The organism is Zhenhengia yiwuensis, assembly GCF_014384995.1.
Lineage (GTDB): Bacteria > Bacillota > Clostridia > Lachnospirales > Cellulosilyticaceae > Zhenhengia > Zhenhengia yiwuensis.
The window spans coordinates 1-51,887 of record NZ_JACRSY010000025.1 but is presented as its reverse complement, the minus strand read 5'-3'; the positions used below and the strand labels follow the sequence as shown (position 1 = coordinate 51,887).

Annotated in this window: 44 protein-coding genes, 1 tRNA gene, 2 rRNA genes, 1 riboswitch and 1 other annotated feature; of the genes, 14 read left to right on the top strand and 33 right to left on the bottom strand. The window is 33.8% G+C overall.

The genetic code is table 11. The features are described 5' to 3' along the window. The 10 genes from H8718_RS14340 to gltX form a co-directional block, all read right to left on the bottom strand. Window positions 1-321, bottom strand: a 16S ribosomal RNA gene (locus H8718_RS14340); the annotation flags it as partial. Window positions 322-600: 279 nt separating this feature from the next. Further along, a complete protein-coding gene (locus H8718_RS14335; protein ID WP_249333412.1) occupies window positions 601-1,572 on the bottom strand; it encodes a nucleoid-associated protein in 972 nt (323 codons plus the stop codon). Window positions 1,573-1,729: 157 nt separating this feature from the next. Further along, window positions 1,730-2,386: an ABC-2 transporter permease gene (locus H8718_RS14330; protein ID WP_249333411.1), complete on the bottom strand. Its 657-nt coding sequence runs from the start codon at window positions 2,384-2,386 to the stop codon at window positions 1,730-1,732. After that, complete coding sequence (locus tag H8718_RS14325) at window positions 2,383-3,243, bottom strand: ABC transporter ATP-binding protein (RefSeq protein ID WP_249333410.1); 861 nt, start codon at window positions 3,241-3,243, stop codon at window positions 2,383-2,385. The genes H8718_RS14330 and H8718_RS14325 overlap by 4 nt, the downstream gene beginning before the upstream one ends. A 2-nt stretch (window positions 3,244-3,245) precedes the next feature. After that, entirely contained in the window at window positions 3,246-3,620 is a 375-nt protein-coding gene (locus H8718_RS14320) for a GntR family transcriptional regulator (RefSeq protein ID WP_249333409.1), read from the bottom strand. Window positions 3,621-4,017: 397 nt separating this feature from the next. Next, complete coding sequence (gene ybaK, locus H8718_RS14315) at window positions 4,018-4,497, bottom strand: Cys-tRNA(Pro) deacylase (RefSeq protein ID WP_249333408.1); 480 nt, start codon at window positions 4,495-4,497, stop codon at window positions 4,018-4,020. Window positions 4,498-4,677: 180 nt separating this feature from the next. Then, the gene (locus H8718_RS14310) at window positions 4,678-6,210 is read right to left on the bottom strand and encodes a catalase (protein ID WP_330597723.1); all 1,533 of its coding nucleotides are present in this window, start codon (window positions 6,208-6,210) and stop codon (window positions 4,678-4,680) included. A 63-nt stretch (window positions 6,211-6,273) separates the two neighbouring features. Then, the gene (locus tag H8718_RS14305) at window positions 6,274-6,714 is read right to left on the bottom strand and encodes a DUF523 domain-containing protein (protein ID WP_249333407.1); all 441 of its coding nucleotides are present in this window, start codon (window positions 6,712-6,714) and stop codon (window positions 6,274-6,276) included. 30 nt (window positions 6,715-6,744) lie between these two features. Continuing rightward, window positions 6,745-8,646, bottom strand: a complete 1,902-nt coding sequence (locus H8718_RS14300; protein ID WP_249333406.1) for an endonuclease MutS2 — start codon at window positions 8,644-8,646, stop codon at window positions 6,745-6,747. 694 nt (window positions 8,647-9,340) lie between these two features. Beyond that, window positions 9,341-11,002, bottom strand: a complete 1,662-nt coding sequence (gltX, locus tag H8718_RS14295; protein ID WP_249333405.1) for a glutamate--tRNA ligase — start codon at window positions 11,000-11,002, stop codon at window positions 9,341-9,343. A 72-nt stretch (window positions 11,003-11,074) separates the two neighbouring features. Then, window positions 11,075-11,302 (bottom strand) — a binding site (T-box leader). 92 nt (window positions 11,303-11,394) lie between these two features. On the opposite strand from gltX, the gene H8718_RS14290 reads away from it, so the two are divergent. After that, entirely contained in the window at window positions 11,395-12,024 is a 630-nt protein-coding gene (locus H8718_RS14290; RefSeq protein WP_249333404.1) for an SGNH/GDSL hydrolase family protein, read from the top strand. Then, window positions 12,021-13,007, top strand: a complete 987-nt coding sequence (locus H8718_RS14285; protein ID WP_249333403.1) for an acyltransferase family protein — start codon at window positions 12,021-12,023, stop codon at window positions 13,005-13,007. The genes H8718_RS14290 and H8718_RS14285 overlap by 4 nt, the downstream gene beginning before the upstream one ends. 27 nt (window positions 13,008-13,034) lie before the next feature. Here the strand turns inward: H8718_RS14285 and H8718_RS14280 are convergent, their stop codons facing one another. The 7 genes from H8718_RS14280 to H8718_RS14250 form a co-directional block, all read right to left on the bottom strand. Continuing rightward, window positions 13,035-13,865, bottom strand: a complete 831-nt coding sequence (locus H8718_RS14280) for an exodeoxyribonuclease X C-terminal domain-containing protein (protein WP_249333402.1) — start codon at window positions 13,863-13,865, stop codon at window positions 13,035-13,037. A gap of 202 nt (window positions 13,866-14,067) precedes the next feature. Further along, window positions 14,068-15,417: an ABC transporter substrate-binding protein gene (locus tag H8718_RS14275; RefSeq protein WP_249333401.1), complete on the bottom strand. Its 1,350-nt coding sequence runs from the start codon at window positions 15,415-15,417 to the stop codon at window positions 14,068-14,070. Between the two features lie 339 nt (window positions 15,418-15,756). After that, complete coding sequence (locus H8718_RS14270; RefSeq protein WP_249333400.1) at window positions 15,757-16,401, bottom strand: hypothetical protein; 645 nt, start codon at window positions 16,399-16,401, stop codon at window positions 15,757-15,759. 99 nt (window positions 16,402-16,500) lie between these two features. Next, a complete protein-coding gene (gene yidA / locus H8718_RS14265; RefSeq protein WP_249333399.1) occupies window positions 16,501-17,307 on the bottom strand; it encodes a sugar-phosphatase in 807 nt (268 codons plus the stop codon). A gap of 340 nt (window positions 17,308-17,647) precedes the next feature. After that, window positions 17,648-19,183 (bottom strand): cardiolipin synthase, encoded by a 1,536-nt coding sequence (gene cls / locus H8718_RS14260; protein WP_249333398.1) that lies wholly within the window; start codon window positions 19,181-19,183, stop codon window positions 17,648-17,650. A 118-nt stretch (window positions 19,184-19,301) separates the two neighbouring features. After that, entirely contained in the window at window positions 19,302-21,014 is a 1,713-nt protein-coding gene (locus H8718_RS14255; RefSeq protein ID WP_249333397.1) for a proline--tRNA ligase, read from the bottom strand. Between the two features lie 366 nt (window positions 21,015-21,380). Beyond that, window positions 21,381-23,186, bottom strand: coding sequence for a polysaccharide deacetylase family protein (locus tag H8718_RS14250; RefSeq protein WP_249333396.1), 1,806 nt, complete (start codon window positions 23,184-23,186; stop codon window positions 21,381-21,383). A gap of 179 nt (window positions 23,187-23,365) precedes the next feature. Continuing rightward, window positions 23,366-23,467: riboswitch (TPP riboswitch) on the top strand. A gap of 84 nt (window positions 23,468-23,551) precedes the next feature. On the opposite strand from H8718_RS14250, the gene thiT reads away from it, so the two are divergent. Then, window positions 23,552-24,220, top strand: coding sequence for an energy-coupled thiamine transporter ThiT (thiT, locus tag H8718_RS14245; RefSeq protein WP_249333395.1), 669 nt, complete (start codon window positions 23,552-23,554; stop codon window positions 24,218-24,220). Between the two features lie 22 nt (window positions 24,221-24,242). On the opposite strand, the gene H8718_RS14240 is transcribed toward thiT, so the two are convergent. The 4 genes from H8718_RS14240 to H8718_RS14225 all read right to left on the bottom strand — a co-directional run bounded on the left by H8718_RS14240 (window position 24,243) and on the right by H8718_RS14225 (window position 27,268). Further along, entirely contained in the window at window positions 24,243-24,533 is a 291-nt protein-coding gene (locus H8718_RS14240; protein ID WP_249333394.1) for a YkuS family protein, read from the bottom strand. Between the two features lie 540 nt (window positions 24,534-25,073). Next, window positions 25,074-25,583, bottom strand: a complete 510-nt coding sequence (locus tag H8718_RS14235; protein WP_249333393.1) for a DUF4446 family protein — start codon at window positions 25,581-25,583, stop codon at window positions 25,074-25,076. 27 nt (window positions 25,584-25,610) lie between these two features. Beyond that, the gene (locus H8718_RS14230) at window positions 25,611-26,501 is read right to left on the bottom strand and encodes a ParB/RepB/Spo0J family partition protein (RefSeq protein ID WP_249333392.1); all 891 of its coding nucleotides are present in this window, start codon (window positions 26,499-26,501) and stop codon (window positions 25,611-25,613) included. Continuing rightward, the gene (locus H8718_RS14225) at window positions 26,498-27,268 is read right to left on the bottom strand and encodes a ParA family protein (RefSeq protein WP_249333391.1); all 771 of its coding nucleotides are present in this window, start codon (window positions 27,266-27,268) and stop codon (window positions 26,498-26,500) included. Before H8718_RS14225 ends, H8718_RS14230 begins: the two co-directional genes overlap by 4 nt. Window positions 27,269-27,465: 197 nt before the next feature. Here H8718_RS14225 and H8718_RS14220 point away from each other — a divergent pair, with 197 nt between their 5' ends. Together H8718_RS14220 and H8718_RS14215 are read left to right on the top strand one after the other, a co-directional pair. Beyond that, entirely contained in the window at window positions 27,466-27,966 is a 501-nt protein-coding gene (locus H8718_RS14220) for a hypothetical protein (RefSeq protein WP_249333390.1), read from the top strand. Between the two features lie 11 nt (window positions 27,967-27,977). Then, complete coding sequence (locus tag H8718_RS14215) at window positions 27,978-29,585, top strand: hypothetical protein (protein ID WP_249333389.1); 1,608 nt, start codon at window positions 27,978-27,980, stop codon at window positions 29,583-29,585. Window positions 29,586-29,644: 59 nt separating this feature from the next. Here H8718_RS14215 and H8718_RS14210 read toward each other — a convergent pair whose 3' ends face one another. Beyond that, entirely contained in the window at window positions 29,645-30,541 is an 897-nt protein-coding gene (locus H8718_RS14210) for a diacylglycerol/lipid kinase family protein (protein ID WP_249333388.1), read from the bottom strand. Between the two features lie 310 nt (window positions 30,542-30,851). Beyond that, complete coding sequence (gene argS / locus H8718_RS14205) at window positions 30,852-32,561, bottom strand: arginine--tRNA ligase (protein ID WP_249333387.1); 1,710 nt, start codon at window positions 32,559-32,561, stop codon at window positions 30,852-30,854. A gap of 174 nt (window positions 32,562-32,735) precedes the next feature. Here argS and H8718_RS14200 point away from each other — a divergent pair, with 174 nt between their 5' ends. Further along, entirely contained in the window at window positions 32,736-32,912 is a 177-nt protein-coding gene (locus tag H8718_RS14200) for a hypothetical protein (RefSeq protein WP_249333386.1), read from the top strand. Window positions 32,913-33,260: 348 nt separating this feature from the next. On the opposite strand, the gene noc is transcribed toward H8718_RS14200, so the two are convergent. The 10 genes from noc to rpmH all read right to left on the bottom strand — a co-directional run bounded on the left by noc (window position 33,261) and on the right by rpmH (window position 41,509). After that, window positions 33,261-34,061: a nucleoid occlusion protein gene (gene noc, locus H8718_RS14195; RefSeq protein ID WP_249333385.1), complete on the bottom strand. Its 801-nt coding sequence runs from the start codon at window positions 34,059-34,061 to the stop codon at window positions 33,261-33,263. Between the two features lie 79 nt (window positions 34,062-34,140). Next, complete coding sequence (locus H8718_RS20635) at window positions 34,141-34,269, bottom strand: hypothetical protein (protein WP_283246234.1); 129 nt, start codon at window positions 34,267-34,269, stop codon at window positions 34,141-34,143. 50 nt (window positions 34,270-34,319) lie between these two features. Continuing rightward, complete coding sequence (rsmG, locus tag H8718_RS14190) at window positions 34,320-35,042, bottom strand: 16S rRNA (guanine(527)-N(7))-methyltransferase RsmG (RefSeq protein WP_249333384.1); 723 nt, start codon at window positions 35,040-35,042, stop codon at window positions 34,320-34,322. Window positions 35,043-35,059: 17 nt separating this feature from the next. Continuing rightward, entirely contained in the window at window positions 35,060-36,943 is a 1,884-nt protein-coding gene (gene mnmG / locus H8718_RS14185) for a tRNA uridine-5-carboxymethylaminomethyl(34) synthesis enzyme MnmG (RefSeq protein WP_249333383.1), read from the bottom strand. Window positions 36,944-37,064: 121 nt separating this feature from the next. Further along, on the bottom strand, window positions 37,065-38,447 hold the full coding sequence (mnmE, locus tag H8718_RS14180; RefSeq protein WP_249333382.1) for a tRNA uridine-5-carboxymethylaminomethyl(34) synthesis GTPase MnmE: 1,383 nt from the start codon (window positions 38,445-38,447) through the stop codon (window positions 37,065-37,067). A 105-nt stretch (window positions 38,448-38,552) separates the two neighbouring features. Beyond that, window positions 38,553-39,317 carry an RNA-binding cell elongation regulator Jag/EloR gene (gene jag, locus H8718_RS14175; protein ID WP_249333381.1) on the bottom strand — a complete coding sequence of 255 codons (765 nt, stop codon included), beginning with the start codon at window positions 39,315-39,317 and terminating at the stop codon, window positions 38,553-38,555. A gap of 20 nt (window positions 39,318-39,337) precedes the next feature. Further along, the gene (locus H8718_RS14170; protein ID WP_249333380.1) at window positions 39,338-40,507 is read right to left on the bottom strand and encodes a YidC/Oxa1 family membrane protein insertase; all 1,170 of its coding nucleotides are present in this window, start codon (window positions 40,505-40,507) and stop codon (window positions 39,338-39,340) included. Between the two features lie 27 nt (window positions 40,508-40,534). Beyond that, window positions 40,535-40,783, bottom strand: coding sequence for a membrane protein insertion efficiency factor YidD (yidD, locus tag H8718_RS14165; RefSeq protein WP_334299088.1), 249 nt, complete (start codon window positions 40,781-40,783; stop codon window positions 40,535-40,537). A 186-nt stretch (window positions 40,784-40,969) separates the two neighbouring features. Beyond that, the gene (gene rnpA / locus H8718_RS14160; RefSeq protein WP_249333379.1) at window positions 40,970-41,317 is read right to left on the bottom strand and encodes a ribonuclease P protein component; all 348 of its coding nucleotides are present in this window, start codon (window positions 41,315-41,317) and stop codon (window positions 40,970-40,972) included. A 57-nt stretch (window positions 41,318-41,374) separates the two neighbouring features. Then, window positions 41,375-41,509, bottom strand: coding sequence for a 50S ribosomal protein L34 (rpmH, locus tag H8718_RS14155; RefSeq protein WP_053982802.1), 135 nt, complete (start codon window positions 41,507-41,509; stop codon window positions 41,375-41,377). Between the two features lie 590 nt (window positions 41,510-42,099). On the opposite strand from rpmH, the gene dnaA reads away from it, so the two are divergent. The 8 genes from dnaA to H8718_RS14115 form a co-directional block, all read left to right on the top strand. Next, on the top strand, window positions 42,100-43,446 hold the full coding sequence (gene dnaA, locus H8718_RS14150; protein WP_249333378.1) for a chromosomal replication initiator protein DnaA: 1,347 nt from the start codon (window positions 42,100-42,102) through the stop codon (window positions 43,444-43,446). Between the two features lie 247 nt (window positions 43,447-43,693). Beyond that, window positions 43,694-44,800 carry a DNA polymerase III subunit beta gene (gene dnaN / locus H8718_RS14145; protein WP_249333377.1) on the top strand — a complete coding sequence of 369 codons (1,107 nt, stop codon included), beginning with the start codon at window positions 43,694-43,696 and terminating at the stop codon, window positions 44,798-44,800. A 96-nt stretch (window positions 44,801-44,896) separates the two neighbouring features. Continuing rightward, a complete protein-coding gene (gene yaaA / locus H8718_RS14140) occupies window positions 44,897-45,103 on the top strand; it encodes a S4 domain-containing protein YaaA (RefSeq protein WP_249333376.1) in 207 nt (68 codons plus the stop codon). Window positions 45,104-45,132: 29 nt separating this feature from the next. Then, window positions 45,133-46,203, top strand: coding sequence for a DNA replication/repair protein RecF (recF, locus tag H8718_RS14135; RefSeq protein ID WP_249333375.1), 1,071 nt, complete (start codon window positions 45,133-45,135; stop codon window positions 46,201-46,203). 87 nt (window positions 46,204-46,290) lie between these two features. After that, a complete protein-coding gene (gene gyrB / locus H8718_RS14130) occupies window positions 46,291-48,195 on the top strand; it encodes a DNA topoisomerase (ATP-hydrolyzing) subunit B (RefSeq protein ID WP_249333374.1) in 1,905 nt (634 codons plus the stop codon). 22 nt (window positions 48,196-48,217) lie between these two features. After that, window positions 48,218-50,725: a DNA gyrase subunit A gene (gene gyrA, locus H8718_RS14125; protein ID WP_249333373.1), complete on the top strand. Its 2,508-nt coding sequence runs from the start codon at window positions 48,218-48,220 to the stop codon at window positions 50,723-50,725. Window positions 50,726-51,256: 531 nt separating this feature from the next. Further along, window positions 51,257-51,349: transfer RNA gene (locus H8718_RS14120), tRNA-Ser, on the top strand. 217 nt (window positions 51,350-51,566) lie between these two features. Next, window positions 51,567-51,887 (top strand): 16S ribosomal RNA (locus tag H8718_RS14115); the annotation flags it as partial.

The window sequence follows — 51,887 nt, the reverse complement described above, 5'->3', positions numbered from 1 at the left end:
TCCCAGTGTGGCCGTTCACCCTCTCAGGCCGGCTATGGATCGTTGCCTTGGTGGGCTGTTATCTCACCAACTAGCTAATCCAACGCGGGTCCATCCTATGCCGATAAAATCTTTGCTAGCCGGTTCATGCGAACCAACTAGGTTATGCGGTATTAGCGTTCGTTTCCAAACGTTATCCCCCTGCATAGGGCAGGTTACCCACGCGTTACTCACCCGTCCGCCACTAACTTCATGGAGCAAGCTCCAATCTGTCCGTTCGACTTGCATGTGTTAAGCACGCCGCCAGCGTTCATCCTGAGCCAGGATCAAACTCTCAATAAAAAAGTTTGTCTCTTGACATTTGTACTGTTAAGTAGTACTGACTTGTCACTTTATGTGACTTTATGAATCGACTGGTTTAATGGTTACTATTTTATTTTCAAAGTTCATTTTTCTTTATTTATCAAGGCCTTAGCCCTGTGTGTCAGTGGCGCTGTGCCCTGCTGACTTGTATTAGTATACGGTATCCCTTGCTATAAGTCAACACTTTTTCTAAAGTTTTTTAGGACTTTTTTATTATACTCCTTTTTCCCTTGCAAATACTAGGTTCTCCCCCTTCATTTATTTATTAATAATTTCTCCTATATTCTTAAGTACAATAGAAATAGTTCCATTAGGTTCATTAATAAACTCTATAAAGTCTATATCATGAATCATTTGTGTAGGTAATTTAATCTCTACTCCTGTGTTCGTTTTAAGTTTATGTGAAATATACTTCTTAGCTTCTTTAGGATTAGTCAGCACGATTTGTTCATCTTTGAACCCACACTGCTCCATTTTTTGCATGCACTCTTCTTCTACTTCTTTATAATCTTTAAAAGTCTCTTTAATAACTTCTGCTACTGGTACGCTACTATTTTCAAAAATATGTTCTGCTATATTACTTTTAAGCGTTGTAATAACTTCTACAGGATTTGTAAAATGTTCTTCTATTACTTCATTGGTGATATGCTCCACTACTACCAGCTTCTCTTTAATAGAAAGATGATTCTCTATCTCTAACAACTGTGCAAGATACTTTTCTTTAGATTTATCTAGTAGCCATACTTCATAACTATCTTTATTAATAAGAAGCGCTTCATCTATTTTATTAGAGGAAAAGATACTTCGCTGTTTAATAAGACTTGTAGCAACGCCATCTCCATCCTCATCCATCTGATGGGTGAAAGCTTCTCTATAGTTTAGCTTGATAATGCCTAAAAAGTTTTCTTGGTTTCTTGTGAAACTACTTACTACTACATCACCACTTTTGATGTAACTGTCATTTAACATATATTGAAAGAATTTATCTGCTATCTTACAAGAGAATTGATAAAAGTCTTCTTCTTTATAAGACTTTATCATTTTAAATAATTCTCCTTCTTCATTAAAAACTGCACGTGCAACTTCATTGCTTTCAAATAGATGCCCAATATGTTTTGTTATAAAAGCTTCTATTTCATCTTCTAAGGCTAGATTTTTTGAAGATAGTATATAGTGTCCTATTGAAGTATCTAATACATGTACAATTGTATTGTGAAATGTAATACTCATGTCCTCAACCCCTTTATCTATTTTCTTATTCTATGCCATTGTATCTAGAATGGATAGGAGAACCCCCTCCTTAAAGAAGCTTGGAGCACTTTCTTATCATATAAATAAGGAGTATAGTAAACGCTATCGTCTACCATACTCCTTTTATATAAAACTACTACTTATACTCTTTATTCTTAAGGATGTTTAAACTTATTACATAAGATATTACATAAGCTATTATTCCTATTGTAAGTGTGCATCCCCCTATTAAGGAAAAATTAATATCCTCACTTACTTGCGGTATAACTTCTTTCAATATATTTGTAACACTAAAAGAAATACCAAAGACTACTCCATAAGTAAGTGCCATAATCATTCTCATCTTGATACACCCAAACTTATAAATAATAGGTATAATAAGTGCCGTATAAGTTAACGCTCCCCCTATTAAGATATAAAGAACATTAAATGTCCCTAATACCCGAAACATTTCATAGCGTGTTGGGGCCAACTGCATACCTATAGCTAATATCCCTAACACCCCTATTGCTACAACTAATGTATAAATCATACCAAGTAGATATTTACTTCTACATAATTCTCTCCTTGAAACAGGTAAAGTATAATTAAGAACATCACTATGACTTTGCTCTTCGTGTGCCATTACACCGTATACCAACATATAGGGGCCAATAATACAAGCAACCAAATTGGCTCCTGGATATACGACTGCAAATACTAAAACAAGTATAAGTGTAGTAACCCATGTAAACTTTAAATTTCTAAAGAGGTACATTAATTCTTTTCTTATTAATAATGTTGTGGTACTCATTTTCTGCTCCCCCTTTGTGTAAAAATCATAATATCCTCAATATTAGCTTTCTCACATATAAGTTCATTTCCCAAAGTTTTCGCCATATTTTCAGATAGCCTTGCTAAACCTTCAAATCCAAATGCATTTTTTTGAATACCTATCAGTTCTTTTTCTAACGTGTCATTAAGTGCTTTCTTTGGCCCCTTAATAATAAGATATTTACTATCCAAGGTCTCTTTATCTTCATAAAGTACTACTTTCCCATTATTCATCATTACCACATAATCACTAGCCTTATCTAAATCACTCGTAATATGTGTTGAATAAAATACAGATACTTCTTCACTTTGCATATGTTCCATAAGAATATCCAATATCTGTGCCCTTATTACAGGATCTAGGTTAGCCGTTGCTTCATCTAACAAAATCAACTTTGGTCTATGACTAAGTGCCATAATAAGCGCGGCCTGTTTATTCTGTCCTTGTGAAAGCTCTTTAATTTTTTTTGATGTATCTAGCTGAAAAGCTTTTACATATTTATTAAATAAGGCATCATCCCAAGTTTTATAAAAAGGTGCTATCATCTGTTTAGTCTGCTCTAATGTTGCTTCTGTCATATAGCCTGTTGGTTCTCCTACAAAGCCTATCTGTTCATGAATTTGTTTACTCTCGGTAGCAACATCTTTTCCAAATACCTTAATCTGTCCCCCATCTAGCTTTAAGAGATTCATAATCAGTTTAAGCGTAGTTGTTTTACCTGATCCATTTTGTCCTATGAATCCAGTAATATAACCTTCTTTAATCGCAAGATGCGGTATATCTAAAGTAAAGTTACCTAGTGTCTTTTTCACATTATCTATTTCTATTACATTCATAGCTATTCCTCCTCATATAAAAGCTCTATTCTCTCTTTTAATTCTGCTTTTGAAAGTCCTATTTTTTTTGCACTTTCTATAATGTCATGCAAACTTTCTTCAATCTTGCTAATCTGCGCTTCTTTTAGGATGTCTAAGTTAACTGTTGATACATAACTTCCCTTCCCTGGTAAGGTTTCTATGAACCCACCTTCTTCTAATTCTTCGTAGGCCTTTTTAGTCGTAATAATACTCACCTTAAGATCTTTGGCCAATCCTCTTATAGATGGCAGCATATCTCCTGCTGTGAGTTCGCCTGTTACAATCAAGTGCTTCATCTGCTCACTAATTTGTAAATATAACGGTGTAGCACTTTGATTACTAATAATAATATCCATAGTACACCCTTTCTCTTTTCTCTGTTTCAAACTGTTTATAACTGTATATATTATCTATACACACATATTACACCCTCTCTATGTAATCGTCAATACTTTTAAAATATTTTTTGACAAAACAAAAAGCCTACTTAAACCTACACCGTAGTACAGTTCTAAGTAGACTTTTATGTGTTATAAAACCTGCCTCCTACCCAAATTCACTTTAGGTAATTCAAATAGAAGGCTTAAGTTCCTTTTGGCCCATCTCCAGCAGACTTGTCTGCTAAGGCCTCAGAATCTTGAATGCTTCGGTGCGTAGAACTTTTCATTTTACTTACCTCCTACATTCTTGAATTGGTTTTACGTAGTTAGTTTATCCGATTCTTTTTGTTTTATACTAAAAAATTAATTTTGTTTATGCTTTTGTAAGGGCCGCATATTCAGCTTTTACTAGATTCATTAAATCTTCTGGTTTAAGTTCTACTTGAACCCCCACTTTACCTGCACTAAATGTCATCTTCTCAAGATTAGCTGCACTTTCATCTATAAAAGTTCTAAAGGCTTTTTTCATGCCAATTGGTGAACAACCTCCCCTGATATAACCTGTTGTCTTCATTAGGTCATTTACAGGAAGCATTTCTATATTTTTCTCCCCTGTTAACTCACTTATCTTTTTCATATCTAATTCTTTTTCTACAGGGATGACACATACATAACATGTTTTAGATTTACCTTGAACTAAAAGTGTCTTAAATACCTCTTCTGTAGGTTTACCAATTTTATGTGCTACTGCTACACCATCTATCTTTCCATCTTTTACTTCATACGAAGCACAAGTATACTGTATCTTTTCTTTATCTAAGATTCTAATTACATTTGTTTTTACTGCTGCCATTTTACAAATTCCTTCCTTACTCTTTTTTCTTATTATAAATCTTTCTATAATTTTTATATAGTTATCTATAGGAAAGTAATACTACAGGATACAAAAGTAAAACTTTCCTACTCTCTAAAAAGAGAGTATCTATAAAATTAAATTTTTACAGATACTCTCCCAAATTTATTATTAGGTTCCTTATTCAGGCATGGTAGCTTTAACACGTTGTTCCTGCGTCATGTCAGCTAATTCTTTGACTCTATCAAAATCTAATCCTAGCCGTTCAGCTATCATTTTTCCTAATGTCTTATCACATTTGTAGAATAAAGCGGTCTGCCTATATTGTAAGCTCTTATTAGCTTTCTTTAAGCTATTACATACGTTATAAATCAGATGACCTCTTTCTTCGGGGTCTAAATGATCTCTAAAAAACTCTCCTGGTTGTATGAAATCGCCATCCTCAGTCTCAATAGTATGCCTTTCAATAACACCATCAACAGGTATTGGAGGTGGTGCCACTTCTGGATTTACCTTTACATCTGCAAAAGTTGTTGGATAGTAGTTAGGTGCATCCCCCATATTGCCATCCACACTCATAACCCCATCTCTTTGAGTAGTATAAACCTTAGCATATTTAGGTGCATTAATAGGAATTTGTCTACTATTTACGCCCACTCTATAACGTTGTGCATCTTGATAAGCAAGTAGTCTTCCTTGTAACAACTTATCTGGAGAAGTCCATATACCCGGGACAACCGCCTGTGGCGTAAATGCTGCCTGCTCCACCTCTGCAAAGAAATTTTCTGGATTACGATTAAGTACCATCTTACCAAGTGGAATGAGTGGATAATCTTCTTCATACCAAGTTCTTGTTACATCAAAAGGATTAACTCTATAATGTTTAGCCTCCTCTGGCGTCATAATCTGTACATATACGCTCCAAGAAGGATAGTCTCCCCTTTCAATTGCGTTAAATAAGTCCTCTGTAGAATAATCAGGGTTGATTCCTGCCATCTGCTCTGCTTCTGCTCCTGTGAAGTTCTGTATGCCTTGGTCTGTTAGAAAGTGATATTTAACCCATACATATTCCCCATCTTCGTTATACCACATAAACGTATGACTTCCGAATCCATCCATAAAACGCGGGCTTTTCGGTGTTCCTAAGTTAGAGAAAAGCCTCATTACTTGATGTAAAGATTCTGGCGTTAATGAAAGAAAGTCCCAGAACATATTCGCATCTTTTAAGTTAGTTTGAGGATTTCGTTTTTGTGTATGAATAAAGTCTGGGAATTTAAGTGCATCCCTTACGAAAAAAACAGGAGTATTATTCCCTACCAAGTCATAATTTCCATCTTCGGTGTAGAATTTCAGAGCAAACCCCCTAGGGTCTCTGGCTGTATCAGCAGAACCTTTTTCCCCACCTACTGTCGAGAACCTTGCAAACATCGGGGTACGTTTACCTACTTTATTAAGAAACTTCGCCATGGTGTATTTTGATAAATCATTGGTGACTTCAAAATAACCATGAGCTCCCATTCCTTTTGCATGAACTACTCTTTCAGGTATCCTTTCTCTATTAAAATGTGCAAGTTTTTCATTTAAATAAGAATCCGCAAAGAGCGTATAACCAACTTTTTTACCTGTTGTAAGTGACGCTAAGTCATTAGCTACTGGTGTTGCGACTTCTGTTGTAAGCTGATGGGCATCCATCATCTTTTTCTCATTATTCACCGCTATAGCCTCCACCTTATTTTATATCACTTAAATAGTATGAAGGCCTACTCGTACAGTATGCTAACTAAGTGAATCGAATTCCTCTTCTGTATAGACTTTAATGCCATTTTCCTTAAGTAGTCTTGCTGTTAAGCCATCCCGTTCTATTAAAGTACGATTAAACTCCCCATTATAAATTTTGCCACATCCACAAGAAGGACTTTTGGCTTTTAAAATTGCTTCTTGTGCTCCTAATACTTTTGCAATTTCTAATGTTTTTAGAGCTCCCCTCTGAAAAGCCTCTGTACAATCTTTACCTTCTTTAGTTAGAACTCTTTCGTTTCCTTCTTTGTCTTTAACAATTTCACATGGCTTTCTAGGAATAGGTAGGTCTCCAAATACTTCAGGGCATACAATAACTGCCTTCCCTTCTTCAACTAATGCTTTAACCTTTTCATAAGTATTGTCCTTGCCATCATATCTACATTTCACACCAGCCAAGCAGGCACTTACAATATACATTCTTCATCCTCCTTATATTTCCTGGGCAAACTACTTACACAGTTCTTCTATACCATACTTTCTAATCTTCTTAAGCGTTTTCTTAGAGCCACGCTCAATGTCATGCTCGAGTTTTCTATCTTTATAAGAAGTAAACAGAGAGTCTAAATCATAACCAGCTGGATAAAGTTCTTCTGCTCTAATAGATAGGGTAACCTGCTTCTCATTAACCTCTATAAGCTCGTTTTTATAAAAAACAGTTAAATTATTGTACTTATCTTTCTCACTGTAGACAATGGCATAGTCTTCCTTATTTGTAAGATAGACTTTATCCCCTTTACTCCATAAAACTTCTTTGGCTTTAACTTTAGCTACTTCTTGTTTACCAATTCTTACTTTATTACTTGATACATAGTCTAAGTTATAATGCTTATCTTCCATATACTTAGCAGCTTTTTTCAGTATTCCCTCTTCAATACCCATCTTCCTTGAAATCCATAAGGCATTACTTTCCCCTACTTTATCTATAACCAGTTTATAAAGGGGTTCAAGTGTCTCACTATTAAACTGCATTGCTGCATTTTTAAAATCAGGGTGTTGCTCACTAAAGTTTTTAATTTCATTATAATGGGTGGTTGCTACTGTTATAGCGCCTCTTTGATACACTTCTTCTAATATAGCAATAGCTAATGCAGCACCTTCTCCTGGTTCTGTACCACTACCTATCTCATCAAATAGTAATAATGTAGACTTATTAGTCTCTCGAATAATACTTGCTAGGTTCTTAACATGAGATGAGAAAGTACTTAAAGAGTTTTCTAGGCTCTGGTCATCTCCAATATCTGCAAACACTTTATCAAATACAGATAAGGAAGTTCCTTCTCCTACTGGAATATGGAAACCCGACTGCATGGCTAATGTAAGTAGTCCTACTGTTTTTAGTACAATAGTCTTACCACCTGCATTAGGCCCTGTAATAATAAGCGAACGAAAATCTTTTCCCATCTTGAAATTTAAAGGTACGACTTTTCCTGGTAGTAAGGGATGTCTTCCCTCTACAATATTAATGTAACCATAATCATTTACTTTAGGGCTTCTTCCTTCAATAGCTTTGCTATATTTCCCTTTTGCAAAAACCATATCAAATTGTCCCATGACTTCAACATTTAGTTTAAGTCCTTCAAGATTCTCATAAATAAGTCCAGTGAGATAAGTTAAAATCTTATATTCTTCCACTGCCTCATCTGCTTGAAGTGTTAAAAGCTCTTCTGTATATTTCCCTACTGTACTTGGCTCCATAAAGACCGTTTTAGCTGTACTTTCTACAATGACACCAGGAACTACATTCTTATAAGCTGCTTTAATAGGCACTGTTAATCTCCCCTGTCTCTTCGTTACAAAGAAATCTTGGATATAAAGTTTGTTTTGACTATTTTTCAAGAATTTATCTAGACGCTCTTCTATTCTTCCTTCTGTAATAGCAATATGTTTTCTAATCTTTTTAAGCTCTTTACTCGCTTCATCACATACCCTATTGTTACGAATACACTGGCCTATTTCTTCTTCAATATTACGATATTCTATAAGACTCATGCTGTAACCTTGAAGTGTAGGTGCATAACCTTCCTTATCTCGCATATACTGCTTCATCTTCCTACAACCCCTAAGGAATAGGGCAAAATGCGTTAGTTGCTCACCATCTAAGATAATATCTTTCTCTACTTTATCTACTAAATCATCAATACCTACAATCCCTTGAATCGGTACACTACCTGAATAGTCCAGTAATGCTCTTGCTTCTGTAGTTTCCAGTAACCTGTTACATACAACACCTTTATTGCCACTAGGATTAAGGTTTTCTATTAAGCTTTTACCAAGTTTACTAACACAGTACTCCTTCACAATTTCCTTTAACGTATTATATTGTAATTTTTCATATACATGCTCATTCATATGTTTTAACGCTCCTCGTCTCTTTATATTATAAAAAACATATCTATAAAGATGCCGACCTTAGTCGGTAGAAAATCTTATTTTTGATATCAAAAAAGCAGCATACCCTATGTACGCTGCTTAAACTCGTTTTATATACATTAATATAGACCTATAAAAAGGTACTATTAATGTAACAGTCAACTGTAGACTGTCACTTAGTTTAATGGTCGTATGGTATCTTTATAGATGTGGTAACATGCGCATCACAAATAAAGGATATAAAATCCCCTTCTTCCTGCACTATTGCTACCTATTCAATTAATCTATTTAGATACTACCGCGCTCATCAAACACCTCGTTTGTTATTTTTGATATCTAAGATATCTACCTGTTACTTTTAGCATACCACAATTATTCCTCTAAAAAAAGCCCTTTTTTTCTGCCATATACCTGTCTCTTTTATCTATAAAACATTTCTTTTATTCTTATACTACTTATATCCCTAGTATCTCTATACTTCCATGATAAATAAGGGAGTTTCTTTCCAATGCTTTCTAGGTTACTCAAAAATTGAAAATTCAAATGCATCATATCTTTTTAATTCATGTAATTTCAAAGTTCTTTTACATAAAAAAAGAAAGCCATCCTATCTCTCCTACTTATGTATAGAAGAGATAGGATTAGCCTCCTATTTCGTAATTTTAAATTTATCTTAAAGTGCTAAAAACTTTTCGAAACGTTCTTGTACTTTTTCTTCACCTAAGATTTGCATAATAGTGTAAAGGTCTGGTGTATTGCTTCTGTGTGTTACAGCTGCTCTTACAGCACCTGCTACATCAGAAATCATACCTTTATATGCATCTGGATTTGCTTTGTACTCTTTACGGTTTGCACAGTATCCAAGTTCAATAGCGAAGTTTTTAAGTGTTTCAAACCATGTTTCTTGGCTTTCTTCATTGTGTTTATAGGCTTCTTTGTATGCCGCAATAATTTCTTTTGCAGTATCAATTGTCATCCCTTTTGGAAGTTCTACCTGATCTACTGTTTCAGCGTAGAAGAAGTTATCGAAGAAATATGTGATTTTTTCTTTTACGTCCATCCATTTAGCGAAGTCTTTTCTTGGTTTTGGACCTTCTTTATCAATGCTGAAGATAGCTTTAGCCATAGCTTCATTTGCAGTTACAAGATCATACATTTCTTTGTCATGCTCTTTAGCCCATGCTGTGTAAAGTTCATATACTTTTTCACCTGGCATTCTTGCAATAACGTCTTTACTTACATCATTTAATTTGATGATATCGAATAATGCACCACTCTTACTCATTTTATCAAGTGATACAGGGAATTCATGATAATCAGCTGTAGGGTTTTCAGCTCTCCATTCTTCATAAGTAGAGTTAATAATGTTAAGAAGATATTCGATTACACATACTGTTGGATAACCTTCTTCATCGTAGTAACTTACAGCACTTTCAGCATCTTTTCTCTTAGAAAGTTTACGTCTTGACTCACCATCCATTTTCATGATTGTTGGGATGTGACCGTATTCTGGACGTTTAAACCCAAGTACTTCAAATAATTGTACGTGAATTGGAAGTGATGATAACCATTCTTCACCACGTGTTACGTGTGTTGTGCCCATAAGTGCATCATCAATAGCATGTGCAAAGTGATATGTTGGAAGCCCATCCCCTTTAATAATAACGATATCTTGGTTGTTTTCTGGGAATGAAGTTTCACCTTTAATAAGGTCATGGAATTCTACCCTGTTTTCTGGATTGCCTGGTGATTTAAGACGGATAATGTATTTTTCACCTGCTTCAATTTTTGCAATTGCTTCTTCTGGAGATAAGTTTCTATATGTTGCATATTCACCATAGTAGCCTGGTGTTACTTTTGCTTCTGTTTGGCGTTCACGAAGTGCTTCAAGTTCTTCTGGTGTTGCAAAACATGGATAAGCTAAACCTTTTTTAATAAGGTCTTTAGCAAATGTTTCGTAGATTTCAGCTCTCTCACTTTGTTTGTATGGCCCATAGTTACCGATAGAAGTATCTTCACCTGTCATACCTTCTGTGAAGTTCATACCGTATTTGTTCATTGTACGGATTGTATCTTCAATAGCACCTTCTACTTCTCTTTTTTGGTCTGTATCTTCGATTCTAAGGTAGAATACACCACCACTTTGAACTGCTGTTCTTTCAGCTACAAGTGCAGCGAATACACCACCGATGTGTTGGAATCCTGTTGGACTTGGTGCGTATCTTGTTACGCGAGCACCTTCTTGTAATTCTCTTTTTGGATAGGCATTAATATAATCTTCTGGTGTTTTTGTAATGTCTGGGAAAATTAAATCTGCTAATCTGTCTAAACTCATCTTTCTCTTCCTCTCTCGTTTTCTTTATAGTAACTTTAAAAAATCACATAAAAAAAGCCCCTCATCCTAACCTCTTAGGACGAAAGACATCTTCCGCGTTACCACCTAAGTTGACTATATATCTATAGTCCACTCCTACTATCTTTAAGGGAATAACCCCACAAACTTACTCCTCTAAATTTAGAGATTTTCAGTCCGTAGCAAAAGAACTTCTTTCTATAAGGGTACATCTTAGGCTTCCACCATCCCTAAGTCTCTTGAATGTCCTTCTTATATACTCTTCTCTTTTATCGCTTTTTCTTATTTATAATCTCATTATAACGACCATCTTTCTTATTGTAAAGGTCTATTATATAATGAAAATATCATAATTTAGGGAGGGTAGACAACATATGTTTTTACAAAAAAATGATTTCATTCTATTCCAAGGGGATAGTATTACGGACTGCAGCCGAAATAAACTAAATCGCAATGATCTCGGAGAGGGTTATGTAAATCTTATACATCATTTCTTGACGAAAGAATATCCTGATCTTCAAGTAAGTTGTATGAATAAAGGTATTTATGGAAATCGTACTATTGACCTTAAACTTCGCTGGCGATTTGATTGTTTAAGACTTGAACCTACAGTTCTTTCTCTCCTTGCAGGTATTAATGATACTTGGAGACGCTATGACTTTAATCTTATGACCTCTGAAGAAAGATTTAGAGATCATTATCGCTATCTTATTGAAAGCAGTTTAGAACGCATGCCTGACCTTAGAATTATTCTCATGTCTCCATTTCTTTTGCCTCATAAAGAAGAACAAGTTCTATGGTTTGAAGATCTTAATCCTAAAATTGATATTGTAAAGTCACTTGCAGCAGAATATAACACCCTTTATATTCCTCTTCAAGAAATTTTTAATGCTTCGCTTACACCAGAGCATGATGCGCATTACTTTACCATAGATGGTGTACATCCTACGCCTGAAGGTCATATGCTTATTGCAAAAGAATGGATTAAAAGGAGTCTCGAATGAAAGAGCGCGTTGATTTATTAGATAATTTAAAAGGACTTCTTATTTTCTTGGTTGTCTTTGGTCATTCTCTAGAGCTTTTTAAAGATGAATATTTTATTACTCAGGTACTCTATGTATTTATTTACCTTTTTCACATGCCAGCCTTTGTATTTGTATCCGGTTACCTTTCCAAAAATGTAGATAAGGCACGTCAAACGGCTTTTACTACCTTCTTCTTGCCATTTCTACTCTTTAATATCCTTTGGAACGGTATAGCTGCAATAGTTACATGGGATTTAGATAAATTCTCCTTTATTACCCCTGGCTGGGCTTTATGGTATCTAATGAGTATGTTCCTATGGAAAATTTCACTTAAAGACCTAGTACGTATTAAATATATTGTACCTATTAGTTTTATTGTAGGACTTGGAGCAGGCATATTTGGTGAGTTTAATGGCATCTTATCTTTATCTCGTACTTTAGTGTTTTTCCCATTCTTTTTAATTGGGTATTTTACAAGTGAAGATAGATTTTTCAAATTAAAAAAACCGTCAAGATTCTTCTCTTGCGGCATTATTTTACTCGCTCTATCCTTTGCAATATTTATTTGTTATTTTAAGGTTTTCCCTGTGGAATTCTTATATGGTAGTGACTCCTTCCAGACCTATACTGTCCCTATTTGGCTTGGACTTATTAGCCGTGCTTTACTCTATATCATAGGTTTTTCCTTTGTATTTGTACTTGCTAATACGATGACAGCTAAAAATACTTTCTTTAGTAAGATAGGACGTAACACACTACCTATTTATATTTTGCATACGTATTTACTCTGTATTCCTATAGCTATAAACTATTTTATTCCTTCTATGTGGGTTAGACTTTTTATTTGTTTAGTTTCTGCTACGGGTATTACTTATGTCCTATCCCGTAATACAACTGAAAGGTACTTTAGAAAGTTTTTAGCTTCTGCCCTAGCTCTTTTTCTTAAAAATGAATTCCGCTAGTCCACCAAAAAAGAAGTGCAAGGTGCTTTATCCTTGCACTTCTTTTTTGGGTGCCAATTCTTCTTTTTGATGCGCTGCTTCTTTCATCACTTCACATGCTTTTTTAATAAGTTCATCTTTACTATTAAGAGCAATCCACTCAAAATAATTTGGATCCTCTTTATAGATTTCTTTTAACGTCCTGTTCTTATATTTTCCAAAATTAATTTTTATGGCTGCAGCCTCTTTCGGCTGCATTGTTTCCGTACCAACGATTTCTGATTGATTGATAAAATCCTGCATTTCTTCTAAATCTTGTGTAAAGATTTCACTTAATGAAGCTACTTGCAGTACAGCATCAATAAATGCTCTTTTTTTAGCAATTTTAAGAATTGTATTCGTGAGATCACAAGGATCAGGATTAGGAATTTTGTATCTTAGCCGTCCATATTTATCAATAAATTGTCTTACATCTTCCGGATCTGTTCCTGTAGGAATAATATCACTATTTATCCACCTATATTTCTTTTCAAAAGAGTTACAATTTCCTAATCCTTGTGCAACATTACGCATTCCTTTTTTTAGGGTACACCTAATAATGTAGGCAAAGAAACCTTTTTCATAATCTTGTACGTGATCCATCATTTCATATTCAGGATTAATTCCTAACATCATACAAATTTTTTCTCCACCCGGTTTAAGCAGAGTGGGCTTAATTGTTCCAGGAATAATCCCATAATCATGTTCTCTTCTTAAAGTTTGTTGTACAACAGCTTGGAAAGCTGCTATTTTATCTATCGTCTTTTTTACTAAACCTATATCCATTTCATCTATTAGGCTTATATCTTTAGTCGTATTGGCTAGGATATGTGTCGTCATAAGATGTTCCCCCTGTATTATTCATTTTAAATACTGGTCAAGCAAATAAGTTTAATAAAGGCTGATAAATAAAGCTGATAAATAGTGACGCTATTAGTGTAAGCTGTTTTATAAACATTATGTAATTTTATTCAATCCACCATTAAATAACAAATATATAAAAAAGGTGTATACCCAAGTATACACCTTTTGTCATTCTCAATTATTGAGCTGTATTAAGAGCAATAACTTCATCAACAACAGCTGCTGGATCTTCACTACCTGCTGCAATACCAGCTACTTTACCTAATAAGTATTCCCAAGCTGGTTTTGCTAACCAACCATCAATAGCCCCATCTACAGCTGATGCTTTACCAGCCATAGCCGCGCCACATGCTCCAAGTGGAGAAAGTCCTGAAAGTTCACCAACATCAGCTGCTGGAGCACCGCCACCAGCTACTGTTACTAATTCACCAATTACTTCTGTTGTAGTCATAGCTTGAACGAATTTAACAGCTGCATCACGTTTTGCTGGATCATCCCAAGCTTTTCTTGTGATATAGAAACCACTTGAGAAACCAGAAATAATTTGTGTTCCATCATTTTTACCATTCCCTGTACTTGGAATTGGGAGAATAACTGTGTTATCTGGGTCTGTCATTGCCCCTACAGCCCAGCTACCATCTACGAACATAGCTGCTTGTTTATCAATAAATTGAGCTTGAACAAGTTCATGTTGTGTTGTTGCTGCATCTGCTGGGAATGCACCCATATCATTAAATTTCTTAAAGTATGATAAACCATTTACCCATGTTTCTTTAACTGCTGCAACATCTCTGTTGCTATGATCTTGTACGCCACCTTCAGCTAAGATAAGATGCTCAATCCAATAATGAGGAATATGACCTAAAGCAGCTGCGATAGGTGTAATACCTTTTTCTGCAAATCCTGTGATTGCACCTTCAAGTTTAGCCCAATCCGTTGGAAGTTCAATACCGTTAGCTTCGAATAAATCTTTATTACAGAAGATTCCCTCATAATAACCATGTGTTGGAACAGCATATTGTTTGCCATCATAGCATTTAGCTGAATCCATAGCGGCTGGGTTAATATTTGATGCATAGTCTGGATATTCACTGCGGATTTCTTCAATTGAAACAACTTTGTTTTGTTCAACTAAAGTTTTTGAATTAACATCTGTGAAGAATTGAAGTACATCTGGTTCATTACCAGCTGCAAAGTCTGTAAGAACGTTTGATTTCCATGTTTCATCCGCTGTAGCTGATTCATTCTCAATTGTTACATTTGGATTATCCTCTTGGAATTTCTTGATGTGGTTTTCAAATGTTACAGCATTTGGATCTGTACCACCGAATTGAGATACAACCCTTAATGTTACAGGTTTTTCTGCTTCTTCAGCTGGCTTTTCCTCACCTGTTTTTTCTTCAGCTGGCTTTTCTGCAGCTGGTTTTTCCTCAGCTGGAGCAATTGGTTCTTGAGAACAGCCTACGAATACGCCTCCAAGCATTGTAGCTGCTAATCCTAATGCTAATACTTTTGAAAATTTCTTCATTGAAATCCATCTCCTTTTACTTACTAAATTTTATTTAATAATTATGTAAGTCCCCTTCTTCTGTCGTAATTGCTGAGTTCACTCTAATATTTGTTTTGCTAATTTGATTATAACATTTTATAATTTTCTGGTAATAAGAGGATTTTGTTTTTTATATCATTTTTTTGGCACACTTGTTGATTTCTTATATAAATTAAAAATTATTTCGTTCATTATATGGATATTTTATCTAGTTTCCTTTTTATCAGGCTTATTCTGCCTATAAGTTTATAAATAGATAGGTCAAATTCTATTCACGTCTCCAAAATAAAACTAAAAAGAGAGCCCTAAGGCTCCCTCTTATCTATATATAATATTGCTAAATTCTATATGATCTGTCACGAGCGGCTCACTATTATATTGAATTTCAATGCCATCTACCCAAGGGTATGCACTCTCTCTTTGTAGTAAGCTTTCTTCGAGGCTAGTCGCCGTAATGCCCGCGCCTGTAGAACCTTGGAAGAAATTAACCATCCAATTAGGACTTTCATTTTGTCCTTTATCTTTTAAATTAATAATGGCCACATCACTATTTCCTATTTGCTTAATTTCCTCTACATCTATTTCTAATCCTTCAAAACATTCCTTTGAAAGTTTATCTGCTACAGTCTGTAATTTATCTTGAAGTGATAATGCTTCATCTACTTGCACTTCACCTAATTTAGTAATTTCCCAACTATTCACATCCCTTGTATAGAGTGTATAACTTTCTTTAGCCACTTCTTCTGTAGAATCTTCTTCTTTAGATCCTTTAAGTGCTTCATTTTCTTCTTTAAGTTCCTCGATTTGCTCTTCTAAAGTTGTAATGGTTTGCTTAAGTGTTTCATTTTCTTGCTTAAGTGCTATAACCTCTTCACTAGGTTGTAAATTTACTTCATCTGGTGTACAACCAGGTATTAATAACATACTACAAGCTAATAAAACTATGCCTAATTTTTTATACATGCTTGTTCCTCCCTCTTTTGTTCTTTCTCTTTCTAGACTCTTTAAGCATATCATAATCATATTACAATATGGTTAAAATACTGGGGCATTTCTATTACACTATTTATTTAAAACAAATTGGTCAATAATGTAGGCTACGCCATCTTCATTATTTGATTTTGTCACGAAGTCTGCTACTTCCTTAATTTCTTCAAAAGCATTTCCCATAGCCACACCAAGTCCTGCATAACGAATCATATGCTCATCATTGCCTGCATCTCCCATGCAAATAACTTCTTCTCTTTTTATACCTAAGCTATTTGCTAATGCCTCTACGCCCACACCTTTATTCACTTCTTTATTTAAAAATTCTAAGAAGAACGGTGCACTTCTTACAATAGTATATTTTTCATAAAGATATTCTGGCAGATTGTTAATTGCCTCCTGTAAAATCTCAGGTTCTTCTACCATCATAATTTTTATAATTTCCTCTGAATCCTTTATTTCATCATAATTTTTTACAACTACTGGTATGCCATTAATTTCACCTTCAAGGATAGAGTACTTTGTAAGCTTTGGTGTAATACATCCTTCTTGTGAAAAAGCATGTATATTAACACCCAATTCTTGCGAAAGTGCATAAAGTTCATGAAGGTCAGACCCCTTAAGAACTGTACGACTTACTATTTCTTTAGTTTTTGTATTTTGAACTATAGCGCCGTTATAACTTACCACAAAATCTTCACCAGAAATAAGATTTAATTGTTCTAAGTAACGCTGAATACCTTCTACAGGTCTTCCTGATGCTAAAACAATTTTTACACCCTTTTCTTTTGCTTTTTGTATAGCTTCTTGTGTAATACTTGAAATTGTTTTATCTTCTCTTAATAAAGTACCATCCATATCTAGTGCTATTAGTTTATACATTGTCTATTCTCCTAGTTCTATAACTCTTTTTTTCTATTATATCACAGCATCCTTTCAAAAATCCTATCTAAGTTTTATAACCTTCTCTCTTACTTTTAATCATTACATTTACTTCCTTTTGTGGCTGCTTAATGAGCTGCATAATACTATAATCATATCTATCGGCTAATCCTATACTTTTTTAGCATTTGTATTTAAATATAAAAAAGTGCTTCCTAAATGGAAGCACTTCTAAGGTTGGTTTATGAAATTATATAGGTTGAATAGCATTACATACGTCTTTATTATACCATAATTATCCATACTGTCTACATAATATAGACTGAATTATAATTTTTTATCACATAAGTGGTGCAAAACACCTTAATATAGAGCGCATAAGCCTTATATACCATCTTACATTATGACATTCTTCAAGTGTCACAGGTAAGCATACTTCTAATGTTTTCAGGAAATCTTCTTTGATTTCGAGTACTGCCTTTGATTTATACATAAGGATACCACATTCAAAATGTAAATACAGACTACGATAATCCAAATTAATACTTCCTACTACTCCCATTTCATCATCTGCAACAAAAGTTTTTGAATGAATAAAGCCTGGCTTATATTCATAGATTTTCACTCCCGCTTCAATCAATTGCTGATAATAAGCCCGTGTTAATAAGTGAACATACCATTTATCAGGTACATGCGGTGTTACAATACGAATATCTAAACCACTTTTAGCTGCTAGGGTGAGTGCTGTAACCAATTCATTATCTATAATTAAATAAGGGGTATTAATATAGACATACTCCTTTGCTTTTTGAATAATATTAAGATACACATTCTCTCCTACAGTTTCTTCATCTAAAGGACTATCTGCATAAGGCTGCACATATCCATCTGTCTTAATATTTTCACCTTCGTAGCTACACTCTAAATATTTTTTATAATCTTCTTGTTCATTTTTATCAAAATTCCATACTTGTAAAAACATCAGCGTAAGATTTTTTACAGCTTCGCCTTTAATCATAATAGAAGCATCTTTCCAGTGACCAAAACGCTCTTTTTCATTAATATATTCGTCTGCTAGGTTTATACCACCAGTGAATCCTACCCAGCCATCTATAACTGTAATCTTTCTATGATCTCTATTATTCATCTTAAGAGAAAGTCTAGGCCTAATTTCATTAAAGACAACTGTTTTAATCCCTAGGCATTCTAACTTCTCATAATATTTATAAGGCAAAGTCTGAATAGTCCCTGCATCATCATACATCACACGAACTTCTACTCCTTCTTTTACCTTTTCAATAAGAATATCTAGGATTGTGTCCCACATAATGCCTTCTTCTACAATAAAGTATTCCATAAAGATAAAATGCTTAGCTTTTTTTAACTCTTCTTGCAACCTATCAAAGAAATTTTCTCCAGGGCTTAAATATTTAGTTTCTGTATTTTTATACACTGGGAACATTGAATAATCTTTTGTATAGATAAACTGATTTGCAATATTTTTATCTATTTCCTTCAACTCTTCTACAATTTCTTTATTCTGACTCAAAAGCCCTTTTGTATTTTCATAAATCTTCCTTATAGAGTCTTTGAACTTCTTCCCAGTCTTATCTCCTCCAAATACGAGATAAAACAGTCCTCCAAATACAGGAAATAGCAAAATTGGAATAACCCACGCTAGCTTATAAGATGGATTTCCCTTCTTATTCAGTATATAAATAACTACAATGATACTGACAACTGCAAATAATACATATAGATAAACGAAGTATTCACTTAGTTTCCAGATGCCAATTCCAAGTATAATGGCCTGTATTAAAATGAGTATACTTACGATGAATAGTCGACTAAATACCACTTTTATAATTTGTTTCATTAAGTCCCCCCTTTTTTATGTGTATTATACATGATCATATCATATATACTTTATTGTTTACAATTAAGATTAAAAAAGCTTAGTAGATTTTTCCCAAACTACTAAGCTTTTATTTTCATTACATGTTATTTTTTAATTCATTAATAAGATCTGCTACTTCTTGTTCAATATCTGTAATATTTACAAGTTTTTTCACGGATTTATCACGAGTCATAAGCTCTACTTGACCATTTTCAAGGTTTCTTTCACCCACAACAATACGTACTGGAATACCTAAAAGGTCAGCATCTGCAAATTTAGCTCCTGGTCCCATATTACGGTCATCCATAATAACTTCCCATTTGTTATTTAAACGGTTGTAAATATCTGATCCTACCGCATTCATATCTACTTTTTTGCTACCTAATACACAAATGTGTACTTGCCATGGTGCAACTGAGATTGGCCAGATTGGACCATATTCATCATGGTGTGATTCAATGATACAAGCAAGAAGACGACCTACGCCGATTCCGTAACATCCCATAATAGGTGTTTTTGCTTTACCATCTTTATCTGTGTATGTCATGTTCATACTTTCTGTATATTTTGTACCAAGTTGGAAGATGTTACCTACCTCAACACCACGTTTGAATTGAAGTTTTCCATCACAGCATGGACAAGTATGACCTTCATTAACTTCTGCTACATCATGGAATGCTTCTACTTTAAGATCTCTTGGTACGCTTACACCTGATAAATGATAATCCACTTTATTAGCACCACAAATAAGATTTGTCTCACCTTCTAATGAGCTATCAAATACGATTTGCGCATCACCAGCTTCAAGGCCAACAGGTCCCATGAAACCAAAGCATAAATTAGAGTCTTCGTAATTTGTAAATGGCGTAACATTTGCTTGAACAATCTTGCTAAGTTTTGATTCATTTACTTGAAGATCGCCTCTGATGAATACAATAAGAGGTTCTTTTCTACCTTCTACTTCAAATACAGCAGCTTTTAATAATCTATGAGCTGGTACATCAAAGAATTTTGCTAAAGAATCAATGTCTTTGATTTCTGGCGTATGATTTTCTTTAATTTCTTCTTCTGCAATTTCATACTTATCAAGTTTAGAAGTTGCAACTTCCATGTTTGATTGATAATCACAAGAATCACAGATAATGATTGTATCTTCACCGATATCTGTAAGAAGCATGAATTCGTGAGCTACTTTACCACCCATCATACCTGTATCTGATTTAACACATACTACTTCCGGCACACCAGCTTTTCTAAATACATTGTGGTATGCTTGTAAGCATCTATCGTAATATTGTTCTAAATCTTCTTGTGAAGTATGGAAAGAATAAGCATCTTTCATTGTAAATTCACGAACACGGATAAGACCACCACGTGCTCTTGGCTCATCTCTAAATTTAGTTTGGATTTGGTAAATCATAAATGGATATTGAGCATATGAACGTGCTTCTGTACGCGCTAAGTGAACAGCTGCTTCCTCATGTGTCATACCAAGTAACATATCTTTACCTGCACGATCTTTGAAACGTACCAATTCACTTCCTACACTTTCAAAACGTCCAGATTCTTGCCAAAGGTCAGCTGGAAGTACAACTGGGAACATAACTTCTTGTCCATCAATAGCATCCATTTCCTCGCGGATAATGTCTTCAATTTTTGTAGCAATACGTTTTGCTGGCATTAAAAGTGAGTAAATACCATTAGATACTTGTCTAATGTAGCCTCCTCTTAATAAGTAAATGTGGCTGATACTTGTAGCATCGCCTGGTTTTTCTTTAATACGTTCACCTAATAATTTGCTAAGTAACATAATACACTTTCCTTTCTATACTCAAAATTTTATTTTTAAAATCAAAAAGTCCCTATGCATTTACTGCATAGGGACCAAATTCACATTCGGTGGTACCACCCTTGTTATTATCTAAAATGCCAAAGCATTTAAGCAATCACTTTCATACTCTATATCGGGAGTACCCGTTACGCTTCATCACGTAATGCTCAGAGCTAGGACAACTAATCCGTTCTTTAAGAGTCTCTCAGCCGGTGAACTCTCTTTCTGTCAAAGAAATAAATTAATTGATTTCTCATCATCGCTTTATCTTATAAAATTAGTGTGTTCTAATCATATATTGTAATGATAGTTAGAAGAAATTGCAAGGATTGTTTTTAATTCCTTTTATTTCATGGTTAATTTCTGAATCATTTCAAGTAGCTGCTCTGGAGAAGTTGTATTCGCAACATGTATACGTTTGACATCAAGCGGCTTCGTTACGCCCTTTAACTTAGCTAAATTTGTAATTTGAAGATTGATCCCAACTTCTTCTACCCATTTAACTGTCTTTTTGTTATGTTGGAATTGCGGATAAGCAAGTACTTTAACATCTCGTTTTCCTAATTCTTCTTCTATCCTAGCAAAAGACATGCTCACCTGATAGCGCACTTCATTTTCGCTTAGTTCATCTAATAAAGCATGACCATGGGTATGGCTTTGTATGTCAACAAGCCCACTTTCTTCCATCTCCTTTGCCTGCTCCCAAGTAAAGTGAGGCATAGTCGTATCTATTCCTACATAAGCAGATGTAATAAAATAAGTAGCTGGTATATTATACTTCTCTAAAATAGGATACGCTATGGTATAATTACTTAAATACCCATCGTCTGTAGTGAGTATAATAGGTTTCTCAGGTAATCCACCCTTTTGCCTAAAGTAGTCCTCTAGATTCTTAAAATGTATAGGTGTATAACCATTATCTAATAAAGTCTTAATATGTTCTTCGAACAATTTGGTACTTACAGAAATACTCTGCTCACTATCACTTTCGCCTACAACATCTTTAAATTCATGATACATAAGTACTGGAATATATGGCTTTTCATAAGTCATTTGCATAGCAAAAGGATAATCTGGTGTTAATCTTTTACTTCTTTCACCTACTTTAGCCATATCCTTAAAGTCTAAATAATACTCCTGTACATAAGGAACTTCTTGTCCTTTTAATTTAACAATAATCTTTATTTTATTAATACCATTTTTCCCATCATACACTTCTTCTTTTAACTTAAATGGGAATCTATAGCTTTTTTGCACGGATTGGTCATTAAATTTATACTCTACAAACTCAATACCTTCATAATATGAAACTAAGAATTCACCTGGATTTCCTACAGTGATTCCCTCCTGAAGCTTAATATATGGTGTAGTGTCCTCTGCAATCTTATGAGTACTTATCCAATTCTCACTAACAATTTCATTATACAGGTCTATAATTTTATAATGTGCCTTATTCAAATCCCCTTGATTAAAAATTAATTTTACTTGCCCTATATTCATAGGAATACTATAGTACAATCTAGATATGGTATCTAATTGCTCTGAAAGCGATAACTTATCATTTTCTAAGATATAGTCATTAATAAGTACTTTAACTTGTCCTTTCAATTCTTCAGGCAAATTATAAATCGCTTCTATATCTTCATTACTCTCTACCTTGTGACTTATCCACTTGAATCCATGCGTCTTATAGAGCTTAAGTGCTATATCCAAATCATAAACACTATAAATATTTTCATACTCTTCAATGAGTGACTCTATTCTTTCGTAGACTTTCCTTAAATCCTCTAAGCTCATCTCCTGATTCAAACCCATATTAATCCACACTTTTTTTCCTGTATACTTCTTAGATATTTCTTCTAAGTCCTGTTCTAATGTATCAGAAACAGTATACATAAGTTGTATTCCTTCTAGATTTAAATCTGCACTTTCATCTATTGTCACTGTCGCTATTTTCCACTTTTCATTATTTCCATCTATGTATGCTGCATTGACACCGTATGTTAAAATGTGTTGTTGATTTCCATTATCTAAATAAACATCTACAATAGATGTATTTTTTCTACCTTGAAATATCATAAAGAATACTGTCATCCCAATGGCTATCAGTATAATCAACAGTATACTATATCTTTTTCTTATTTTTTTCATCGTATCTCCCTCATATTTTATTTCTTTTATTGTACCATATATCGCTAATAAGTCTAAATATTTTACTTTTTATTCTATGCAAATTGCAAGCTTAACTATATGTACATTGACTTGTCAAACAAAATATAATATTATATAATTGTTCTTACATATATTTTTATAAACTAAACTAATATTTATAAATATGCTAGGGGAGCTTTTTTAGGCTGAGAGTGCATTTTGCAGACCCTTATGACCTGTGTACGGATAATGCCGCTGCAGGGAAGTGTGTAAAGGATCTAAGAATACCTAGGCACATTTATTGTGCCTTTTTTTATGTATTCTCCTCGATTAAGTATATTTATAAAAAAAGGAGGAGAAAAAGAATGAATGAATTTTTAGCAAGTCTATCTGAGACACCTATGATGGTTTGGGTAAGTTTAGGCGTATTTGTTATCCTACTCATTGCTGCTGTAATCATCAAATCTCAAAAGGTAAAAGCTACTACCCCAAAACTCACATCTAAAACTTTAGCTTTTGGTGGCATGTGTGTTGCTTTATCCTTTATCCTATCTTACATTAAACTTTTTGAAATGCCTCAGGGTGGTTCTATAACCCTAGTAAGTATGTTACCTGTTATCTTGTTTGCATTTGTATGTGGTCCTACAGCTGGTATCATTGCTGGTCTTGCATATGGCTTCTTACAATTTTTCCAAGGTGCTTATGCTGCAAACTGGATTTCTATCTTACTTGATTACCCTCTTGCATTTGCTTGGCTAGGCTTTGCTGGTATTCTTCCTAAGGCTATTAAATCTCTAGAACTACGCTTTAGCCTCGGCATCCTAATCGCCATTCTTGGGCGCTTCTGTATGCATCTTCTATCAGGTGCAATTTTCTTTGGCGAATATGCACCAGAAGGTATGAACCCTTGGATCTACTCAGCAATATATAATGCAGGGTTCCTATCTGTAGAATTTCTTATTACTTTAATCATTGGTATTATTATTCTCAAAACTTCTATTTATAAATATTTAAAAATTACATTTGCAAATTAACTTTTATGTTTCACGTGAAACATTAGTAGATATTTCTATACAAGCGCTCAGAGAGTATTAAATCAATCTCTTTGGGCGTTTTATTTTTAGCATTAATCATTAACACACCATGCCTAATATCTACATGTTTCTGTTGTGCTAAATTAATTAAATTATTTTGCATTGCATCAAACTCACTTATTGGTTCATCTTCTTCATAAATATAGGCATGTATAGGACCTGTATAATTGCCTTTATCATAAATCTCATATTTACCCGTATTTTCTAGGTATTGTCTTACATAATATAGACTATTTTCTATAGATACAATCATATCCACTTGACTCCTTCAAGTTTTTTCTAGTATTATGCGTCATTTCATTCTGCTTAATACCAAAAAAAGTTCAAAAAAAACGGGGAATTTTCTATATATAGGACTATATAGTATATGTAGAACGTAAAATGAATCCTAGGCCCTTTTACATTCCACAGAATGAAAAGTAAAGTTTACTGGTTCCCCCTTTCCACTTTACTTTTCCCAGAATCTAATAAATAGTGTGGTAGATATTTATTAGATTTTCTCTAAAACTCTATAAAGCTTATGCCAAATGGTTAATGGTAAATCCCTAAAGTATAACGTTCATTTCCTTAATTGAATTTATATCTGGCTTATGATAAATGTGACGGCATCCCTTTCATCAAGCAGATCATAACTTCTCTTATAGAAAGCAACCTCATACCTACGGTTAAGCCTCACACCCACTAGATTAAAAGTTTAATGATAAGTTTTATACTCCTACCACATAAAGAAAACCCAGCCTAAACACAGCTATTTAAAGGGGGAGCTGTATTTAGGTTGGGTTTTTATTTTTATTTAAGCAATTGCTTTATTATTTTCTTTAGCTAATTGAATAGCTTCTTTCTCTTCATCTGATAATTGATATGTAGATTGTCCATTCTGTACAGGTTTTGAGTAAACATAGGATCCATCTCTACTATAAATCCCATTTAATACTATACCATTATCTTCTGCATCTAGCATAGCAATTGCAAAAGATAAATCTGCACCTACTTTTTCAATAGCATTATATCTTACAACACCAACTTTTTGTGTACAATACTTCATTTCATTACTAAGTGTATCTATTTTTTCTTTTATCTCATCTTGTTTTTCTTTAACACTATTTACTTTTTTAGCATAATGAATTAATAAATCTTCTAAATCTACGTCTTCTTTTATCATAAAGGCTTGATACTTCTTCTGTATTTTTTTTAATCTTGATAAATTCATGAGTAGTATAATTAATAAAATTAAGCAAAATACTGCTAATCCAAGCACAATATAAATCATATATGGGTTTAATAGTTCTACCACTGATTCCATTTAAAAGCATTCTCCCTTAAAACTTTTCTATTTTATCTTGCTAATAATTCTTTCTAATTCATCATTGCTGTAAAATTCTATTTCTATTTTTCCTTTACGCTTACCTTGTGTAATAGAAACCTTAGTTCCTAAAGACTTTTGCAACCCTTCTTGTACTTCTTTTATGAAGACATGATTGCCAAGAGCCTCTTCTAATACTGCTTGCATTCTTTTACGTGCTTCTGTAGCCGCTTGCTCTTCACTTTTTTCAGCTTTTGCAATTACACCTTGAACATATTTTTCTGTTTCTCTTACAGTCAATTCATGTGCAATGATATATTCTGCTGCTTCTTTTTGTAATTGAATATCTTTAATAGGTAGTAGTGCTCTAGCCTGTCCATAACTTAACTCTTCATCTCTTAATTTTTGCTGAAGATCTGGTGTCAGCTTTAATAAACGCATAATATTAGTAACTTCTGATCTACTTTTTCCTACACGAGTTGCTACCTCTTCTTGAGTATAGTCAAACCTCTCCATTAATAAACTATATGCACACGCTAATTCCATGCTGTTTAAATCGGAACGTTGGATATTCTCTATCAGTGCTACTTCTAATACCTGTTTATCATCAAAATCTTTTACAAGGATAGGTATTTCTCTTACCTTTGCTAAACGTGCTGCTCTATAACGTCTCTCCCCTGCAACAATTTCGAACTTATTTCCTTTCTCCCTAACAATAAGAGGTTGTAAAATGCCATGTTCTTGAATAGAAAGCATTAATTCATTTAACTCTTCTTGATCAAACTTTTTTCTTGGCTGATCATAGTTAGGTTCTATTTCATTAATATCAACAAATCTGATGCCTTCATTTTGTTGATTTATAACTGCTTCCTCTGATAAAAGTGCATTTAAGCCTTTCCCTAAGCCTTTTTGTCTCATTTTTTCTTATTCCTTCCTAAGAACTCTTTTGCTAATTCACGATATTGCTCAGATCCCTTTGACTTTGGATCATAACTAATGCAAGACATGCCATAGCTTGGCGCCTCACTTAATCTGACACTTCTATTAATCTTTGTGTTATATACAAATTTAGAAAAATGTTGATTAACTTCATTAACTACTTGTGCGGATAGATTTGTACGTGTATCAAACATAGTAAATACAATTCCTTCTAAAGCAAGTGCTCTATTAGTCGATTCTTTCACTAATTTAATAGTTTGCATAAGTTGTGATAATCCCTCTAATGCATAATACTCACATTGCATTGGAATAAGTACAGTATGTGCTGCTGTTAAGGCATTAATAGTCAAAATGTTTACGGCTGGTGGGCAATCAATAAATATGTAATCAAATTCAGCATCTACTTGATTTAATGCTTTCTTTAGAATAAATTCTCTTTCTTCTTTATCTACAATTTCTATCTCAGTTCCTGCTAAATTCATATTTGATGGAATAACTTTTATCTTTTCATTAGGTGACTCAAAAATAACTTCTTGAATATTAATATCCTCAGTAAATACATTGTAAATTGTATTGGGTATACGATTTTTTACAAGGCCACAACCACTTGTTGTATTCCCTTGAGGATCTATATCTACTACTAAAACCTTTTTCTTTTTTTCTGCTAAGGCTGCTGCTAGATTAATAACTGTCGTAGTTTTACCTACGCCTCCCTTTTGATTAACTACTGCAATTATCTTACTCATATAGATGTACCTCTTTTTCTTTATTTATATGGCATAATTTATAATAAGTATATCATAAATTATTTAGTTGTTACATTATTAATATGGTTTAATCATAAATTCCTCCATAGTTTTAATATAATAAAACAAGTCTATTTATAGAAATTAATATGTTTCACGTGAAACATCCTAATTTCCAACAAATTATAGGAGTTTATATGCCCAAAAACAGATTTACTTTTATCGCAAATTTTATCGTTATTCTTACTATACTTTATCTCATTCTTTTTATGAATTATCATATCTATACCTCTGATATTGGAGAACTTGATATTAATATTACTCAAGATGAAAACTTTCCTGAAACAGCTAGTATTACAATTTCTCCTAATAAAAAATTGAAAAATTATTATATCCTTATTTATGAAGATGATGACTCCAATAACTGGCTTTATTTTTCTAACAATGCTACGGGTAAAGATACACATTATATTTTAGATGAACTGCTTCCTCCACACAAAATAAAATATGCTCTTCTAGAGGGATCATCAACTAAAAATATGCATACTTTTAACATAAAATCAAAATACCCTATTAGCCATCTCGCTAATAAGGATCATGTTTTTCATGCTTATTTAATTGTACCTTATAGTATTTTTCCATTTCCTAAGTTTTATTATATTAAGCATCAAATTTTTTTTATTAATATTGGTATTTAGGGAGATAAAAAATGAAATCATTATTAGTTATTGCCCTTATTATTTATCTGTTAGTCTATACTTCAAGTAAATCTAAAGAACGCGAATCTCTATTTTTTATTAAATGTACCATTTATTTATTTTGTAGCAGCATACACTCTACTTTTTTCGGTTTTCCTGTGCCTATAGGAGCTATTATTATGTATCTTTACTCTCTATTTGATAGCAAAAATCGATCCTTTAAGTTAAAAATGATAGGAACTGGTATATTTATTTTATTAATTTCTTTTATTAGCTATGATAGTTTAGTAGCGCCTGTACAATCAGCTTATTTACGTACCTCTACCCATAATATCCAAAAGATAGAAGTCTATAGCCAATATACTTCTGATACCAAATTTCTCTTTTCTATTGGCGATGAAGATGAAATTAATGCATTAACAGGTCTTCTTCAAGCTAGTACTCCAGAATCTAATTGGTCCCATAAGATTATTCCTAATGATATGGGCTATTTACTTAAACTCTATAATTCTTCTGGCCATAGTAAAAATTTATATATTAGCATTTATGAGCGGGACCATGCTAACATCTATTTAGAAAATAATTATTTTACCTATTATAATGATAAAATTATTGCTTATATTGATACACTTTACTCCAGACACCCTTCTATCTTAAGTCTTAATACCTCACAAAATACACCGATTAACCTTACAAATAAATCTTTACTTTCAAGCTTATGGCGCAATGTCATTTGGAGCGCCCCATTAGAAGACCTTAATATCCCTGCAGAAAACTTTAATATCCCTGCCTATCTATTTTTTGAAACAACGTTAGGATGCAGGCTTACTTTTTCTTCTGATTTTCACTATGCTAGACTTACGAATCATGATATTATCGAAATTTCGCCATTCTTGCAACGTATGCTTACAGAACAGCTCATTTTATCTCAACTTACGCCGGTAAAACAGTTTCAACATTTTAATAGTGCTCATACTTCTAACTATCAAGCAAGCACACTTAATTTTACTATTGAAAGAGATATTAACGACCTCTACTACGGGCTCTACCTTTATGATTATCAAAAAGATGAAAAGGTAATGCTTCATACCGTTAACTCTGCAGATACCAAGTTTTTTGTACTTAAGTATCCTTATATATTAGTCTTAGATGAAACAAATCATAATAGCTATTCTCTGCTTTTAATTAATCAAAATGTACCTAATAAACATCGCTATATTACCAAAAATGAAAATATCTCTCCAAAATCACTTTCTATATGCCCTGAAAACACAAAATTTGCCTATATTACTGAACATGGTCAAAATAATTCTCTGTATTTAGTTAGTGATTATTATCACTCTCCTAAAGTAATAGCTACAGGCGCTATTGCCGATTCTCTCTTTCTTTCGACAAATTATATTATTTTTACACAAAAAATTTCAAATCAAAACCTATTATGTGTCTATAGTCTGGACCATGACCAATTTATTAAGTATATTCCTATACAAGGTGAAGTTACACTTGTTAATGCTTCTGAGAATAAAGTTATCTTTTGTGTCCAACAAACTCATAACAATAAACTTTTAGAAGGTATGTTTTATATCGATAATACACTCAATATCTATCCTGTTGAATAATATGCATTAAAAGAGGTGATAGACAATGTTCAATCCATCATTGTCTATCACCTCTTTTTTTATTTAGGTAAGTAAATGCGTATTAGGTTTTTTTTAACTTCTATATGAAGCGGAAAATCAGGTCCTTCCTCTCCATCTATATCTGTAATAAATTGTTTATCTTCATTTTTACATTCAATATAAAGCTCATCACTAATAAAGTAATCAATATTAGGATCATTGAGATGTTCCCCTTGTAAAATTTTTAAAAACAACATAGGAATTTCATGCATTTCAACTTTCTTAATCCCTATGAAATCAAATACACCATCTTCAATATTGGCTTCTTTTGCAAGTCTTGTAAAACCACCTGCTGCTTTCCCATTAAATATAAGGACAAGAACATATTCATTTTCTATGGTTTTATCATGAACTTTTACTTTTAACTGCATAGCTTGATAATTTTGAAGTTCTTCTATTCCTTTTACATAATAAGCTAATTTACCAAATTTCTTTTTGAGTTCTAAATCTACAATGTGTGAAATACCACTAAATAATCCCATATTGCATACATTTACAAAATAAAGTTCATTTACTTTACCTATATCCACATATCGTAATTCACCATTTTCAATTAAGTCTAGTGCCCCTGCAACATCATTTGGAATATGAGCGCTATAGGCAAAATCATTAGCTGTTCCTAGTGGTAAAATAGCTATAGGAATATTAAGTTGTTTTTGTGCTAACCCATTAATACATTCATTTAATGTACCGTCTCCACCAGAAATTAAAATCAAATCTGTATTACTCTCTGAAATGTAATTCTTTATATACTCTGTAATACTCCCTTTAGCAGGGCTTCTAAATAATCTTAATTCATATCCCATTTTTTGCATTCGCTCGGCTATATAATCTATCCGACTATTAATTTGCCTGTTTCCTGCTTTAGGATTATATAATAAAATAGCTTTTTCCATTTTTCTACCCTTTCTTTAATCTCTTACTTATTTATATAAATTTTTTATCCTTTTACTTGTGGATAATTCTATTATAACGTGCTATGTAAACCTTTATTTATAAGTATTTGGTCTACTTCTACTTTATCCACAACCTTGTTGATAACTTCGGTTTTTTTCTTTATTTTTCATCTGTGTATAACTTATATTATTATATTTTATATTTTTATCCACAATATGAAGTTCTTTAATATTATCCACATTTTTAATCGCATAAGAAAAGGATTAATAGAAAAACTTGTTCCCTATTAATCCTTTTCTTATTTTTATTTTACATCTGTTCTGGTGATTTAATACCTAGTAAATATAATGCATTACTTAATACGTATTTAACACTTAATACAATAGCAAGTCTTGCTTCTTTTACCTTTTCATCTTCTACTAAGATTGCATTATCATGATAGAATTTATTAAACGCTTGGGCTAAATCTACTGCATATCTTGCGATATAAGATGGCTCATATTTATTGGCTGCTTCTTCAATGACTGAGTTGAAATCTGCAAGCTCTTTAATAACGTTAACTGATGCATCATCTGTTAATACAGTGTAATCAATATCAGAGAAGCTATGATTTACTGCTACATTAGCTTTTCTAAGAACGCTACATGCTCTAGCATGTGTATATTGAACGTATGGACCTGTTTCTCCATCGAAGTTTAATACACGTTCCCATGAGAACTGGATATCTTTAATGATATTGTTGTACATATCATCGAAGATAACTGCTCCGATACCTACTTGCATTGCAACTTCTTCTTTGTTTGGAAGATCTGGATTTTTCTCTTCAATGACTTGTCTTGTCTTGTTGACTGCTTCTTTAAGGATATCTTCAAGGAATAATACGTTACCTTTACGTGTTGAAAGGGAACCTGATTCCATACTTACCATACCAAATGGTACGTGTACAAGGTCTTTTGCCCAGTCATAACCCATTTTATCAATAACTTTGAACCATTGAGCAAAGTGAAGATTTTGTTGAAGTGCTGTAACATAAATACATTTTTTAAAATCATAAGTTTTCTTACGATATTCAGCTGCTGTAATATCACGTGTTGCGTAAAGTGAGCTACCATCTTTTTTAGTAATAAGGCATGGTGCCATATTTTCTTCATCTAAACGCACTAATTTAGCACCTTCACTTACTTCAATAAGACCTTTTGCTTCTAATTCTTCGATGATAGCAGCCATTTTATCATTATAGAATGCTTCTCCATTGTAACTATCGAAAGTTACACCAAGCATTTCATATACTCTTTCAAACTCTTTTAAGCTAATTTCTTTGAACCAGCTCCAAAGTGCAAGAGATTCCTCATCTCCTTGTTCCATTCTTGTGAAGTAATCACGTGCTTCTTGTTCAAGCTCTGGATTTTTCTCTGCTTCATCATGGAATAATACATAGATTCTAAGAAGTTCTGAAATACCTTTTTCTTCTACTTCTTCTTTGCTTGAGTAGTTTTTGTAAGCTACAATTAATTTACCAAATTGAGTTCCCCAGTCTCCTAAGTGGTTTACACCTACACAGTTATAGCCTAATGCTTCAAAAATGCGGTATAAACTGTGTCCAATTACTGTAGAGCGAAGGTGACCTACGTGGAAAGGCTTCGCGATGTTTGGTGAAGAGTAGTCGATAACTACATTTCCTTTATCATGTGCTTGTGCTAAACCATAGTTTTCTTTAGCTGTAAGTACATTATCAAGTACGCTTTTAACAAGCATTGTTTTATCTACGAAGAAGTTAATATAGGCATTTACATTTTCAACTTTTGATAAGAAACTTACTTCACCGATAGCATCTACAATATCTTTTGCAATCATAGGAGGTGCTTTTCTAAGCTCTTTAGCAAGTTTAAAACATGGGAAAGCATAATCTCCCATATCTGTATTTGCAGGAACTTCTAACATGCTGTATATGTCATCTTGTGTTAAACAAGTAATTTGCCCACTTAATAGCTTAGCTATTTTTAATTTAAAATCGCTCATATCCATTCTCCTTTTATTTTCTTTATTTCAACCTCATCTCAATACACTCTATTGTACATAATTATACATTAGATAGCAAGGTCTCTTAAAGCATTCACAAGTTAAGGCGTATTTAAACTTTTTCATCACATATAATAACATTAATTTCTTTTTTAACTTGAAAGGAGTTTTACTATGCCTAAAACTAAAAAATCTAAAAGTAGTGCGGAACCCATCACTCATATTCCTATTCTGAAAAGTACCAAACCTATACCAGATGGTACTTTTATTGAAACTGAAGATAAACATGATGGCTATGCCGCTATTAATACACCACGTTATGGCGAAGAAATTGATGTAGATGATATGTAGTGTACTCCCCCGAAGGGGGAGATTTTTTTGCGAAATTTTGCCTAATTGACCTCTGTTTGCTCTTTTAACAATAAAATATGACGGTTGGTAGGTTAGAAGTGACAGCTTATCTATTATCTATTGCCACTTTCATTAATTTTCATTATATTATAACTATCATTGTAAGGGGGGAATCTACATGGTTAATCGAGAAGTCTTATTAGGACCATTTCCTTTATTGTTTGATTTAATGTTTTATGCTATATGCCTCGCAGTTTTTATTTATTTTATCCGCTTGATCATTATCAAAGTAAAGCATAAAAGGAAAAAAAGATAGTATGTGTATAGGCATACTATCTTTTTTACTTTTTATTTATTCATAGGAATTTTAATACGGATTTCGTATCCATCATCCTCTTGTTTCATAGTATATTTAGCATCGATTCCTGATTGCTGAATCATATCGACTGCTTGAGTAATTGTATTTGTAAAGAGTCTAATATCACGGACAAATGCTCTAAACTTTTGATTATTTTTCTTTTCTTCTACTTTTTCCTGTGTCAAATTAACGAGAACTTGTTCAATAAGCTGTTCTGTTTTTTTAACGTTAAGTTCTTGTTTTCCTACCTTTTCAAGAACTTCCATTTGAAGCTCTTCTGTAGGTAGCTTTAAAAGTGCTCTCGCATGACGTTCTGTTAAATTGTACTCAACTAGTTTTTTCTTAATAGCTGGTGAAAGTTTAAGGATTCTTAGTTTATTGGCAATGGTAGATTGATTCTTCCCTAATGTTTTAGCAAGCTCTTGCTGTGTATAGCCATAGTCTTGCATAATTGTTTGAAAAGCTTCGCTCTCTTCCAAGAAATTAAGATTCTCTCTTTGAAGATTTTCAATAAGCGCGAGTACAGCACTATTTTTATTTGTTACTTCTACAATTACAGCTGGGATTTCAGTAAGCCCTGCTAACTTTGATGCCTTCAATCTTCTCTCTCCTGCTATAAGCTCATAGGAGTTACCTATAATACGTACTGTAATAGGTTGCATTAAACCGTGTTCTGCAATAGAATGAGCAAGTTCCTCTAATGCTGATTGTGTAAAAACTTTTCTTGGTTGATATGGATTGGGTCTTACACGATCTACGGCTATGTATTGTATGGTTAACTCTTTTTGCATCTGGTAATACTCCCCTCTTGAACTAATCATTATACAATCGTACATAATAGTATATCACATTATTTTACCAAAAACTACATTATCCGTGAGGAATTTTTTTAAGCCTATCTTGCTTATCATAGGCTTTCTCCCTTACTAAATTACCCATATGCCTAGTATTTTCAATCTCCTTCAAAGCAAAAAGAGGCTTATCTGAAAATAAATTCATTCTCAAATATGCCTCTTTTATCTTTATATTTTAACTGCTCTACCTAATACTTATTTACCAAGTGGTGCTTTTGTTGGTTCTCCAGCTTTTCTAGGATATTTTTTAGGTGTTTCTTTCACTTTTTTGATTTTAGCAATACGATGATTTAAATCTGTATAAGGTACAACTACATCTACTAGTTTATCAATTGTACCCCCTAAAATCGTAATGGCTTTTTCTCCTTCTGCAAGCTCTTCATCAAGCTTTTGACCTTTTAAGGCAATGAGATAGCCACCCTTTTTTACAAATGGAAGTGTATACTCACTAAGTACTGCTAAATTAGCTACAGCACGTGATGCACATACTTCAAATTGTTCACGATAAGCTTTATTTTTGCCTAAGTCTTCGGCCCTACCATGTACACATTCAATACCAGTAAGCCCTAATTCATCAATAACATGTTGTAAGAACTTAAGGCGTTTATTGAGAGAATCAATAAGTGTAATGTGTACATTTGGGAATGCAATCTTAAGTACAAGTCCAGGGAAGCCTGCGCCTGTTCCTACATCTACTAAGCTTTTTACTTGTGCAAGGTCAATGCTGCTTTGTACAGTAAGACAATCAAGGAAGTGTTTTGTAATAACCTCCATATCTTCTGTAATAGCTGTTAGGTTCATTTTCTCATTCCACTCAACGAGGAGCTCTTTATAGCGCATAAGCTGGTCAGCTTGTTTATCTGTCAGCTCTACATTTAAAACTTTAGCACCTTCAATTAATTGTTGTTTAATATCCATACGTAACCTCTTCGGTGTTAATTTCTATTTCTTCTTTGTTCTAAATACACTAAAAGTACTGAAATATCTGCTGGTGATACTCCTGAAATACGAGATGCTTGACCAATAGATACAGGACGTACTGCTTCAAGTTTTTGTTTAGCTTCAAGTCTTAAGCTATAAACATCATCATAGTTAATATCATCTGGGATACGTTTTTTCTCAAGTTTTTTAAACTGTTCGACTTGTTTAAGCTGTCTTGAAATGTAACCTTCATATTTAAGCTCAATCATAACCTGTTCGATAACTTCTTCTGGAAGTTCTGGTCTTGTATCATCTACTTCTTTAAAGTCCTCATAACTTAATTCTGGACGTTTAAGAAGCTCACAAAGTGCAATACCTGAACGAAGTGGTGTACTTTCTTTAGCAGCGATGATTTCTTGTACTTTTTGACTTGTTCCTACGTAAGTATTTTTAAGTCTTTCAAGTTCTGTATCAATCGCTTTTCTCTTTTCTAAGAAACGATTGTAGCGTTCATCTGAAATAAGACCAACTTCATGTCCTTTTTCAGTAAGACGAAGATCTGCATTATCTTGTCTTAAAAGAAGTCTATACTCAGCTCTTGACGTTAGCATACGGTACGGTTCTCTTGTACCTTTTGTTACAAGGTCATCAATAAGAACACCAATATAAGCTTCTGACCTATCAATAATAAGTGGCTCTCTGCCATCTACTTTAAGTGCTGCATTAATACCTGCAATTAAGCCTTGGCAAGCCGCTTCTTCATATCCTGAGCTACCATTCATCTGACCACCGCTGAAGAAACCTTCAATGTGTTTAAATTCAAGTGAATGTTTAAGTTCAAGTGGGTTAAGGCAATCATACTCAATAGCATAACCTGTACGCATTACCTCTACATTTTCAAGACCTGCAATAGAACGAAGCATCTCAAGCTGTACTTCTTCTGGAAGAGAAGAACTCATCCCCTGTACATACATCTCTGTTGTATCTTCACCTTCTGGTTCAAGGAATACTTGATGGCGGTCCTTATCTGCAAATCTTACTACCTTATCTTCAATAGATGGACAATAACGAGGGCCTGTACCCTCAATAACACCTGAATACATTGGTGAGCGATGTAAGTTGTCACGAATAATTTGGTGTGTACGTTCATTTGTATAAGTTAAATAACATGGATATTGGTCACGTTTTATATCTGCCTCTTTATTTTCGAAAGAGAATGGTACGATATGTTCATCTCCATATTGTGGCTCCATTTTACTGAAGTCTACTGTACGTGCATCAACACGTGCAGGTGTACCTGTTTTAAATCTTCTAAGCTCAATGCCTAATGCTTTAAGGTTTTCACTAAGGTCTGAAGAAGACTTAAGACCATTTGGACCTGTGTATTCAATACACTCTCCTGTTAAACAACGTGATTTTAAGTAGGTACCACTTGCAAGTACGATGGCTTTACATATATACTGTGCCCCTTTATTGGTCACAACGCCAACTACTTTACCCTCTTCAACTAAGATTTCTACAATCTCTTGTTGTTTAATCATAAGGTTTGGTGTATTTTCTAACACCTTTTTCATTTCATCTGTGTATCTTTTTTTATCAGCTTGTGCGCGTAATGAGTGTACAGCTGGTCCTTTAGCAGTATTAAGCATACGAGATTGAATAAAAGTTTTGTCGATGTTTTTGCCCATCTCTCCACCAAGTGCGTCAATCTCTCTAACTAAATGCCCCTTAGATGTTCCCCCTACGTTTGGGTTACAAGGCATCATGCCTATACTATCTAAACTCATGGTAAACATGATTGTTTTTTTACCCATGCGTGCTGCTGCAAGTGCAGCTTCACATCCAGCGTGTCCACCACCAATTACAGCTATATCGATTGATTCTGCAATATAAGTCATGTGAACCTCCTTGATCTCTATCTATAAAATTAATTTTTAATTTCTATTCGAAAAACAAATCCTATTATACACCTTTTTAAATAAAAAGTGTTATAACACATCTTTCCTAATTTATATCCTATTATTTACCTAGGCAGAATCTTGTAAAGAGCTCATTAATAATCTCATCTTTAAGTGCTTCACCTACAATGTTACCTAAGTGCCCATAAGCATCATGTAAATCAATTGCAATACAATCTTCTGGCATACCCATATCAATGGTATCACCTACTTTATCTAAGCTCTCAATAGCTTTTACAAGGCTTTGTTTTTGTCTCTGATTAGAGATTGTTGCCTCTTGTCCAATACTTATACCTTTATTAACGATAAAGTTCTTCATAGCCTGACGAAGCTCATTTAAACCATCTTGCTTCATTGCAGAAATGCTTACGATTGGCTGGTCACCTGTATAAGCTTTAAGTATTTCCTGGGTAATAACAGGGGTAAGGTCTGTCTTATTCAGAACAAAGATAACTTGTCTACCTTTAAGTTCATTCATAAGAGCAATTTCCTCTTGATCTAACTCTCTTGAGCTATCAATAAGCATTAGGACTACATCAGCCTGCGCGATAGACTCTTTAGATCTTTCTACACCAATTTTCTCTACTATATCTTCTGTCTCACGGATACCTGCTGTATCTAATAATAAGAATGGCATCCCCTCAATATTAAGATAAGCCTCTACAATATCACGCGTTGTACCAGGGATATCCGTTACAATAGCTTTATTCTCTTCTAATAAGGCATTAAGAAGGGAGGATTTACCTACATTAGGTTGTCCTACAATAGCGGTCTTAACCCCTTCACGAATCATCTTACCTGTATCTGCTGTAGCAAGAAGCTGTTTAAGTTTATCATTAAGTGCCCTAATATCATCCTTAAAGTCCTCTGCTAATGGCTCATCTTCATCATATTCTGGATAATCAATAGAAACCTCTATTCTAGCGATTATTTGAATAAGCATATCTTGATATTCTTTAATTTGTTTTGAGAGTTTACCTTCAAGTTGATTTACAGCTTGAGATAAAGATACTTCAGTCTTAGCTTCAATAATATCCATAATTGCTTCAACTTGAGCAAGGTCAATACGCCCATTTAAGAAGGCTCTCTTTGTAAACTCACCACTGTCTGCAAGTCTTGCTCCATTACGTATAACTTCCATTAAAACTGCTTCAAGAGGTACAGGACCGCCATGGCAGTTAATTTCTACAACATCTTCTCTTGTAAAAGTTTTTGGAGCTTTCATTAGCATCACAAGTACTTCATCAATGACCCTTCCATCCTTGTTTAAGATATGGCCATAATGAATCGTATGACTTGGTGCCTCTTTGAGTGTTTTTTTACTTGCAGCTTTAAATACTTTATCAACTATCTCCACAGCATCTAATCCACTTACACGGATAATACCAATGCCACCTACTCCAGGTGCTGTAGAAATTGCTGCTATTGTATCATTGTAAATCATAAAAAAGCTCCTTTCAGTTTGACTCTAAAAATTAATATACTCTAAATTCTCTACATAAACAAGCGGCAGAGCCTTCTTTTTAAGAGTGCTCTGCCGTCTATGTGATTATTTATTATAAGTTTTGTTTGAAGAAAGTGGTGTAATAACAACTCGTCTGAATGGTTCTTTACCCTCACTATGTGTTTTTACTGTCCTACTATCTTGTAATGCAGAATGGACAATTCTTCTGTCATATGGATTCATAGGTTCAAGGATAACAGGTCTCTTTGTTTGAACTGCTTTCTTAGCAAATTTATAAGCTACCTTTCTCAGTGTATCTTCTCTTCTGCTACGATACTTCTCTGTGTCTAACATGATTTTCACATAATCATGATGACCTTTATTCACAACGATATTAGTTAAGTATTGGAGAGCATCTAAAGTATCGCCTCTTTTACCAATAACCATACCCATCTTTTCACCTGAAATCTCAATATAAACTCTATCATCAACAACGTTAGTTTCTAAAGTTGCATCAAGTCCCATTTCAGTAAGTACAGAGTTTAAGAATACTTTAGCATTTTCAGTTGCTTCTTCTATACTAGCGCCTTTATGCTTATTCTCATTTACTACTACTTTTATTTCTTCTTTATCCTCAGGAATGATTTCTTCAATAGCTCCTGTATCAGCAGATTGTGATATATCTTGGGCTTCTGGTAGTTCTTTAAGGCTTACTCTTACACGGGCATCTTTAGCACCAAGTCCTAAAAAGCCCTTAGAGCCTCTCTCTAAAACTTGAATCTCTACTTCATCTGTAGTTGCTCCCAGTTCAATAAGTGCATCTGTTATAGCATTATCAACGGTCTTGCCAGTCTTTTCTACACTCTTCATATTATCTACCCCCAGATTTATTAATCCTCTTTCGTGCTGTTTGTTGTCTCATCTTCGCTCGCTGTTTTTTTAGGTTTCTTAGGCTTTTCGTCAATAGCTTTTTGCTCTACTTCACCTGTTGCTACTTCTGGTTTTGGTTTTTTCTTCTTCTTTTTCTTCTTAACACCTTGAGCGGCAAGTGCTGCTTCACGGTCTTTTCTAAGCTGCTCTTCTAAAACAGCTTGTTGTTTATCAACAATTTTGTTAACCCAAATTTGTTGAACCATCATGATGATATTACCAGAAATCCAGTATAAAGCTAAACCATTTGGTACAGTATATGAGAACCATCCCATCATGATTGGCATCATAATGTTCATAACTTTCATCATGCTATCTGCAGGGTTTGCTTCACCATTTGCTGGTGTAGCTGGTTTACTTGCTGCCATTGTGATTTTACTGAAAATAAATGTTGATGCACCAGCTGCAATTGGGATTAAAAGGGCAAGGTATTGACCGTTTGCTACAAGTTGAGATGGTGAATCTACTAAGTTAACAATAAAATATTCAAACCCATGTTTTGCTTCAAGTAAGTTAGAAAGTAAATCATATACTTGTGGAGAAATAAGTTCTCGCATCGCATTCCACTGGTCAGTTGTAAAGTGAGAAAGCTTATCTGCAAGAGTTGCTGTATCTCCTAATTTTTGAAGTTCATACATAGCTGTTGAACTAAGTGGAACTTTGTTTACTACTTCGTTAATAACTGTATCTACATTAGCTACATTTTGCGCTAAAACATCTGCTAACTGTGTGTACATCTCACTAAGTTTTGAGATATATCTACTTGGTTGTCTAAGTACATTGTAAAGTGCATAGATAAGTGGTAATTGAATAAGAAGTGGCAAACATCCTGCAAATGGACTAATTTTATACTTCTTATAAATTGCCTGTAACTCTTGACTATATGCCATTTGAGACTGTTGGTCTTTTTTATTAGCATATTTTTTCTGAATTCTTGTAAGTTCTGGTTGAATCTTACTCATTGCGCGAGTAGTTCGCATTTGTTTAATCTGCAATGGAGTAAGTAAAAGCCTTGTTACCACTGTAAATACAATAATCGTAAGACCTAATGTCCCTACAGGTGTAAGAAGCGCAATCCCCTCAAAGATTAAATTGAGGATCATACCAAAAAAGCTGTTTATAATTCCCATTGGATTCCTCCTAAGTATTTTATTGACTTATTGACATTTCTTTCGTTTAGGTGGTACAGGGTCATACATCGGTTTATGAAAAGGATTACACTTTAATATCCTTTTTATACCAAGAAATGTACCCTTAAAAAACCCGTGTACACTTATTGCCTCATAAGTATAAGCTGAACAAGTTGGTATGAACCTACACTTAGCCCCGAATAATGGTGAAATATACTTCTGATAAACCCTAATAGTACCTAGTGCACTATCTCTTAATATGTTTTTCATTTTCATACCTCTAAAAACTCCTCAACTACCCTTATACCCTTAGTTTTTTATATAAAAATATACACCTCAGCCATAGAAATGTATATTTAGCTGGTAGTTATTCTAATAGGAAAGTATCAAACATGTATTTCTATACTTCACTCATCTATGTCATATAACTCAATAGTATATTAACATATTAAGATAGGACATTTATGAATTTTTGTTAAAAATTTTTTGTTGTTTGAGCAATTGTTCTAGTGAATCAGTAATATCATTATAAGTAGCGTTATTTGCATTGCTTCTCGCAATAATAACGAAATCCCAGCCTGGCTGATCAATGAATTCTTCTTTTAATCTGTAGCTCTCACGAATGAGTCGTGTAACTCTACTTCTTACTACGCTATTTCCTACTTTTTTACTTACTGATATACCTAACCTATTAATATCTTTACCATTCTTATATTTATATAGAACAAGAAATCTATTAGCAACAGACTTTCCTCTTCTATAAACATTTCTAAACTCAGGTGTTTTCTTAAGAGATACTGTATATTTCATCCTTGATACTCCTAATTTCCTTATAAGGCAAAACAAGGCCACCGAGGCGGCCTTGTATTATGCTGTTAATTTTTTTCTACCTTTTGCTCTTCTTCTAGCAATTACCGCTCTACCGTTTTTAGTTCTCATTCTTTTACGGAAACCGTGTTCTTTACTTCTTTGACGTTTTTTTGGTTGGTATGTCATTTTCATTATGTCGCACCTCCTTATATTAATAAAGTAGCCACATAATATGCACAATTTTTTTAAAGCACTAAAAATATAAATATAAAATAAAAATTCGCACACACAACTCTATATAGAGTTAAATAAACAAATAAGCACTGTTCATAGTATAGAAGATTTATAAAATCTCGTCAACCCTCTATTAATGGTAATTTTTAAGTCATGTTTTGTACTTTTTTGTCACTTCTTCACCAAAATATCCACCGAAATTTTATACACTGGCCTGTGGATATTTTTCTAAATCTGTTGCTTTTCAACAGCTATTTTGATATTATTATTTTAGTTGTGTATAAGTTGTTGAAAGATTAAAGTTATACACATTCTGTTGATAATTCTGTGTATAACTCATATTTTTCTTATTTTTTCTTTGTTTTTTAACAAATTTATACTTATTTTTATGTGGATAACATCTTTAGATGACTATGTTTCTATCATTTTATTTCTAGAGTTACTTAAATTAATCCCATATTGTTTATAAGAATTGATTAGATTACTCACATGTTGACAATACTAAAATAACTTGTGTATAAATTGTGTATTTGTAGGAGGAGTTTTAAATGACGCACCATTATGATGCCCAATGGAACGCCATCCTAAGTATTATCGAACCTGAAACTTCATCTGTCAGCTTTAACACATGGTTTAAGGAGACCAAGCTTATAGATATCTTTGATAATACCATGGTGATTGGCGTAAAAAATGACTTTAATAAAGAAATTCTCAGCACTAGGTATCTTGAACTTATTAAGAATAGTGTCCTTCAGGTTCTTAATAAGGAGTATATCCTTGACTTTGTTGTCGTGTCTGAAGACGGAAAATATGCCCCTAAACAACCTTCTGCAAAGAAAGAAGCTGCTATCGAAGATCCTTTAAATATAAGAAGCAATCTTAACCCTAGATATGTATTTAATTCTTTCGTCGTAGGTAATAGCAACCGTATGGCACATGCTGCTGCACTGGCTGTTGCGGAAGCCCCTGCTAGAGCATACAATCCTCTATTTTTATATGGAGGCGTAGGCCTTGGGAAAACTCACCTTATGCATTCTATTGCTCATTACATTTTAGAGCAAAACCCAAGTGCTAAGGTACTTTATGCTTCTTCAGAGAAGTTTACGAATGAACTCATTAACTCTATTCGTGATGATAAAAATGAAGCTTTTAGAAATAAATATAGAAATATAGATGTTTTACTTATAGATGATATCCAATTTATTGCAGGCAAGGAACGTACTCAAGAGGAGTTCTTCCATACTTTCAACACACTTCACGAAGCTAATAAGCAAATTATTATCTCTAGCGATCGCCCACCTAAAGAGATAGAAACATTAGAAGACAGGCTACGTTCACGTTTTGAATGGGGACTTATTGCAGATATTCAGAGTCCAGATCTTGAAACACGTATTGCTATCTTAAGGAAGAAAGCTGAACTTGAAAGCTTATCTGTCCCAGAAGATGTTCTTCTATTTATAGCTAAGACAGTTGTATCCAATATCCGTGAGCTGGAGGGGGCCCTTAACCGTATATTAGCCTTTTCTTCTTTAGCCAATAGGCCTATTACAGTAGAGCTTGCAAATGAAGCACTTAAGGACCTGATTTCTAAGGACAAGCCTAAGATTATTACAGCTGACTATATCCAGGAAATTGTGGCAGATTACTTCCACCTCAAGGTAGATGAGCTTAAATCAGCTAAGCGTACACGTAACATTGCCTATCCAAGACAAATTGCCATGTATTTATGCCGTAAACTAACAGATCTTTCTCTACCAAAGATTGGTGAGAAGTTTGGTGGACGCGACCATACCACGATTATTCATGGCTTTGAGAAGATTTCTAAAGACCTTACTAAAGATATGGAGCTCTCACAGATTATTACTGAGCTCGAGAACAAGATTACAGGGAAATAATTATTCACATCTCCATGTGACTACCATATGGATAGTTTGTGGATAGTTCTTTTATTTTTTTTTGAGTGTTGATACTGTTGATAACTTACTTTAATCCACTATACTAATCCACAGGCCTATATACAAGGGATTTTATCCACAATATATAGGTTTTTGGCGGTTATACACATTATCCACATGTCCTATTACTATCATTGCTAAATTACTTTAATTATTATAAAAGATTTTCGAAGGGAGATTATCCACAATGAATATTCGCTGTAAGCAAGACGTACTCTTAAACAGCATTAACACTGTACTTAAAGCATGTTCAACTAAAACAACAATGCCAATTCTCGAATGTATCTTATTAAAAGCTTATAATGGAGAAGTTACTTTAGTTGGGTATAACTTAGAACTTGGTATTGAAAGTACAATTGAAGCAGAAGTTTTAGAAGAAGGAGCTATTGCTCTTGAAGCAAAAATCTTCTCTGAAATTATCAGAAAAATGCCTAATGAAACCGTTGAAATTTCAACTAGTGCTAATCATATGACTAATATCACTTGTGAAAAATCTAAGTTTTCAATTGCAGGTCAACTAGGAGATCAATTCCCAGATCTTCCTCAAGTTGAATTAATGAATAAATATACAATTTCTCAAGTAGCTTTTAAAGATATGATTAGACAAACAATCTTCTCTGTTGCTCAAGAAGAATCCAGACCTATCCTTACTGGTGAAATGCTTCAAATTAAAGATGGCAGTTTTAACATGGTTACTGTAGATGGATACCGTATTTCATATAGAAAAACTACCCTCTCAAATGAGAATGGAGAAAGAGAGGTTGTCGTTCCTGGGCGTACACTTAATGAAATTAGCAAGATTCTTTCTACTGATGAAGCAGATGAAATGAGCATCTATTTTGAAGATAAACACATTTTGTTTGATTTAGGTGAAAGTAAAGTTGTTTCTAATCTACTTGAAGGTGAATTCTTAAAATATGAACAAATATTTTCATCAGACTATGAAACAAAGATTAAAGTAGATCGCAAAGAATTTCTTATGAGTATTGAACGTGCTGCTTTAATTTCTCGTGAAGGGAAGAAAAATCCAATAAAAATTGAAATAGACGGAGATAATATGATCATTACATCAAGAGCAGAGCTTGGTACTGCGCTTGAAGAAGTTGCAATCGAACTTGAAGGAAATAATTTAAGTATTGCATTTAATCCTAGATATCTCATTGAAGCATTAAAGTCTATCGATGATGATGAAGTAAGTATTACTTTTATTTCTTCACTTACACCTTGTATTATTCATCCAATAGAGGGTGATCATTATAAATATCTTATTTTACCAATTAGGTTAAATGCGTAGATAAGACATAGAAAATATCGCTCTTTGTTTCAAGTAGAAGCAAGAGCGATTTATTGCTATAATAAAATTATTTTTAAAATAAAAGGAGAAATACTTGTGAAACAAATTAAAATTACAACAGAATTTATTAAGCTAGATCAACTTATGAAGTTTGCAGATATGGTAGACAGCGGTGGCGAGGCAAAAATGCTTATTGCACAAGGACTTGTGCTTGTAAATGGCGAAATCTGCACACAAAGAGGTAAAAAAATACGTCCTGGTGATGAAGTAGAATTCGATGGACAAAATTATCAAATCATTTAGAGATAGATATTTTTATAAAGGAGAACCTCATGTATATTCAGGAACTCGCTTTAAACAATTTTAGGAATTATGGTGAAGTTAATATTCAACTTGATAAAGGGATTAATATTTTTAAAGGGGATAATGCACAAGGAAAGACTAATGTACTAGAAGCAATCTACTTATGTGCAACAGCAAGGTCACATCGTACTTCTCAAGAAAAAGAAGTGATTAAATGGAATGAAGAGGCAGCTCATATTACACTTGATGTACAAAAACGTACGTTTAACGATAAGATTGACTTTCATATTACTCAAAAAGGTAAGGCTGTAGCCATTAATAAATTACCAGTAGCCAAGCTAGGTGAGCTTTTTGGGACCTTGACGGTAGTTATGTTTTCTCCAGAAGATCTCCAACTTATAAAAAAGAGCCCTAAAGAACGTAGAAGATTTATTGACATTGAATTATGTCAATTTAATAAGCTTTATTACTATGCTTTAAAGCAATATTATAAAGTCTTAAAGCAAAGAAACAACGCCTTGAAGCAGTATCAGCAAAATCCTAATCCAGATATGCTAGATATTTGGGATATGCAATATATAGAATACGCAAAAGAAGTTATTCAAAGAAGAAGTGAGTTCATTCAAGAAATTAATGAAGTAGCAAAAAAGATACATGCAAATATATCAGGTGGTAAAGAGGACCTTGAAGTTGTTTATGAACCTAATGTGCTTGAAGCAAATATAGAAGAAAAAGTAGCGAGATATAGACAAAAGGATATTATGACTCAAAGTAGTTCAGTCGGACCACATAGAGATGACTTAAAGTTTTTGATTAATGGGATGGATGTTAAAGTATATGGATCTCAAGGACAACAACGTACAGTTGTGCTTTCTATGAAGCTTGCAGAGCTTCGTCTTATGCAGGAGAATTTAGGGGAAGCGCCTATATTGTTACTTGATGATGTTCTTTCTGAGCTAGATGATAGTAGACAAAAATATCTATTTTCTTATACAGAAAATATTCAGACCTTAATTACCTGTACAGGAGTAGAACAAAGTGTATGGAATAGTCAAAAAGTTGGTAAACTATATAATGTGGTAAAAGGTAACATATATTGACAAGGTTTGCCTTTGAGAACTGTTTGAGGTATAATGAAAGTTGGTTTATTATGCATATTCGAAAATTTAAAGGAGTGAGATCTTATTATGGCAGCAACGTATAATGAAAATCAAATACAAATATTAGAGGGGCTGCAGGCAGTACGAAAAAGACCAGGTATGTATATTGGTAGTACTTCCTCAAAAGGTCTTCACCACCTAGTTTATGAAATAGTAGATAATGCCGTTGACGAAGCATTAGCTGGTGCATGTGATACGATTGTCGTTTCTATTCATCCAGATAACTCAATTTCTGTTCTAGATAATGGACGTGGTATTCCTGTCGGCATACATGCTCAAAAAGGAATTCCAGCAGTTGAGGTTGTATTTACTATACTTCATGCAGGAGGAAAGTTTGGTGGAGGAGGCTATAAAGTTTCCGGAGGTTTACATGGTGTAGGTGCTTCAGTAGTTAATGCATTATCTGAATGGCTTGTAGTAAAAGTACACACAGAAGGCAAAATTCATGAAGAAAAATTTGAACGTGGACATGTCGTAAGTCCTTTAACTATAGTTGGAGATACAAACAAGACAGGTACACTTGTACACTTTAAGCCTGATGCAGAAATTTTTGAAACAACTGTATATGACTTTAATATACTCAAACAAAGATTACAGGAAACAGCCTTTTTAACAAAAGGATTACGTATTGAATTAATAGATTTAAGAGAAGATGAAAAACATCATAAAGTATTCCACTACGAAGGTGGTATTAAAGAGTTTGTTAGTCATCTGAATAAACATAAAACACCTATCTATGAAGAAGTCTTCTATGGGGAAGGTGAGAAAGATGGTATTAATGTAGAAGTGTCATTCCAGCATAACGATAGTTATGTAGAGAATGTATTTAGCTTTGTAAATAACATTAATACAACTGAAGGTGGTACACACTTATCAGGATTTAGAGCAGCTATTACCAAGACTTTAAATGACTATGGTAGAAAAATGGGGCTTCTTAAACAGGCAGATAATAATTTAAGTGGTGAAGATATAAGAGAAGGTCTTACTGCTATTATTAGTGTTAAAATTGGTGAGCCACAATTCGAAGGCCAGACTAAAACGAAACTTGGAAATAGTGAAGCACGTGGAGCTGTAGAAAGCATATTTGGTGAACAACTGACTTACTTCTTAGAGCAAAATCCAAATGTAGCTAAAATGATTATTCAAAAAGCAACTATGGCTGCTAGAGCACGTGATGCAGCTAGAAAAGCTAGAGAACTTACACGAAGAAAGAGTGTACTTGAAAGTACAGCACTTCCAGGTAAGCTAGCAGACTGCTCTGAAAAAGATGCAAGTAAATGTGAAATCTACTTAGTCGAAGGGGATTCTGCGGGTGGTTCTGCTAAGAGTGCAAGATCACGCCAGACACAGGCTATCCTTCCACTTAGAGGTAAGATTCTTAATGTAGAAAAAGCTAGAATTGATAGAATGCTTGAAAGTGATGAAATTCGTAATATGATTACTGCATTTGGTGCAGGTATTAGTGAAGACTTTGATGTTAACAAGTTACGTTATCATAAAATCATTATCATGACTGATGCCGATGTTGATGGGGCTCATATTCGTACGTTACTTTTAACATTCTTCTATAGATATTATAGACCGCTTATTGAAAATGGCTTTGTATACATTGCGCAGCCACCACTCTATTTAGTAGAGAAAAATAAAAAGAAACATTATGCTTACGATGATAGAGAGTTAGAGAAAATTTTAGAAGAAATAGGTAGAACAGGTATTTCAAGAATGCAACGTTATAAAGGTCTTGGGGAAATGAATCCTGATCAGTTATGGGAAACAACAATGGACCCAGAGACTAGAACTTTAGTACGTGTAGATATTGAAGATGCAGCAGCAGCCGATCAAATCTTTACAGCATTAATGGGTGATAAAGTTGAACCAAGACGTGAATTCATTCATGAGTATGCAACTAAAGTTACTAATTTAGATATATAGAAAAGGGTAGAGGAGGAGAAAGATGGATAACTTAGATAACAATTTTGATAAAATCATCTCTGTTGATATTCAGGACGAGATGAAAAAGTGCTATATTGATTACGCCATGAGCGTTATTGTATCTCGTGCCCTACCAGATGTTAGAGATGGATTAAAACCAGTTCATAGAAGAATTCTTTATGCAATGGATGAACTGAACTTAGGACCAGATAAACAATATAGAAAGTCAGCACGTATCGTTGGGGATACCATGGGTAAATATCACCCTCATGGTGACTCATCAATTTACGATGCCATGGTTAGAATGGCACAAGACTTCTCAATTCGCTACCCACTTGTAGATGGACATGGTAATTTTGGTAACATTGATGGTGACAGTGCTGCGGCTATGCGTTACACGGAAGCCAGAATGAGCAAGATTTCGATGTCTATGCTTGCAGATATCGAGAAGGAAACGGTTGATTTCAGGCCTAACTTTGATGAGTCTTTAAAAGAGCCAGTTGTACTTCCTGCACGTTTTCCTAACTTACTTGTAAATGGATCATCAGGTATTGCTGTAGGTATGGCAACAAACATCCCACCTCATAACTTAGGTGAAGTTGTTGATGGCGTTATTAAGATGATTGATAACTACATGGGTCATAATGAAGAGCAAGAATTACGTGAGACAGAGCTTGACGAGTTAATGGAAATCATTAAAGGACCAGACTTCCCAACAGGTGCTACAATTCAAGGACGTTATGGTATTGATCAAGCTTACCGTACAGGTAAAGGTAAGGTTAAAGTTAAAGCAACTGCGGAGATTGAAGAGATGCAGGGTGGGAAATCTCGTATTGTAGTTACAGAGATTCCATATATGGTTAATAAGTCTAAGCTTATTGAGAAAATTGCAGAGCTTGTAAAAATCAAAAAAGTTGATGGGATTACGGACTTACGTGATGAATCAGATAGAGATGGTATGAGTATTGTTATTGAGCTTAGAAGAGATGTTAATCCAAACGTTATCTTAAATCAGCTGTATAAATATACTCAATTACAAGATACATTCAGCATGAATATGCTTGCGCTTGTAAATGACAAGCCAAAAGTGCTTAACTTAAAAGAGATGTTAGAAGAGTACTTAAAGCATCAAAAAGATGTTGTAACTAGACGTACTCAGTATGACTTAAATAAAGCAGAAGCAAGAGCGCATATTGTAGAAGGACTTAGAAAAGCGTTAGATAAGATTGATCTTATCACACGTTTAATTAGGGAGTCTAAAACTGTCCAAGAAGCTAAAGAGCGTTTAATGGAGGCAATTGACCTTACAGAAATTCAGGCTCAAGCTATCGTGGATATGCGTCTTCGTGCTTTAACAGGGCTTGAAAGAGAAAAACTTGAGCAAGAATATGCAGAGCTTTTAGAGAAGATTGCATACTTTAGAGGTATTCTTGAGAGTGAATATAAATTATATGAAGTAATCCGAGCAGAAATCATTGAAATTCGTGATAAATATGCGGATGCTAGAAGAACAGAAATAGTAAGTGCAGATGATGACTTTGATATTGAGGATCTCATTGATGAAGAACAGGTTATTGTAACTATGACTCATTTAGGGTATATCAAACGTATTCCATTAGATACTTACAAACAACAAAATAGAGGTGGTAGAGGTATTGTAGGTGTTAATACAATTGATGCAGACTTTATTGACCAACTCTTTGTAACAAGTAACTTAAGTGAAATTATGTTCTTTACTAATAAAGGTAAAGCTTATAAAATCAAAGCTTATAGAATACCAGAAGCAGGACGTACTGCAAGAGGTATGGCAATTATCAACCTTCTTCAACTTGATAAAGATGAGAAAATTAGTGCTGTATTCCCAGTACAAGATCAAACAGAAAATGTCTTCTTAACGATGGTAACTAAAAATGGTCAGATTAAGAAAACAGATTTAGAAGCCTTCAAGAACATTAGAAAAGGTGGTATCATTGCGCTTACATTAGCAGAAGATGATGAATTAATAGGCGTATATGAAACAACTCCAGAGGACTCAATTTTAGTATGTACTAAATTTGGTAAAGGTATTATGTTTGATGGTACAGATGTAAGACCTATGGGTAGAACTGCACGTGGTGTTAGAGCCATTAACTTATCTGAGGGTGATGTTGTTATTGGTGCAACTGTACCAAAAGAAGGTGAACAAATTTTAGTAGCATCTGAAAATGGACTTGGTAAACGTACGCCTGTTGAAGAGTTTAGAGCTCAAAAACGTGGTGGTAAAGGTATAAAAGTCTATAAGATTACTGAAAAAACAGGAAATGTTGTAGGGATTACCTCAGTGCATGAAGATGAGGAATTATTACTCATTAACTCACAGGGGGTTATTATCCGTATTAATGTTGCTCAAATTTCTTCTGTAGGAAGAAATACACAAGGGGTTAAACTTATTAACTTAGATGAAGGTGTACAAGTTGTATGTCTTGCAAAAGTTAAAGATGGAGCAGTTGAAGAAGATACTGAAGAAGTGGCAGTACAAATAGAAGAATAAGTATTTAATATATTGTAAATACAAGGAATAGATGATATGATGATATAGAAAATATTACATTTTCTCAGTAGAAATACTCTATTAACCCATGTAGAATTTTAAATCTATATAAATAAGTGCAAATAACAACATCTTATGGGGGTAAATACGGGTAGATATTTTCAAGCTTTTATCTATGAACTAATATTTCAACTACAAAAGAGGTAGTACCTATATTCCAGGTACTACCTCTTTTTTATTTTTAATTAAGAAGAAAATAGGATATGGCGTATATAATGAGGAGTATATAGGTAAGATAAAAAAGATAAAACTCAGCTATGAGCTAAGGCTAGAAAGCTAAAAGACATAATTTCTTGATAGATGAAAATGAGATAAAATCTAGTATTTATAAGGGATTAGCATAAAAAGAAAAGATAATAACAAAGAAATATAAATAAAAGGGTTGACATATAGCACATTTATTGATAATATAAATCTTGCCGTTAGGGAACGCAAGCGAACAACGGTAAACAAATAACTTTTTTATAATTCGGAGAAGTACTCAAGTTGGCCGAAGAGGTGCCCCTGCTAAGGGTATAGGTCGGGTTAACCGGCGCGAGGGTTCGAATCCCTCCTTCTCCGCCATTTTAAATCTTTAAAATGGACAAGCTAAAAAAACTTGAAAAAAGTTATTGACATAAGTAAAGTGATATGATAGAATATCTCTTGTGCTTAGGAAATAAACACAAACAGATTGAACGTTGAAAATAAAATAGTAACCATTAAACCAGTCGATTCATAAAGTCACATAAAGTGACAAGTCAGTACTACTTAACAGTACAAATGTCAAGAGACAAACTTTTTTATTGAGAGTTTGATCCTGGCTCAGGATGAACGCTGGCGGCGTGCTTAACACATGCAAGTCGAACGGACAGATTGGAGCTTGCTCCATGAAGTTAGTGGCGGACGGGTGAGTAACGCGTGGGTAACCTGCCCTATGCAGGGGGATAACGTTTGGAAACGAACGCTAATACCGCATAACCTAGTTGGTTCGCATGAACCGGCTAGCAAAGATTTTATCGGCATAGGATGGACCCGCGTTGGATTAGCTAGTTGGTGAGATAACAGCCCACCAAGGCAACGATCCATAGCCGGCCTGAGAGGGTGAACGGCCACACTGGGA

What these genes read in the sequence shown, in the direction of transcription:
- yidA (WP_249333399.1), bottom strand. Translation starts at nt 17,307, where the DNA reads ATGTATAAACTAATAGCACTAGATATGGATGGTACTTTATTAAGAGAA.
- H8718_RS14305 (WP_249333407.1), bottom strand. Translation starts at nt 6,714, where the DNA reads ATGTATATTGTAAGTGCCTGCTTGGCTGGTGTGAAATGTAGATATGAT.
- H8718_RS14270 (WP_249333400.1), bottom strand. Translation starts at nt 16,401, where the DNA reads ATGTATAAAAAATTAGGCATAGTTTTATTAGCTTGTAGTATGTTATTA.
- H8718_RS14225 (WP_249333391.1), bottom strand. Translation starts at nt 27,268, where the DNA reads ATGAGTAAGATAATTGCAGTAGTTAATCAAAAGGGAGGCGTAGGTAAA.
- H8718_RS14215 (WP_249333389.1), top strand. Translation starts at nt 27,978, where the DNA reads ATGAAATCATTATTAGTTATTGCCCTTATTATTTATCTGTTAGTCTAT.
- gyrA (WP_249333373.1), top strand. Translation starts at nt 48,218, where the DNA reads ATGGATAACTTAGATAACAATTTTGATAAAATCATCTCTGTTGATATT.
- H8718_RS14230 (WP_249333392.1), bottom strand. Translation starts at nt 26,501, where the DNA reads ATGAGACAAAAAGGCTTAGGGAAAGGCTTAAATGCACTTTTATCAGAG.
- H8718_RS14235 (WP_249333393.1), bottom strand. Translation starts at nt 25,583, where the DNA reads ATGGAATCAGTGGTAGAACTATTAAACCCATATATGATTTATATTGTG.
- H8718_RS14320 (WP_249333409.1), bottom strand. Translation starts at nt 3,620, where the DNA reads ATGGATATTATTATTAGTAATCAAAGTGCTACACCGTTATATTTACAA.
- H8718_RS14220 (WP_249333390.1), top strand. Translation starts at nt 27,466, where the DNA reads ATGCCCAAAAACAGATTTACTTTTATCGCAAATTTTATCGTTATTCTT.
- rsmG (WP_249333384.1), bottom strand. Translation starts at nt 35,042, where the DNA reads ATGGATATTAAACAACAATTAATTGAAGGTGCTAAAGTTTTAAATGTA.
- H8718_RS14170 (WP_249333380.1), bottom strand. Translation starts at nt 40,507, where the DNA reads ATGGGAATTATAAACAGCTTTTTTGGTATGATCCTCAATTTAATCTTT.
- H8718_RS14200 (WP_249333386.1), top strand. Translation starts at nt 32,736, where the DNA reads ATGCCTAAAACTAAAAAATCTAAAAGTAGTGCGGAACCCATCACTCAT.
- dnaN (WP_249333377.1), top strand. Translation starts at nt 43,694, where the DNA reads ATGAATATTCGCTGTAAGCAAGACGTACTCTTAAACAGCATTAACACT.
- thiT (WP_249333395.1), top strand. Translation starts at nt 23,552, where the DNA reads ATGAATGAATTTTTAGCAAGTCTATCTGAGACACCTATGATGGTTTGG.
- yidD (WP_334299088.1), bottom strand. Translation starts at nt 40,783, where the DNA reads ATGAAAATGAAAAACATATTAAGAGATAGTGCACTAGGTACTATTAGG.
- H8718_RS14240 (WP_249333394.1), bottom strand. Translation starts at nt 24,533, where the DNA reads ATGATTGTATCTATAGAAAATAGTCTATATTATGTAAGACAATACCTA.
- jag (WP_249333381.1), bottom strand. Translation starts at nt 39,317, where the DNA reads ATGAAGAGTGTAGAAAAGACTGGCAAGACCGTTGATAATGCTATAACA.
- H8718_RS14280 (WP_249333402.1), bottom strand. Translation starts at nt 13,865, where the DNA reads ATGACGACACATATCCTAGCCAATACGACTAAAGATATAAGCCTAATA.
- H8718_RS14275 (WP_249333401.1), bottom strand. Translation starts at nt 15,417, where the DNA reads ATGAAGAAATTTTCAAAAGTATTAGCATTAGGATTAGCAGCTACAATG.
- H8718_RS14285 (WP_249333403.1), top strand. Translation starts at nt 12,021, where the DNA reads ATGAAAGAGCGCGTTGATTTATTAGATAATTTAAAAGGACTTCTTATT.
- recF (WP_249333375.1), top strand. Translation starts at nt 45,133, where the DNA reads ATGTATATTCAGGAACTCGCTTTAAACAATTTTAGGAATTATGGTGAA.
- gyrB (WP_249333374.1), top strand. Translation starts at nt 46,291, where the DNA reads ATGGCAGCAACGTATAATGAAAATCAAATACAAATATTAGAGGGGCTG.
- H8718_RS14325 (WP_249333410.1), bottom strand. Translation starts at nt 3,243, where the DNA reads ATGAATGTAATAGAAATAGATAATGTGAAAAAGACACTAGGTAACTTT.
- mnmG (WP_249333383.1), bottom strand. Translation starts at nt 36,943, where the DNA reads ATGACTTATATTGCAGAATCAATCGATATAGCTGTAATTGGTGGTGGA.
- rnpA (WP_249333379.1), bottom strand. Translation starts at nt 41,317, where the DNA reads ATGAAATATACAGTATCTCTTAAGAAAACACCTGAGTTTAGAAATGTT.
- argS (WP_249333387.1), bottom strand. Translation starts at nt 32,561, where the DNA reads ATGAGCGATTTTAAATTAAAAATAGCTAAGCTATTAAGTGGGCAAATT.
- cls (WP_249333398.1), bottom strand. Translation starts at nt 19,183, where the DNA reads ATGAAACAAATTATAAAAGTGGTATTTAGTCGACTATTCATCGTAAGT.
- H8718_RS14300 (WP_249333406.1), bottom strand. Translation starts at nt 8,646, where the DNA reads ATGAATGAGCATGTATATGAAAAATTACAATATAATACGTTAAAGGAA.
- H8718_RS14330 (WP_249333411.1), bottom strand. Translation starts at nt 2,386, where the DNA reads ATGAGTACCACAACATTATTAATAAGAAAAGAATTAATGTACCTCTTT.
- H8718_RS14335 (WP_249333412.1), bottom strand. Translation starts at nt 1,572, where the DNA reads ATGAGTATTACATTTCACAATACAATTGTACATGTATTAGATACTTCA.
- dnaA (WP_249333378.1), top strand. Translation starts at nt 42,100, where the DNA reads ATGACGCACCATTATGATGCCCAATGGAACGCCATCCTAAGTATTATC.
- noc (WP_249333385.1), bottom strand. Translation starts at nt 34,061, where the DNA reads ATGCAAAAAGAGTTAACCATACAATACATAGCCGTAGATCGTGTAAGA.
- ybaK (WP_249333408.1), bottom strand. Translation starts at nt 4,497, where the DNA reads ATGGCAGCAGTAAAAACAAATGTAATTAGAATCTTAGATAAAGAAAAG.
- H8718_RS14290 (WP_249333404.1), top strand. Translation starts at nt 11,395, where the DNA reads ATGTTTTTACAAAAAAATGATTTCATTCTATTCCAAGGGGATAGTATT.
- H8718_RS14250 (WP_249333396.1), bottom strand. Translation starts at nt 23,186, where the DNA reads ATGAAAAAAATAAGAAAAAGATATAGTATACTGTTGATTATACTGATA.
- H8718_RS20635 (WP_283246234.1), bottom strand. Translation starts at nt 34,269, where the DNA reads ATGAATTTATTTTCAGATAAGCCTCTTTTTGCTTTGAAGGAGATTGAA.
- mnmE (WP_249333382.1), bottom strand. Translation starts at nt 38,447, where the DNA reads ATGATTTACAATGATACAATAGCAGCAATTTCTACAGCACCTGGAGTA.
- H8718_RS14255 (WP_249333397.1), bottom strand. Translation starts at nt 21,014, where the DNA reads ATGTTACTTAGCAAATTATTAGGTGAACGTATTAAAGAAAAACCAGGC.
- H8718_RS14210 (WP_249333388.1), bottom strand. Translation starts at nt 30,541, where the DNA reads ATGGAAAAAGCTATTTTATTATATAATCCTAAAGCAGGAAACAGGCAA.
- gltX (WP_249333405.1), bottom strand. Translation starts at nt 11,002, where the DNA reads ATGAGTTTAGACAGATTAGCAGATTTAATTTTCCCAGACATTACAAAA.
- rpmH (WP_053982802.1), bottom strand. Translation starts at nt 41,509, where the DNA reads ATGAAAATGACATACCAACCAAAAAAACGTCAAAGAAGTAAAGAACAC.